The organism is Leptospira vanthielii serovar Holland str. Waz Holland = ATCC 700522 (genome assembly GCF_000332455.1).
Classification (GTDB): domain Bacteria; phylum Spirochaetota; class Leptospiria; order Leptospirales; family Leptospiraceae; genus Leptospira_A; species Leptospira_A vanthielii.
This window is the reverse complement of sequence record NZ_AOGY02000006.1, coordinates 1-56705: the sequence shown is the minus strand read 5'-3', so window position 1 is coordinate 56705 and position 56705 is coordinate 1. Positions and strand designations below refer to the sequence as shown.

The window sequence follows — 56705 nt, the reverse complement described above, 5'->3', positions numbered from 1 at the left end:
AATTGGAATTGTATATCTTCTGATACAATGGTTTTTAGATCACTCCAGTGCAGAAGATTCGGAAAAACAAAAGCCAATCCCACAAGGACAAGTGGTAATCCAAGAAGAATGCCGAAACGATAGATTTTGGCAATAGGGAACTGTTTCCAAACCCAAGCCAGTAGAAAACAAAAGGAAATTCCTGCCGTGATTTTGTGACTGAAAAAAACCAATAAAAAACTCAAACCCAATCGTACGTATATTGTTAGGTTTCCAGTCTTCTCCTCTTGCTCCAAAACCCAAAGTTCTGTAAGAAATAAGATAAAAAATACGATCCCACCTAAGTTTTTGATAAAGTTAAAACTAAAATGAGGCAAAAAAGAAGACGAAACAAGAAGGAGTCCAAATAGGATCGAAGTGGAAACTGTTTTGGTAACCAAAAAAGCCAACCTGTAACCCGAAAGGAATAATATACCAACAAGTAACGAGATAAAAATTTTATTCGTGGTGACTATACTCGTTCCTAGTTTGGAAAAATAGACGAGGCCATACAAAACGGGAGAAGAATCCGGACTAAAAAATCGTCCTTTGGTGAGATAGGAATTTACTTGCGCGGCGTAATAATATCCATCGGCACCGTAGGCAAAGTTTGAACTAAATTGAACAACCGATTGTAAACAAACAATGAGGAGAAAAATTCCGAAAACGATTCCTTTTTTTTTACAATAGGTAATCATCGGAAGAACATAAGAGGGATTTGCCATCTTCATCTGATTCTAAGAAGACTTTCACATTCGAAAATCCATTTTTTTTTGTTTGTTGGAAATTCAATTTTCTTCGTTTGAGTGGTTCTTTCGCTTCGATACAAAATGTAAGATTTGAATCTGTGAGTTCCCAATGGAAAAGTAATGGAAAGGGAAATGTATTTTGGATTCGTAAGTCCTTTGTGGGATAAACAACGGATGCATCCGTACCTAGTGGTGTAAATCTAGTTTCTTCCGTATACAAATCACGAGAGTGGGGGAATCGTTCGAGGATAGAGAGACCAAGCTCCAAAGACAGGTAGTAGATGATTCCTGATAACTGACAAAGCCCACCTGCAATTTCGGAACTCACAACTCCATTTCGAATCACTCTTCCTTCTTTGTATCCTTTGCTGAGAGAGGGTTCACCAATTTCATACCAAAAAGAAAAAATTTTACCGGGAAGTAAAACACGACCATTTATTTTTTCGATGGCGATTCGAAGGTTATGGAGTTTACCTTCTCTTAGAGGAGAGTCGAAAATGGGAAGGTTGATTGTCGTTTTTTCCTGCCAATCCCCATCTTGTTTTTTTACTAAATTTAATCCAAATCGTAAGTATTGTCCTGTGAAGATAGCGCCAAACAATCGTTTGGCAACCTTGATTTTTAGCTTCAGAATTGAAATCAAAGTTAAGTGTTCTTCCTTTAGGTAGAAAAAGGCTCTCCTAAAATAATTTAGGAAAGCCGAATGCCAAGGTTTTTTTAACGATCTTTTTTAGGAAAGCGGTTGGTAACTCACAACCATGGCTTTGGATTTGATTTCTTTAGGCATGGAAGTTTTGGATAGGACTTTTGTAAGAGAAGATTTATCTTTCGATTTTCCCATTTGCACTACAAAGAAACCATTTTTAACTACGATGAAGGATTTTGCTGCCAACTTACCATGGTTATCTGCTTTCAGTTGGGATAAAAACGTCTCAGCAGATTGTCTGCTGGCAAAAGCTGCCAATTGAATGGTAAATTGTTTTCCTTCTAATTTTGTAGCACTCCCCATTTGTGAGGAAGTTTTTTGTGATTTCGAATGTTTGGAAGTAGATACCAGGTTTTTGGTTCGTTCTTCCCCTTTGGTAGTACTTACTTTCTTTTCCGTTCGTTTTGTCAAATCGACAACTTGTTGTTTTCTTTCTTCTTCCTCGTCTTTTGCAGTGGAAGTTTCGACAAAGTAGGGATGGTTCCCTACGTCCGCCATTGGAATTTCTGCGCCAAGGTTCGTTTGTTCTTTGGTTTTGGTTCCTTGGACAAGAGAGGAAGCGGCATTCGTTCCCACTGCAGCATCGGCTACATTGGCAGCAGTCGGAGAAGGAATGGAACCGTCGGTGAGCGCGAGGCCTTCGGGAGATGGTTCCGAGGATTTGGCTCGAGTGATGGTCTCTTCTTGTTTTCCTTTTCCTACAGAAACTCCGAGAAAAAAAATCGAAAAGAAAAGTGCAAAAAGAAAGAGGGACAAAACTCCAATCCTTTGTTTATCTAGGTTGATTACGTAAAATACTCTTTCTTTCATGATTGAATCCTTTTTTTAATTTCAGAATAGATGATAACGATTTGTTTTTTTAACTCTTCCCTTTGATTATCGTTCGTTACGACAAAATCGGAGAGAGACTTTTTTTTCTCTAAGTCCATTTGGGAGAGATTCCGTCTTTGAAAGTCTTCCTTATCCATCCCGCCACGTCCCATCACTCGCTCCCAAGCTACCTCGGGTTTGACCGCAACGGTAACTGTAAAGTCGCATAGAGTGTAGGCGTCGGTTTCAAAAAGAAGGGGAACTTCCCAAGCGATGATGCTGCCGTCTTTTCGTGAATGCAAAAATTCCAAAAAGGATTTACGGACTAGAGGATGAAGGAGTTCGTTTAGAGCATTTAGCTTTGATTTGTCGGAGAAGGCGATCTCTGCAATCTTGGCTCTGGACGGTGCCCCGTCTGTATCTAAGATGGATTCTCCAAATATGGAGATCAAGTCTTTGATCACAGGAGTATTTGGTTCTGTGAAACTGCGGGCAATGGTATCGGAGCTAATCGTTTCTGCCCCTAACTCACCAAACATAGCAAGTACAGTGGACTTTCCTGACCCAATGGATCCGGTAATTCCTATCAATGTTTTGTTGTTATATTTTGGGTCCACGGGGTTTATAACATAAAAAACCCATGAAAGTACAAGTATTTTTTTATCCTAAATTGGAAAAAAAATACTAAAGTATTTTTTTAATTAATTTTTGGGTGTTTGTAAGTTGAAAACCCAGTCTTGTACGAGTTTGGCGGACAATGGGGGATCTTCAATCATCGGAGCATGCCCCATATTTTCCAAAAGGACTGTCTCTGGTTTTCTTTTCATTTTTTCTTTTAAGACATCCATCACTGTGTAGTGAATGACTTTGTCTTCTTTTCCCCAAATCACAAGGGTGGGAGATTGGATTTTCTCTAATTTTCCTTCAAGATAATAACCTTCACTCCGGATTTGTTTTAGGATGGATGCGTTCCAATCTCTATTGGCAAAGGATTTTTTTGCAAAATAGTTTTTTAAAAAACCAGGAAGATAGGGTGGTTTCACAAAGGTAAAGGCAATCAGTCTGTCAAAATCTTCGGGGCTTGTGAGTAGGAGGGGGCTCGGTTTTCCTGACATTTCAATTGTTTGCATTTCACTTGGGGTGGGGCTTTTGATTCCCGCATTGTCAAAAAGAATGAGAGATTTTACTTTCGCTGGATATTTAGCTGCGAAAATTCCAGAGATCCCACCACCCATGGAATTCCCTGCTAAGTGAAATTGGGTTAACCCCAATTTTTCAGTGAACTGGTAAAGCCTGTCTGCCTGGGCTTCTTGGGTGTAAATGATTCCTTCTGGTTTGTCGGATTCTCCAAAACCGGGTAGGTCGGGAGCTATGACTCGGAACCCTTTGGGGAGGTGTCTTGAAAACCGGGTCCAGTGGTCTTTATCACCACCAAATCCATGTACCACGACTAGAGTTTCTCCATCACCGGTTTTTTCTGTATACTTCCAATTTAAGTTTTCTACTAAAATGGATTTGGTTTCTAAGTCGGACCTGTACCTTTCTAGACTAATCCCTGTTTTGTGGAGAGTGGATGCACAATGAACAAAAAGGAGTGTGGATAGGATGGTGGTTGCAAATGGTTTCCAATGGGTCTTCATATTGTCCTCACAAAATTTATAAAGGTTCGTTGACAGCGGGATGTGAAAAAATACTTTGGTTGTAACCGAAGGCCCTGTAGCTCAGTCGGTAGAGCAGAGGACTGAAAATCCTCGTGTCGGCAGTTCGATTCTGTCCGGGGCCACGGTTGCCTAATTTCCCGCCTTCCTTTCTTCTCCCATAGTCCAAAGACCTAAAAATTCGTTCTCTTCTACCTTCTTACAAAGTTCCGGCTTATAAAGTTTTTTTACCGGCGGTTTGGGATAGATATGGATCTCGTCATTGTCTGGGATAAAGGTGAGCATTCGTAAGATTGTATCTTGGCCTTCAATTTCATACATAGTGTAAGACATTCCTTTGGCAGGGATAATTTGAGATGTTTCCAGATACTTGCGTGTGTTTTCTGACATAGTATAAACGTTGGTTCTCGTTCTTTTGCTTGCAACCAAAAACTTAAAAATTAGTTTTTCCTTTTTTTTAAGAATAACTTAGAGAACTGCAATAGTTTTTCTCTGATTTTCGGTGAAAACCCAACCGATACATTCAGTCGAAAATGACTGTCCCAATGTTTGGATAGTCCAAAAAGAGAACCCGGAGCAATGGCCATTCCTATTTTTTTGGATTCATTGAGTAACTTATCACCATCTAACGGTGATTTAATCCATAAAACAAAACCCCCATCTGGTTTTTGAATGTTTAGGATTCCCTCACTATTAAAAGACAGAAGTTTTGTGTATTCCTCTGTGAGCTTTTTGTATTCCATGCGAAGAAATTTTAAATGTCTTTCGTAAGTCTGCAATTTCAAAAATTGAACTACTGCAATTTGACTGGGATGGTTTTCTGAAATTTTATAGGCCCTCGTTCGTTTACTTAAGTCCCGGATTCCATTTTTGGATGTTACCCAACCGATGCGAAGTCCAGGGGCAATGGTTTTAGAAAACGAAGAACAAAGAAAAGATTTAGGACCTTTTTGATCGTATGGAAAATCACTGACCAAGGGCTTAGGTCTCGTTCCAGTAAAATACAAATCCCCATAAATATCATCTTCTACTAAATGAATTCCATATTTATATGAAATTTTTGCCAAACTTTGTTTGGAAGATTCACTCATCAAAATTCCGTTCGGATTATTGAAGTTAGCTGAGAATAAAAAAACCTTTGGTTTGTGGCGTTTGATTAGTTTTTCATATTCATCGGATGAAATTCCTTCCTCTTTTCTGTAAGGAATTTCTACAACTTTCAGTTTGAGAGTTTCCAAAATTTGAAATAAACCAACGTAAATAGGTGAGGGAACAATCACTGTGTCTCCTGGTTCTGTTGTAGTAATTAAGGAGAATGTGATGGCTTCTGTGCACCCATTTGTGATTTGCACTTGTTCCGAGTTTACTCTGTATCCTTGGATCGACAAACGTTTGCTAATCCATTCCCGGAGCTCAAGGTTTCCTTGTAAGTCTCCATAAGAGAATATTTCTTTGTGTTGAAGGGCTTTTTTGAAAGAGGAAACAAGACCTCCTAAGGGAAGGTAAATATCGGAAGGAATGGCTGCACCAAAAGAGATGAGTTTGGGATCCATCACGGTTCGCATGATTTGTTGGATTCTGTCATCGGCCTCTACTGTGGGATAAAATTCATTTTGAGGGCCTGAAATGACCGAGCTTATGTTTGGGTGAACAAAGTATCCTGATTGGGGTACTACAAAAATATACCCTTCTTCTTCTAAGATCCGGTAGGCTTCCTTAGCTGTGGTAAGACTACAAGACTTTAGAGTTTGAATTTCTCGAAGAGAGGGAATTCGTTCTTTTTCTGAATAATATCCCAATTGGATTTCATTTTTTAAATCTTCTGCTAATCGTTTGTACTTTGTCATAAGATAACTGTATATGAATAGAATGAATCAACTGTATATGGACAGTTTGACTCTTTTCTGTTATTCTATAACGATGGAAAAGGAAATGCCAACTATTTTTTCGGCGAAACGAACTTCTTTTGTTCGGACTTCTGTCATTCGTGAAATTTTGAAGTTAACGGTCGAAAATTCTGATATGCTTTCCTTTGCAGGTGGACTTCCAAATCCAGATCTACTTCCAAAAGATATTTTAAGTTCCGTTATGGAATCTGTGGTTCGAGATCATTCTAATACGGCCCTGCAGTATGGGGATTCTTCAGGATACGAGGCACTCCGAATGCAAATTGCAGAAAAACTAACGGACGTTTCTTGGGTATCCCTTAATTCTATTTCCATCACCCACGGATCCCAACAGGGATTAGACATTTTAGGAAAGATGTTTATGGATTCGGATACCAATGTTTTATTAGAAGATCCCGTTTATTTGGGAGCTTTGCAGGCGTTTTCTCCTTACCAACCGAAGTTTTTTAGTGTACCCATGGAGACGGATGGGCCCAATCTTTATTTGTTGGAAGAAATTTTAACTCAAAACAAAATCCATATTTTTTATGCAAACCCGTCTTACCAAAATCCATCAACTTATACTTGGTCTTTGGAAAAAAGAAAACAGATCGCCTCCCTACTAGATGAAAAAGAAGTTATCCTTTTTGAAGATGAAGCCTACAGGTATTTGGACTTTGAAGGAAAGTTATATCCATCGGTCAGTTCTTTTCGGGAAAGGAGGGACCTAACCTTTGTTTTGGGAAGTTTTTCGAAAATTTTATCTCCAGGTTTTCGGTTGGGTTGGACCGTAGTTCCAAAGGTCTATCGTAATTTGTTTACTGCCGTCAAACAAGGGAATGATCTGAATTCAAATCAGTTTTCCCAAGTGGTTGTCTCCAAACTTTTGGATTTTATGGATTGGAACGGACACCTGCGTTCCATCCAAACCTTCTATGCGGAGAAAAAAGAAATTTTGGTTTCCTTACTCAAGGAATATATCCCTGAAGCAAAATTTTCCCGTCCCGAAGGAGGGATGTTTCTCTGGGTGGAATATCCCAAGGTCTCCCAAAAAGAATTGATGGAAGGTTGTTTAGCAAGCGGGGTTGCCATGGTTCCTGGAAGTGAATTTTCTCCTGCGAATCGGTCTTCATCCAACTTTCGTATGAACTTTAGTTTTCTTGGAAACGACGAAATGGAAGAGGGAGTGAAACGAATCGCAAAAGTCTATCGAGACATAAATACGTGACATACGTTTAGTATTTTTTATTTGACAATACTACTCGTATGTTTACTTATTGGGTATGAAGCCTGCAGTCACTAAGGCTTTGTGCGTTAAGTTTTCTATTTTGAGTCTGGAAGAGAAATTGGAAATTCTAAAAGAAGATCCCTCCTTTCGTCTCCTGGTTGACCAGATGTATCAAAACTATAAGGAAAACCGGTCCACCGTCATTCTTTGATTTGCCTAGACGAAGGATTCCAACTTCCATGGAAACAAAGTAGGTAATCATGAATTTAGATCTTAATCCCCAAGAAACAAAACACCTTTTGAACGCACTTGCGGTGTTTGAATGGGTGAGCAATTCTCCACACGAAGAAACAGATCCTTCTGTGGACGAATTCATCCAGTCCCTCTTAAAAAAACTTTCTGCCGGCGCTGAAAAAGGACCGATCACTTCCGAAAATGGACTTTTTACCATTTCGGAAGAATACTTCCAAGAAGTATTCGAGTCTTATATCGAACCTTATAACGACGATATCTTCTGGACAGATCTCTCTACAGAACTTGCCCAAAGAGATTTAGAACAAAAAATGTCTGCAAAAGATTTAGAAGCACTGGCTCCAGAAGATTATGAAACCAAAGTCGCAAAGGAAGCAGAAAAGTATGATGCTGAGTTTGAAAAGAATGGTGTGGACAATCTTTTTCTAAAAAAATAAAGATTGGTTCAAAACTTTTAAGAAGTTTTTTCCCATTCGATAAGAACCATGGTTTGGTCATCCTCCTGATCTTCTTTTTTTTGGAAGAGAAACAGTTGGATGACAAGCTCGGCAAGCACTCTCTCCGATTCCTTACCTTGGTAATCGGTAAGAATCTTTTGGATTCTTTCCATTCCAAACTCTTCTCTCGACTCATTTTTTTGTTCCAACATTCCATCGGTAAACAAAAGGATTCTATCTCCCATTGCCATTTGGAATTGTTTTTGTGTATAGGGTTGGTCTTTTTTGAGACCAATGATATTTCCCGTACGATCTAAAATAGTTTGTTTGTCGCCTGATTGAAAAATTTGGTTTGGGTGACCCGCTGACGAGTAGTAAATGGTCTTTGTTTTGGTATCTATATCCAATAAAAATCCTGAAAAAACAATTTTTAATCCAGAGAACTTATTTTGAATCTTTTGATTGAGATGGTTCATCAAATCATCCGTTTTGGTAATGAAACGTTTGATGGCTTCATATTCTGATTTGATTGCCATGGTGTAGAGTGCCGCTTGGATTCCATGCCCCGTTGCATCTGCGACAAAAAAACGAACCGTTCCATTATCCAATTCAAAGATATCATAAAAATCTCCACCCACTTCGTCTTGGGGTTGGAAATACAAATGGATTTTTAAATGTTCAAATTTGATTCCATCTTCCGGGAGGATCTTTTGTTGGATTTTTTTGGCAAGAAGGAGGTCTTTTTTAATTCGATTTAAAGACGAGTTCAACTGAAAGGTTCTTTCAGAAACAATTTGTTCCAAATTTTCTGTGACTGCAAGTAAGGATTCGTTACTAATCTTTAAACTTTCCGCTAATTCTTCGGCTCTTAAAAAAGCATTGGCGATACGACTGGAAAGGATAAGCGATTGTATGAAGATAAAACAAAGTAGGGCGTAAGGAGTAAGACCAATTCCACGGTTGTTAACACTGTGTCGTAAAATATCAAACGCAACAGAAAATGCTAAAATCAAAAGCCCTAAAAAAAACAATTTCGAATTGGGTCGTTTGTTAAAGACTGCTTTTAGGTTGATATGAATGACATACCCAATAGTAAAAAATGATAAAGCTTGAAACCCATATAATAAAATAGTAAACACTGAAATTGGTAAAAAAAGTGTGAGTGCAAAGATCGAACTGGCAATCAGTACATAACGAACATACTTGCGATTGGATTCTTCTGGAAAAAGAGAATAGATAAATAATAAAAATGTGGGAACTGCAAAATAATAAGAAGCAAACTCAATCCGAAAAGCAGAAGGCCAATGGAAATTCGGAAATAGTTCTAAGATGTATCTTTCACCAGTGAAGGCCAAACGAATCCCAAGCAAAAAACAAAAGAGGGCAAAGTAGAAGATAGATGATTCTTTTCGTTTGTAAAAATACAATCCGCAATGATACAAACCAATTAGAACAAGGGCTCCTAGTAAAAAAAGTTCTCGCGCAATGGAGAGCATCTTTTCCCTGTCCAAAGCATTTTTATTTCCTAAACTCGGAATGGCCCAAAATCCACCAAAATTGTTATCATAGTTTGCGATATGAAATACAAGTTCGATCACTTCTTTATCAGGAATGAGAGTATAGTATTTGGATTTGATTCTTGGCGTATCATCAAATTGATTGATTCCGGGTTTTCCTTGCCCACCAATCAAAATTCCGTTGGCAAAAAATCGATAGGAAGAAGCAATATCAGGAATATAAATTCTTAATTCTTGGCCTATGGTTTGTTTGCTGATCTGAATGAACGCTCGTAAGGTGACATGTCCTGTTCTTGGTAATTCTTCTCCTCCAAATTCTTCATCTTGCCAGGAACTCGGAATGGCCAAGTATCCCGTAAGAGGTTTTTCACCATGAAAGGGTGGGTAGTGGAAATCCCCAAAATACAATTCCCATTCCCCATGTAGGTCCACTATGGTATTTTCATTGAAGGTAAGGTCACGGATGTCCAAAACCCCTTGGCGGAACCGATGGGGTTCCTCCTGTTCGGGGTTCAGACAAGCAAACGTGAAAAGAAGGAGAGAAAAAACTCCCGTTAGTAGGATTTGTTTTCGCATAAACGGATTTTAGTTTTTTCTTTGTACAGGAAAGGACTAATTTCGTCCAGAATAACCTATCACATCCATAAAAGCAGAAACAGAAAATACTGCCTTTCCTGGACCCGGTTCCCCATACCCTGGAGGAGTGGGCAATCCGTACTGTTCAAAGGTTTCTTTCCAAGCACGTAGAAGTTCACAAAAATACACAAGAGGGGGACCTGCTTGTTGGCCAAGGGTGGTGTAAGGTTCGGGGCACCATGCGGTAAATCTAGGTACAATCCCTTTGGACATAAAGAAATCTAAACCTTGTTTTGTGGAAGTTATGGCTTCGGCTACAGTCTTAAAACCCCAAGGTTCCGAAAGTTCCACTCCACCCACAAAGTTAGGAATCACATTTTCTGGACCAAACACTTCGGCAGAATCCACCACACGGCGAATCCAATTTTCATAACCAATCCAACTGGACTTACCAGGACAAATTTTTTCAAAGAGTGCTTTGTCCCAAACTTCATAGTTGGGGTGATAGATTTGGATTCCTGCATCTTTGAACTTTTGGCAATCTTCCTTTTCAAAGGCTTGCGCCACAAGTTTTCCCATCCAACGTTTGGGAAAACGTGCTTCAATGGCCTCTGGGTATTGGAGGTAAAAGTCCACTTCTGATTTTTTCTTTAAATTGGTAAGAACCGATCCACCGGTCAATGTGTACACTTTAGCAATTTGGTCTTCGGCATCTACCCAAGACAGAACTTCTAAAATATCTTCTACGTCCTTCACTCCTGTATAAGGCCTTCCGGCACCTTTTTGTTGGCGGTAGTTATGGTTGATATCACAATAAGCACATTCTTCGTCTTTGCCAAAGTATTGGCAGTTGCGAAAGACCGTCAGATACAAAAGGTATCCCCATTCAATGACAGGTGCTACTTCCCCCGGTAATTTTCCTGACTTTGTTTTGTGTCTGTACCAAGAAGGAATCGGTGGATACTCGGCACTACCAATTTCAGTTTCTTCTAAAAACAAAGTAGGGATTCCATCCTTTGATTTCATTTTATATGGTGAGGTTGGGTTGTTCCTTGTGGAGATCACTGTCTTTAAAAGGCCAAAGTGACCTCCTGAGATTTTGATTTCTTCGGGAGCTTTGGTATCGGCCCCATCTGTTAGGTCAGCAAGAGGGATATGGTCGAAGGAAAAGATAAAATAATCTTTGGATTTATAAGGATCTTTGACTAAAAAGGACTCAGGTAAAAAATGAATGCCCTGTCTTAAGATGTCTTGTTTGACGATGGCTTCCATGGGTAAGTCTTTATACATTCTCTCCATTTCTTCCAAAAGTTGGATGGAGGAGGCAGGTCTTTGGTTCAGCGTAGAGGTTTCAGCCATAATGGGAGTTTTTTTCTTCCTCTATCTTAGACAAAGCGATTTTCCCGAAAAAACCCTACTTTTCCTTTGAAAAACGCTGGTTTCGAGGAAAAATACTGAATATTCGTTTACAAATCCAGTCACTAAATTATTTTTTTTCCGAACTAATGAATTTTTTTTCATTCTAGAAAAAAATACAAAAAAGCTGGGAATTTCTTATACCCCAGTTTGTTGATTAGAGAGTAACGAAAGTTGAATTTCACTAAGGGACAGGACGATATGAAAGCATCGAAACTAACCATAATGGGCCTAGCGCTTCTTTTTACTGGTCTTACAGTTTGTAAGAAACCAGACGCAGAAGTGTCCGAAGCACCAAAAAAAGCAGCAGATTTATCTGCGGTAGTCGTATTTGCGGTAGGAGATTCAAAAATCCAACACGCAGACCAAACAGAAGAAAAAGCACAACTTGGTGCCCTTCTGAAATCCGGGGATAATGTAGTCACAGGCGACAATGGAAAAGTAGACATCCAATTTGCGGATGGATCGAGCATTCGTATCTCTCCTAAGTCCGCTATTGACTTTGCAAAACTCTCTCAAGACAATTCAGGAACAACAGACACTCAAATTGCTCTAGTTTCTGGAAAGGTATTTGCGAAAGTCAACAAAGCTAAGAAAGAAGACAACTTCACTGTCGTAACACCGACTGCGATTGCGGGTGTGCGAGGAACGTCTTTTATCGTAGAAGCTGCAGAAGGAAAACCTGCGAAAGTAAAAGTAGTTGAAGGTGCGGTTGCATTTGCTCCACGTGTTCCTGCTTTAGAAAAACTTTCTTCAGAAGAAATTTCTGGAAATGCTGACTTGAAAAAACTCCAAGAGTCTCTTGCGAAAGCAGAAGTAATCTTAGAGAAAGACCAAGCATCCACTCAATCAGCAAAATCTGCTGACCTTGCGAAGTCTGCTGACATTCAAACTTTAGATTTGAACAAAGCCTTCAAAACTTCTGAAAAGGAAAAACTCGTTGTGGAAAGTGCAAAACTTACCAAAAACGAAGAACAAGAAATCAAAACAATCGTGACAGTTGACAAACAAACTGCACAAGAGATCACAAGACTTAGCGAATCAGCTCAAACTGAAAAGTTAGATGAGTTGAAAAAACAAGAAATCGATGCTAAGAGACATGTGATTGAACAAGATGTTGCAAAACGCCAAGAAGAAGAGAAGAAAAAATTCGAAGACTCTTTGGCTAACCAACCAAAAGAATTTAAGTCTAAAAAAGACATCGTAAACTACTACGAAAGAATTGAAAAAATCGTATTAGTCGATGGTAAAACAGTGATTGGGGCGATCATCAACCAAGAAAACGGTCAATTGATTGTTCACACTGAGAATGGTATTAAGAGAATTGATATGGATAATGTAGAAGAAGTCATTTACGACCTTCAACAAAAATCTAAATTCTAAATAAACCAACCCTTAAGTAGAAAAGAAGCCTGGAAGAGAAATCTTTCGGGCTTTTTTTATGTACAGTTGTTACCCTCGAAGTTCTGCGGAAATCATCAATTAGGTATCGTAAGTTTGTTGGACTGTTCGTTAGGGATTTTATAGGTTAAAATTGTGTTTAACTTTCTTTGGATTTATATTCGTTCCAAAGGATTTTTATGGCACTGATGAGTGGACTTGCTTCAATTAAAAGTAAATTAGATTCATATTTTACGAGTAAGGTGCTATTTCCAAAGCGATCCATATCTCCCCACTCGACTTGTAAATCGGGAGAGTGAGACAATGCCTTTTGGATGAGGACCTTAACTTCGAAATCGTTTAGGTTTTCTCCAATTTCACTCAAATCCTTTAGAATTGAGAAAAAGAATGTTTTGGCAAGTTCCTCTTGGAATGCCTCCAATTGTTCTTGGTCCATACTTTATCTTTCGGACTAATCACTTGCTTCGTCTGAAAAATATTCATCGGCATGGTAAGAGGAGCGAACCAAGGGGCCCGAGGCTACGGTTTTAAATCCAATTTTATACGCATATTCCTTCCAAAATTGGAAAGTTTCTGGTTTGATAAATTCCTGAACCGGGTAATGGGTGGGACCTGGTTGCAAGTATTGGCCAATGGTAAGCATCCGAACCCCGCTTGCGAATAGATCTTCTAAACATTGTTTTACATCCTCTTCCTTCTCACCAAGGCCGAGGATGAGACCACTTTTTGTTAAAAATCCATGTTCCGCAATATGAGAAAGAACTTCTAACGAACGTTTGTAGTTCTTTTGTGGAGTGATTGTGGGAAACAAACGTTCCACGGTTTCAATGTTGTGGTTGATGATATTGGGTTTTGAAGCGTAGAGGATCTGTAAAGATTCTTCTTTGGCTTTAAAATCAGGGATAAGTACTTCTATCGAACATTCTGGACGATAGGATTTGATTTTGGTAATGGTTTCGGCGAAGTGGCCAGCTCCCCCGTCTTTTAAGTCGTCCCGGTTGACTGCGGTAAGTACTACATGGCGTAGTTCTAGTGTAGCGACTGATCTTGCGACTCTCTCCGGTTCTTCTAAATCCAGAGCATTTGGTTTTCCAAAGGCCACATCACAATATTGGCATCGCCTTGTACAGATGTCTCCGGAAAGCATATAGGTTGCTGTGCGCCTGTTCCAACAATGGTTAAGGTTCGGGCAGCTCGCAGATTCACAAACCGTATGAAGTTGTTTGGATTCTACCTCTTTTCTGACTTGGGTTAGGGCGTCTCCTTCCGTCGGAAAACTCACTCGCACCTTCATCCACTGAGGAAGGTCCACACGAGGGCTGATATTTTTTGAGCGAGGTTTCTTTTTTAACGGATTCATACCTTCTTTAGACTTTTTGAAATGAGGCCACTTTGTAAAATGGAAAATCATGAGGATCAACGCATTTCTAGCCAAATTAGGTCTCGGTTCCCGTCGGAAAGTGGAAGAATTGGTCCTCGCAGGCCGAATCAAAGTCAACGGAAGTACCATTACAGATCTTTCCTTTCAAGTCGAAGATACAGATTCCATCAGCTTTGATGGAAAATCGGTTCAAATGGAAGAGGAGTCTTTGAAACGGCCGAAAATTATCGCCTTCAACAAACCTCCGGGTTACTTAACTTCTCACGAAGACAAGTTTCATGAGAACACTATCTTCTCACTTCTGCCGGAAGCCTTTCAAAAATACAATTATGCTGGCCGATTGGACTTAGATTCCAGGGGACTATTACTTTTATCCATTGATGGAGATTTTATCCAAAAGGTCACTCACCCACGAAACAAAATTGATAAAGAGTATATCATCAGTTTGAAACAACCTGTGGCATGGAAACCCATAGCCGATGAATTTATGTTAGGTGTAAGGGAAGGTGGAGAAACTCTCCGTGCTCTTTCTGTAAAACCAGCCAATGTAGTTCCCGAAAAAACCCCTCCGGGTTTTACGAGTTACCTCAGCATTATTTTGAAAGAAGGGAAAAAACGCCAAATCCGCAGAATGTGTAAAGCAAAGGAAATGGTGGTTTTAGATCTTTACCGGATTCGGATTGGAAAATTGGATCTACGGGACTTTGTTCTCGAGGAAGGGAAATACAAAGTTGTGACCGAAGAGCAGGTTCTTGGAAAACCGGCTTCTTAATTTGGTTGAAGAATCCAATCCTGTCTTAAAATGGTGAGGTTAGGGGATTTGTGTTTTTGAAATCAAAACCGTTTTTATTATATCCAGTGGTTCTTTTTTTATTTGTCTTTTTGGTAGATAAAATTTTTCTTTTACCCATTTTTCATGAAGAATTTCTCCAGGCAGGGAATTCTGTTTTTTATTTCCAAAGAAAGGTGTTGGCCAAACGACTGTTAACCGATAAAGAAATTGGTGAAAAAAAACTGACACTTGTTTTTGGAGACTCTCGTTCCTATCCGTTTTCTGAATTAGGAATTCCTGAACCATACCGTAAAGATTGGACTCTCTATAATTTCAGTAGCCCGCAAGGAATTCCTATGAATTCCTATATCCAATTAAAAAAGCTATTGGAGTCAGGTGTCAAACCTGAGTTTGTCATTTTATCGCTCAGTCCAGAGGCCTTTGATGATAATAAAGGATTTATCTTGTCTCCGTTTTTACGAATGGCTTGTGACAAGGACTGTCTCGATATTGTTTGGAAGGACATTCCTCTAAAAGAAAAATGGAAATACTTTTTGGATCAACTTTTTGTCATCCGCAGTGTAGAGTTAAATCTCTCCCTCTTTAGTTCAAGGGTCAAACAGGGAAAACTGAGAGAATATAAATCTAAATACAACCAAGAGTTCCAACTCATCAACTATACAAAGGGTGAATATTTGATTTATGGGGTGCAGTCCAATCCCATTGAAAAAATCAAAAAAGATACCCTTCGTATCGGAAGTTTGTATATGAGCACTTATTCGCTAGGTGAATCGCAAAAACCTTATGTAGAAGCATTTTTGGATCTCACTAAGAAGAACCGAATCAAAACTTTGGTTCTATGGCCAAAGGTGTATGGTGATTATTATAAATATTATGAGAAGTTCCATATAAAGGAAGTTTGGTGGGATCCGATGGAATCCCTCGCTACTTCGTATGGCGCTTACCCATTGAATTGGAACAAAGTTGGAACTTGTGATTTGTTTAACGATGCCTCTCACCAATCTGCATTTTGTTTTATCGATCAGATGAAAGAAATTTGGGTAACTTACGCTGCAAAATAGGTTTAAAAGTTTACCGAGTAAAATCAAAGCACCCCTATCGGTAAAACGTAACAAACGTTCCCTTCGGTTTGCCATCTGGAGTTTGATTAGTAGCACGGTTTCGATATGGTCGATCCTTGCGATTACCAATTTATCGGGTCATTCGCTTCTCATAGGTTCGTTTGGGGCAACGGCAGTACTTTTATTTGCTGTTCCCGATGCACCGCTTTCCCAACCAAGAAATTTAATTGGGGGACATTTGATTTCTGCTACTATTGCTGTGATTCTTGTCGCCACCCTTGGAACCAATTTTTTCACCATTGGACTTTCTGTGGGGCTTTCGATTTTTGTAATGTACTGGACTCACACCTTACATCCGCCAGGTGGCGCTACCGCAATGATTGGAGTGCTCGGAGGAGTGGGAGTGGATTTTATTCTATTTCCGGTGCTAATCGGAGTTTTGATATTGCTCGTAAATGCTTTGTTAATCAATAATCTGGTTCACCACCGAAAGTATCCGGTGGTGTGGTTTTAATACTTTACCAGGTTAGTTTTTTGGAATCTTCTATAAATTTTGTTAGTCCACTGTCAGTAAGTGGGTGTTTGAAAAGCATTTCAAATACAGAATAAGGAAGAGTGACACAATCGGCACCACGGAGAGCCACTTCTTTAAAGTGGATAGGGTGACGAACCGATGCCGCAAGGATTTGTGTTTCGATTCCGTAGTTGTCATAAATGTCTCGGATCTCAGAGATCAGTTCCAATCCATCATAACCAATATCATCCAAACGACCCACAAAAGGAGAGATGTAACTGGCACCAGCTTTGGCAGCAAGGAGGGCTTGGTTTGCGGTGAAACAAAGAGTTACGTTCGTTTGGATTCCTTGTTCCGAGAATGCTTTTACCGCTTTGATTCCTTCTGGAATTAAAGGAACTTTTACGACTACGTTCTCTGCAATTTTAGAAAGCTCTATCCCCTCTTTGATCATTGTAGGTGCGTCTGTGGCTAGAACTTCTGCACTTACGGGACCTTTTACAAAACTACAGATTTCTTTGATGACTTCCGTGAACTTACGGCCGGATTTTGCGATGATGGATGGGTTTGTGGTGATCCCATCTAGGAGACCAAGTTCATGGACTTTTTTAATTTCGTCTATGTTGGCTGTGTCTAAAAATAAATTCATTTTGCCTCGTATGCTTGGGCATTGGTTTGCCAAGCCTCACGAGACAGGGTAACTACGGGATTAAATCCCGCAAGGTTTTTGTTTCTTGAACACTGAAGAAATCGACATAATCCTTTGCGATGACTTCTTTGAGATTGGCAGAAAAGTAATCAATCCGACGAGTGTAGGGAGCTTTTTTGTAACCTTCTCTCCAAACGACGGCAAATCCACCTCGGGGAGGGTTCTCTCTTCTTTCCACTAGTTCCCAAATGGCAGCCCCGGAGACCTTATCATCCCCGATGGATTCCTTTCTGGGTTTCCCATATTTTTTTTCCATCTTCTCTTTGATTTTTTCTGTAGGAACCAAATTGAATGTGACACCCACAGAAAAGAGAATTCCATTTTCACGGAATTCTGTCTGCCCATCGATACTAGGATCGGCTTCTGGGGCACCCTCTCGTTTCGGGCGCACTTCTTTCAATAGTTCCGGTGTTTTATAAAAGCGATAGAGGTAGAAAATTCCATTTCGTTTGATAAGAAGACTTTCTTCTTTCTTTTCATTTAAGAGTTCAATTTTTTCCTTTGATTCCGGATTGGTCGCCATAGACAAAAATTTTTCACGGATGGATTCAAAGGTCATCCCCCAAGAAGCTTCTGCAAATCCATCCAAACTATTGGGAATTTCGGTTTGAGCAGAAAGGAAACCTGGTAGGCAAAAAAGAAGGAAAAGTAGGTATTTCTTCATATCATTTTTATCGGTCGAACGTGGAAAAAAGAGAACCGGTTTCTTGCTTAAATTCATCTGGGAAAGGGTCGTCTCCGAGTCCGAACTCGTCTGTTTCGTTTGTAAAAGGTCCATCTTCCTCCGCTTCCCAATCATTTGGTGTGGGATCGGCTGATGAAGTGGGGGAACCCCAATCGTCCTCTGATTCATAGGAATAGGAAGACGGACTCTCCTCAAAACTTACCCCGAAGATTGGCTCTCGGTTCCAGAGAAAAACAAGAAAGGGAATTTGTAAGATGAGAAGGAGGAGGTAAAACAAAAAGAAAAGATCTCGGTCAAGCCCGTAGTGAACTGCCCCTGCCGATAAGTTCCCAAGCGCCAAACCGGAAAGAACAGGTTTGGCAAGCGCAAGATATCGTTCTCCTTTGTAGGCTTCCTTTAAGAAGGGAAAGGAAAAGAAAACAGCCAAAAAGAAAATTGGTATATGAAAGATATGTTCGAAGGCTCCAGGTCCTTTCTCTCCGAGTAAGGATCCAAGAAGAGACCAAAGCCAAACAAAGAGGGCACTAAAGAAAAAAGCGAGCACCCCATACACTAAATTTCCTCCTGATTCTAGAACATCCAGACAAATGCGAAATACATCTCCACGAATGTCAGTTAGTTCTTCTCTTCTGTAATTGGTTTTGGCAGAAAAGAAAAGAATCTTTACGTAATAAACAATTACAGAAGTCACCAAACAAAAGAAGGCGAGAAATAGGAGGAAAAGAAAAAATTCCATTAGTGACGGAAATGCCTCATTCCAGTAAAGACCATGATAAGACCATGTTCGTCAGCAGCTTGGATCACTTCTTCATCTCGGATAGATCCGCCTGGTTGGATGATTGCCTTGGCACCAACTTTTGCAATGGCGTCGATCCCATCACGGAAAGGAAAAAAAGCATCACTGCCCACATAAGATCCCACAACAGAAAGACCAACTTTTTGTGCTTTTGTGGCACCAAGTTCGACTGAGTCTACACGAGACATTTGTCCGGCTCCAATCCCCAGAGTAGAGTTTTGGTCAGTATAGACTATGGCATTGGATTTAATAAACTTCACACAGTTCCAAGCAAACATCAATCCTTCTAAATCATCTGCTGTTGGTTTTTTTTTGGAAACAATTTTTAATTTGTCTTTCGTGATCAAATCATAGTCTCGATTTTGAATGAGTAGGCCATGGTGTAGGGAACGAAGATCCAACTCATCTAGTGCTTCATCAAACTTGGCAATGGGAATCAAACGAACGTTTGGTTTTTTTGCAAAAATCTCCAATGCCTCGTCTGAAAAACTTTCGGCAATCACACCTTCGACAAAGTTTTTTGTCATCTCTTCGGCAGATTCTTTTTCCACTCGGCCATGGATTCCAATGATTCCCCCAAAAGCAGATATAGGATCTGTTTTTCTTGCGAGCTCAAAGGATTCTAAAACTGTTTCGCCAAAAGCAATTCCGCAAGGATTTAAATGTTTTACGATGGAGACGGCATTTTTCGGAAGTAGGCTTGCTACATGGAAGGCCGCATCAAAATCCAACATATTATTAAAAGAAAGTTCTTTTCCTTGTAAGGCTTCAAACTGTGATTTGATAAATAGTGGTTCATAAAAAGCGGCGTCTTGGTGTGGGTTTTCACCGTAACGAAGTTTTTGTTTTTTGTTAAAAGCTAAAGTGATTTTATCAGGATATTTGATATCCAATTTTTTATTAAAAAATGTGGAGATCGCTGAATCGTAAGATGCGGTTTCCGAAAATACTTTGGCTGCATATTGGAAAGCTGTTTCACGAGATACTTTTCCTTTGTTTTTGGTAAACTCTGCTTGGAAGGATTCGTAATCTTTTGGATCAGTAAGAACCACAACGTTTTTATGATTTTTTGCCGCCGAACGTAGCATAGATGGTCCACCGATATCAATGTTTTCGATGGCATCTTCCAAGGTTACATCTGGTTTCATCACTGTTTTGACAAACGGATACAAATTCACAATGACAAGAGTGATGGGAACAATTCCATTACTTTCCATTTGTTTGACATGGTCGGGGTTTGTGGTGTCACCAAGAAGTCCGCCATGGATTTTCGGGTGGAGGGTTTTCACTCGGCCGTGGAGGATTTCTGGAAAACCAGTAAACTCATCTACTTTTTTAACAGGGATTCCAACTTTGGAGAGGGCATCATAGGTTCCACCGGTGGAAAGAATTTCCACACCGTTTTTAGCTAAGAAGGAACAGATTTCCGTAATTCCGGCTTTGTCGGATACGGATACGAGTGCTCTTTTGATTTCTATCATTTTAGGATTTCTACCTTTCGTTCTTTGATTTTTAATTTATCTTCACAAAACAGTTGTATAGCGAGTGGAAGGATTTTATGTTCTTCCGCAAGGATTGCAAGGGATAGTTCTTTTTCAGTCCACTCGGGGGCAATGGCAATCGCTTTTTGCAATATGATGGGACCGGTGTCCACACCTTCCTCCACAAAATGAACCGTACAACCTGCCACCTTTACTCCGTAGTCCAAGGCTTGTTTTTGGGAATCGAGACCGGGAAATGCCGGAAGTAGGCTTGGGTGGACATTGATGATTTGGTTTCGAAACCGGCGTACAAATTCAGGCTTTAGAATCCGCATGTACCCGCAAGCCACTATGAGGTCGGGATCTAAACTTTCCACTTGTTTGAGTAAATCCTTGTGGTAGTCCGTCTTTTGTACATAGGTGGCATAAGGGATGACTTTAGTGGGAATTCCAAAGGATTTGGCGATTCCGAGAGCCTTGGCGTCCGGGTTGTCTGTCACAAGGGCAACCAAGTCGAGCTTTAGCTTTTTTTTTCGAATGTACTCGACAGAAGCGGTAAAATTGGATCCTCTTCCTGAGGCCAAAAAAACGGCACGTTTTATTTTTCCCATGTGATATTCTAAGAATATTCACTTGGGTCATTAAGCAAGTATCCTTTTTGGTCGATGGGAATACTCAGGAGAAAAAAATGTCGCTTGCGAGAAAAACCGGTGCCTCTGCTTACAATGAATACAAAGCCAATGAGATATCTACCGTTAGCCAAATCAAATTGATTGTGATGCTCTTCGATGGAGCCATCCGATTCCTTGGTGTGGCAAAAGACAATATGACTCCCAGAAAGTATGATGTTGTGAACAACAATATCATCAAAACCCAAGACATTATCACAGAACTTCTACTTTCTCTCAATATGGAAGAGGGGAAAGAAGTTGCCAATAACCTTCTGTCCTTATATGTTTATTTGAAGAAACGATTGTTAGAAGCCAATATGCTAAAGGACAAAGTGATCATCGAAGAGTGTATCAAAATCCTGATTGAGTTAAAAATCTCTTGGGAAGAGTTAGAAAAAAAAGACACTCCGAATCCAAATACACCTCCCGGCACAAGACCCACAGGAATTTCGATTACTGGATAATTGAATACTCACAAATCTATGATTTCATCCAAACAAACGACCAAACAACTTTTACAGAAAAAAATCCAATACTTAGATTCTCTGATCGCCAATTTGAAAAGAGAAGAAGAATTACTTTCGTACAGAGACGCGGACACGGCTGTGAAGTTAGAATTTAAAAATGAAACGTTTGTGCGGAAGTTGGAAGAGGTTGACCGGGAACTTTGGGAAAGACAGGAAATGGAAGTTTACTCAGAAGATGAGATTGCCATTTCCGAAACTGTTTTTGAACGGTTAGATGCGGCCAGAAATCTACAAGAGAAAGTGCAAGAATTGCTTGTTTTCGAAATGAATGAGAGTAAAAAAGAATATTGGGAATTCAGTATCAAACGTAGATTAAAATCGCATTTGATGCAGTCCTCTGGCCTCTCATGGACAAAAAATTACTGTTAAATGATTCCCTTCATTTTTTAGGTCTCTCTCTCGGTTTTACAGAATCCGAACTCAAAGAATCCTATCATAAATTAGCAAAAAAATACCATCCTGATTCCGGCGAATTTACCAGTGATGTGATGTTTTTGGAACTTAACAAACATTACGAATCCTTAAAAGATTACCTTCTCATCCATCCCGAAGAGGAAGTTTCGGTAGAGGGAAGTGGAGACTGGAATGGAGATGGGGATTTAAACAATCCTTTGGTAAAACCCTCCAAAGATCCAATATTTCATGATTACAAACAAGCTAAGGAAAAAGAAACCAAAGCCATTTTGCGTTATTATGAAAAACGGGATCTCCATCCGATTGAACTTTCGGAAAACCTAAACAAGGAACTTGTCCAACTGAGAAAGGACTTAGAACCCGTACTTTCTGTCTATGTGGAGATTTTAAAAAAACATTCTACAAGTCTTTGGGCAAAAGATGCCAAGGATTCTTTGGAACGTCTTAAAGTTTGGTGGAGTTAAAAAAAGCCGAAAGAAAATTCCCGGCTTTTTTTATTTTCTTAAATTCAATTCTTTTTGCCATAGAACTATTGGAAGTTCAAACCTTCTGGCAAAAAGAATGATCTATGAGTAGGTTTTGGTTAAGGCGTTGGTGCCGCAGCCGCTTCTCCACCCAATAGACCGAGCGAAATATCTGGAATCCAACTAATAAGAACAAGGCCAATCAGAAAGAGCCCAACAATCGGTGCTACCGATTGGATGACCTTACCTAACGGTTGTTTGAAGATACCAGAAGCTACAAATAGGTTCACTCCCACTGGCGGAGTCAAATATCCAATTTCCAAATTCACAATCATAATGATTCCAAAATGTACTGGGTTGATTCCATAGTTCACAGCCATTGGCGCGAGTAGTGGTGCCAAAACGAGGATCGCACTCATGATATCCATAAACATTCCCACGATGAGTAACAATATGTTTACACCAATAAGGAAGGTCACAGGGCTTGAAATGAGGCCAGACATGGTCGCAACGAGGTTCTGTGGAATTTCGTTTTCGATCATGAACTTGTTTAAACTTACTGCAAGGATAAGGATGAGAAATAGAATCCCAAGCATCTCCGCGCTCTCTGCCATGATTTTGGGGATCTTAGGAAAACTGAGTTCTTTGTGAATGAACACTTCGACAAGGATGGCATAGAATACCGCAATGGCTGCCGATTCTGTAGCGGTAAAAAATCCCGAGTAAATTCCACCCAGGATGACCACTGGCATAAGAAGGGCAAGAACACCTTCTTTCCATGCAATACGGATTTCTTCCCAGTCCCATTTTCCTCGACCCACTTTCCCTGCGCGTAACACAGAGTAGATCATAAGAAGTGACATGAGTAAAATTCCGGGACCAATCCCTGCGATGAAAAGATCGGTAACAGAAACTCCCACCATAATTGCATACACAATCATCGGAATACTCGGTGGGATGATGATCCCAAGAGTTCCACCCGACGCAAGAAGTCCCATAGAGAACTGAGTCGGGTATCCGGCCTTAGTTAAGGAAGGATACATGAGGCCACCGATGGCGATGAGAGTCACAGGAGAGGAACCAGAGATGGCAGCAAAAATCCCGCAGGAAAATACCCCTGCAATCGCAAGGCCCGCAGGAATGGGAGCTGTCATCGCTTGGGCAATCCGAATGAGTCGCCTTGCAATACTTCCATGGGTCATTAAGTTCCCCGCGATGATGAATAGAGGAATCGCAAGTAGGATTTCCTTATCTCCAGCAAAGAACAAATCCCCGATGATACTGTTGAGTTCATGGAAGGACTCAAGAGGTGGATCTGGTAAAAAGTAATAACAATACACAGTGATCGCACCCATAAGCACAATCAATGGTTGTCTGAGTAAAATTAAAGCGAGTAAGAGTAGGAGTATTCCCCAAGAACCCATTAGCGATTCCCCCGTGAGTTTGGTTCAAAAAGTTCCGCTTCCGCAAGTTCCAATGCTTCTGTAGCTTCATTGATATCGGAAGGAATGAGTGCCGGAAAAATTCCATAACACAAATGTCTAAAACCCATAGAGAGAAAGATGTAAGGAAAAATCATTTGGACTTTCCATAAGTGAAGTTCCGTTACGGGATTTACTTCATCTAAACTGATACTTTCTAGAACATAAATGACAGATAGGTAAGCTAGGAATAAAAAGAATAAAGAAATTACCCACTGTTCTACAATTTTGATGTAAGGTAACAATGCTTTTGGTAATACTTTGTCTGCAATTTCTGGACGGAGATGAGAGCCTTTAGCACTCGCAAGGGCTGAACCAAAAAGTCCTCCCCATAACATAAAATAGAGGGAAAGTTTTTGTGCCCAAATAATTCCACCAAGGCCGAGCCACTCTAAAAATCCGGCGGTTCCTCCGTGGATGGATTCAGCAATGTACACGCTCCAATCTCCCACAAAACCAGCAAAACCGGTGTTTGGATAAGCTTCTGTAACTTCCAATACCCAACCGAAAACTTTATCGATTACTTCCCGTTTGGAAACGTCAGCAATCATGAGAAGAGTGAGCAGAAGGAAACAAATTCCTCCCGCCCATTTCTCGCCGAAACTCAAAGTATTTAGAATTCGTTCGACGAATTTCATGTATCTATATCCTTCCTTAACTTATCCGCCGCAAGCTGCTTTGGCTTTTTGGATTTTATCGAAAATTTGTTTCGATTGACCACCAATTTTACCAATGACTTGTCCTGAAACAGCATTTGCTGCTGCCTTAAAACCCGCCAAATCAGCGCTAGTTGGTTCATACACAACTACATCGGCCTTTTTTAAAGTCGCAATCATGTTTTTTTCAATAGAACGAACTGCTTGTCTTGCACCTGGAGCCAGTTTGTTTCCCTCACCCATTAGAGTTTTCTTTTGTTCGTCGTTGAGAGTGTCCCAAAACTTTTTCGAATAAAGAATCGCTGCTGGTTGGTAGATATGGCGAGTTAAAGTGAAGTATTTGATCGCTGTTTGCCATTCTGCTGCCAAAGTGAAGAGAGGAGTGTTGTCAAAACCTTCGACCACACCAGTCTGTAAGGAAGGTAGAACTTCTGGGATCGCAATTGGAATTCCACTCACACCCAATTGTTTCCAATACGCAATGTGTACTGGAGATTCTTGGATTCGGATTTTAACACCTTTTAGGTCGTCAGGAGTTTTTACGGGAGCCGATTTTGTTCCGATGGAACGGTATCCGTTTTCTGCCCAAGTAACAAAGATTAGGCCTTTTGCTTCGAAAAGTTTACGAAAGTCTTCTTGTAAATGGTCATCCAGAACACAATCTGCTTGTGCATAAGAACTAAATAGATAAGGAATCTCTAAAACGTTTAGTTCTTTGACAGTATTGGCAAGGGCACCCGCTGTGAGACCAGCACCTTGCAGTTTTCCACGGATGACTTGTTGGAGGATTTCGTTTTCTCCACCCATTTGTCCACCGGGATAAATTTTGAACTTAATTTGGCCTTGTGATTCCGATTCAATTTTCTTTTTGATTTTGGCAAGTTCGTTTGCCCACGGAGATCCTTCCGGTGCCACTGTTGCCAACTTAACGGTTGTTTGAGCAAATAAACCCCCACTGATCGTGAGGGTAATACTTACACAAACTAAATACTTTAATTGTCTTAAAAACATCTAGTTCTCCTAGTAAAATGACTATAGTTCGTCGAGTAATTTTTTTGCTTTGCGTTGTTCTACGATTTGATCTGCTTCGATTTCTGGAAGAGATGCCGCTTTGCCTTTTAAAACAAATTCCAATTGTTTTTTGAATTTGTCTTCATTTCCTTTGAGGCGACTTTCTGCATACAACACACGTACTGCAAAGTAGTTAGGGTGTTTTGCAATGGCTTCTTCGAACAATTTGTCCGCTAATTTTTTGTCTCCAGTGGGAGAAAGAGCGTTACTTGCTGCGTCATATCTAAGTGTTGCCGAGTAAAAATACTCTTTACCCATTGATTTTTCGATTTCTTTAGCACGATTGATCATGGCAGAAAATTTAGAACGGTTAGAAAGGAGAGTGGTAAATCCTACCATACGAGACCATTTCGCAAGAGCTGCATATCTCCAATAGAGAGCGTCGATGTCTTGTGGTCCAAGAACATCCAGAGCCTTTTCGATCTCTAATTTATCTTTGACTACTTTGTCTCTGAACTTTGCATTCATTGCAAGAGCAGCTTCACACCAGGTCACTGCAGCATCGTAAAATTGGATGGACTCTTCTTTTACTTTTTCGTCAACATCAGCGTCACCTGTAAGTTTTAACCAAAGGTGTCCGTCACTTAGAAGATAATTTCCGCGACAGAGTAAAACTTTCACATCTGCATATTGAGGATTCTCTAATGCAAATTTTTCTAAACCAACAAGTGCAAGTCTAAGGTCTTGTTCGTTTTGTCTGTTCTTCCATAGTTTTTCTAATTCAGCCGGAAGTTTTGCTGGGGTTGTGGCTCGCTCTACATCAGATGCAGAGATTTTCACTTGTCTTGATTTTCCACAGGCAACCACGGAAATGAGCACGAGTGCTGCCATTACTATTTTTGACCAATGTTTCGTTTGGTACATTTTGTATCATCCTCCGAAAGATATTTGGGACCTGAATCCCTTTCTATTTGTATCCTCAAGTTCCGACTTTGGGGCAAAAATTTAGATGAATTCTAAAAAATGCACAAAGAATTCCCATGATTCCGGAAAAAAATACACGCATTTGACTTAAATGCAAGAAAGTTTTATTTTAAGGGACAATAAGAGCGTTGGAAGGCATAGACACCTTGAACGAACTGCTGCTATTTTGTAGGTTGATGGCAAGTCCAAGGGTGCGCATGGCAATGTAGGTCCCAGGTGTGAGTGTGGCAAAAATTCGGCAACTCACTCCATTGGTGTTGGCCTTAGTGGATGGATCGATTTCAAATGTGTATTCGACGGGTTGGACGACAGCCGAGGAGGCGAGGACACAATCAGTTCCTAAATTGAGATCTGTTGGGTTTTGCACCTCTTTTTCTGAGATTCCTGAGTAGAGACGGTAACCTTGAAAAATAAACTCAGGGTTTTGGGCCCTTACCTTGATGGTAAAATTGGAATTCCCATTATTGATGATGGATATAAGTGTCGGAGGTGCCTGGACGGAAGCGGTTGTCGAATAGTTGGTACAACCAAACACAAAAAATGGAAACAAAACCGCACTGGGATAACGGATCAAAAAAGAAACAATGTTCATTTTTGCCCTCGAGCTTCTCGGTGTTTCCTCCGCCACCAATAGAAGAGAACCACGGTTATTGCTAGGCCAACAAGTCCTAGAATGATGGTTTGGCCATTTCGGACCCAACCCATAAGTTCATCAAAATTATGGGCCCCGTAATAACCCAAATACACCCAAATGGGAACAGAGATAAGAGCTGCAAATCCATCAGTGAATAGAAAACGAAGGAAAGTAATTTGTTTGGAAGTGCCTGCGGTAAAGAAGATGGGCATCCTAAGTCCTGGCATAAAACGACCAAAGAAAACCACCCAACGTCCGTATTTTTTAAATTGTTCGCGGACTTTATCAAATCGTTCTGGATGGAGGACTGTCCTTAGAACAGGGAGGGTGAGCGCTTTTTCCCCATAATAACTTCCTAGCCAAAATACAAAACAATCTCCGAGGAGGACACCTGCCATTCCCACAAGGAACATGATGTGGACATTGGCATAACCTAGGCCTGAGATGACGCCGCCGGCAGTAAGGGATATGTCTTCGGGAACCGGAAGACCAAATCCACAAAGGATCAGAATTCCAAAAACGGCAAAATAACCGTATTGCATAAAAATGGAAACTAGAGTTTGTAGAAAGTCCATGAGGGATTTATACTGATTTTATGGTTTCGTTCAAAAAGGAAAGAGATTTATGAAGAAAGGGAGAAATGAACTCCTCGAGGAAGAAGAAAAAATCCTTGCCCCCTATGCAGTTGGTAGTAGAAATCCAGGCGAAAGGGAATATCCTGAACCAGAACATCCGTATCGCCTTCCCTTCCAAAGAGATAGAGATCGAATCATTCATTCCCATGCCTTCAAACGTTTGGAATACAAAACCCAAGTTTTTGTGTATTCGGAAGGGGATCATTTCCGCAATCGACTCACCCATACCTTAGAAGTCGCAGGAATTTCGAAAACCATCTCCAAGGTTCTTGGTCTCAATGAAGACTTAAGTGAAACCATAGCCCTTGCGCATGATTTGGGTCATTCTCCTTTTGGTCACGCAGGCCAAGAAGCACTTTCTGAGCTGATGCGAGGGAAAGGTGGATTTGAGCACAACAAACAATCGTTACGTGTGGTTCAGAAGTTGGAACGTAGATACCCTGATTTTCCTGGACTTAATCTTTGTGGGGAAACATTACTCGGGATTATGAAACATGGTGGGGACTATGAAACCTCTGACCTATCGGATGTTCGGCGGGATGCCGGTCCTTCTTTGGAAGCAATGGTAGTGGATAGTTCCGATGAAATTACTTACAGTGCCCATGATTTGGAAGACGGATTAGAAAGTGGACTTCTCTCACTCTCCGATGTTAAGGAGCTAAAAGTTTGGAAACGAATAGAAGACTCGCTTCCAAAAACCAATCCATCGGATAAAGATTCCATTTCTCGTTCTGCAGGGAGAGTGCTACTAAACCTTATGGTTTCCGATTTGATTGATAACATTGAAAGTCGTTTGCAAGAACATTCGATTCAGTCGAGAGAGGATGTATCATTTGCGTTTCAGAACCAAAAGAAACTTGTACAGTTTTCCGAAGGGTTCCAGATAGAATTCAAAGAACTCAAATCCTATTTGTTTGGAAAACTCTATCGTCATCCAGAAGTTTCTAGGATGAGTGAGAGGGGAAAAGAAACCATTTTTTTACTCTTCAAACATTTTGAGTCTCACCCTGAATCAATTCCTGAGTCGTATAGAAATCGAGAGGAAGAAGAGGGACGAATGCGGATCATTTGTGATTATATAGCGGGAATGACTGACCGGTTTGCCATTGAAAAGTTAAAACGAGAAGGGATCCTTTGGTTTCCTTATTAATGTAAAAAAAACTGAATTTAATTTTAAAAACTTTGGAGAAACTTGAATGTACCAATTGTATTCCAATTCCCGTTCGCCTTATAGCAAACGTGTGCATATTTATCTTCAATATAGAAAGATTCCTTATGAAACAGTTACCGTTGCTTTAGAAAAATTAGAAAATAGAAAAAAACCTTTTATTCAAATCAATCCTTATGGGAAAGTTCCGGTCTTAAATGACGATGGATTTTATTTAGCAGAATCTTCGGCTATCCTTCGTTACCTGGAAGAAAAACATTCCTTCGATCCTCCTTTTTTTTCTAAGAATATACAATCCAGAGGACTTCTCAATCAGGCCATCAACCGTTGCGAGTCAGAGTTTTGTTTTCCTGGGAGTGTCCTATATTTTGCAAAAAAATTTGTCCCAGAAGAAAAATGGGATAAAAACCGAATGAAAGACTCTTCAAAACGAATCGGAAGGCATTTAGATGTTTTAGAAGGAATTTTAGAATCGAATGATTACCTACATGAAAATCAATTTGGATTTCTGGAAATTCTCTATGCTCCGTTTCTCAAACAGATAGAACTGATGGATATAAAAGTTCCTCCTCATGTAGAAGGTTGGATTAAGCGAGTGTTAGCGGAGCCGAGTGTTTTTTCTGCTTTAGAAAACTAAAGAATTCTTTTGACATGTAAGGTTTTTTCTGATTGGCCGAGCAGATTCATTTCTGTAAAAATTGGTTCTGTAAGGAATGGGAAAGGTCTTTCCAGTTTTTGGTCCAGTCTGCCGATCCCATGGGTCCTACAAGGTTTGTCACTACTAGATAAGCTGTGACCGAGAGAGAGAACTTTGCCGCCACTTTCGCAATTCCAAATAGTTCTAAATTTTCCACATCCAAATTTACCCAAGAGTCCTCTGGTGGTATTTTTAGCTCAGTAAGTGTGATTGTTGTCGGGGCATTACAACGAACAGGGTGAAAGTTTTTGTCTGGGATGAATTGGTAGGAGTCGGGGGACTCGGGGATTTGTTTGGATAATTTTAATGCGTGAGCCAGTTCTTTTGTAAAAACGAGGTTTGGTGACACAACAGACTTTATGGGAATTCCACTCCATTCGTAGGCCCCACAAGATCCAAAAAAAATAATATGGTTAATCTCTTTGTTTCGAAAAAGATATTCGGATAGGTTGACTGCAGCCTCTAAGTTTCCAATTCCCATCACTTGGAGATGAGGAAAAACACCCGAAGCACGAAGAATTCCCACTTCTCCTTCGAATGCTCCTGTAACTAGTGTTTGGTTGGGGTTAAAGGGTAACAAGTCCTTCCGTTTCAGGATATCCATACATCAAATTTAAATTCTGTAGGGCTTGTCCTGCGGCTCCTTTGACAAGGTTGTCTAGTGCTGATACAATGACGAGAGTGTTTCCTTTGATGCGAAATCCTAAATCCAAAAAGTTTGTGTTCTGTACCTTTCGGATCTCCACTTCTTCTGGAGTTTGATACAATCGGACAAATGGTTCTTTTGCCGCTGCAACTTGAAAATTTTCTTCTACTTGTTTCGGATCCATTCCTTTCGGAAACGAAATGTAAATGGTGGCAAGGATTCCTCTATAAATCGGAAGTAGATGGGGAGTGAATAGAATTTCTTTTTCTTCTGTCCCTATAAAACCGTATTCTTCCATTTCTGGTTCATGTTGGTGGGTGAGGATTTTGTATGCTCTGAAATTTTCGTATACATTTGTATAAGCAAATTTGATTTCTTCTGTTCTTCCACCGGCTCCACTGACTCCTGATTTGGCATCGACTATGACTGGACCTTGGATATCTTTTCTTAAATTTCCAAGAAGGGCAATGGGTAAAATGGCAGAGGTCGCATAACAACCAGGATTCGAAACAAAGTTTGCATTTTTTAATTTTTCTCGAAAGAGTTCTGGTAGACCAAATACCACTTGGTCCATCAGTCCAAATTCTGTATGGGGAAATTGGTAAGCCTTTTCGAATTTGGTTTGGTTGTGCAGTCTAAACGTCCCAGAAAGATCTATGACCTTTCTACCTTCTTTCAAGAACTGAGGAGCCTTATCCAGTGAAACTTCATTCGGAGTGGCAAGGACAACTCCCGCATCCTTAGGAACAGGGGCATCGTGTTTTTGAAACTTTAAGTCTGGTAAATGACTTAGGTCGGGGAAAACTTCGCGGATATGTTTCCCATCGACCTGATTGGAGGTGACATGAACTAACTCAAAACCCGGATGGTGGGCGATGAGTTTAGTAAGTTCTTTTCCGGTAAGACCACCAGCACCAATGATTGCAATCTTTGTTTGTTTCATAGAGGGAACCAAGGTCAAGATTTGCGGATTGGTATGGGCTGTCAAACGGCTCTAATCTAGAATTGAGTTGATTTTTAAAAATCTTCCATTCTATTGATAAAGCTTTTACACAACGGTTCTAACCAAATTTGTTCGGTACCTTAACTTAAGAAATCTATCGTATCATAGCTTTGTTTTTGGTTTACCAGTTGCTTAAGAAAGAAAAAGGATTAAAACTCATTTAAGAGGTTTGTTATGAAAAAGATCTCCCTGCGAGAATTGGGAATTACGGTTTGTATATCAATCCTTCTAGCCTGTTTTGGTTGCCAGAAGGTAGATTATGAGGTGATTGCAAAGGGCATTACAAAAGAAGCCAAAACTAATCTCACTGAAAAATTGACTACTTCCATTGCGGCGGGAGGAACTGTACAAGCCATTCCGTTTTGCAAACAAAATGCAGTGGCATTTACCAACACATTGGGAACGAAAAATGGAGTTCTTCTTCGTCGAATTTCAGATAAACCTAGGAATCCGTTGAATATTGTTTCGGATGAGGAAAGAAGAATTTTTTTGGAAATCAGTGCAAACCAATCGAAGGAAGGTGAGTATCCAACAAAGACTGTGACCACAAAGGATTTTGTAACAGTGTATATCCCCATTCCTACAGCGGGACTTTGTCTTCAGTGCCATGGGGAACCAAATTTAGATATCAAAAAAGATACCTTAAAGATTTTGCAGAAAGAATATCCGGGAGATTTGGCACGAGGGTATCGGGTCGGGGATTTAAGAGGACTTTTTTCTGTGCGGTTTCCCAAATAAATTGAGTGAATCTTAAAAGTTAGAATGAATCCGATTACATTTATTGCAGGCAAACGGGAGTTATGTGAACTTGTATTGGAATTTGGTTTGCATGGATTTTTAGTTTGGGACTTATCAATTGGAATCGTATACCCAAGTCCCGTTGCCTCTAAGTCGATGGGGATGACGGAAGAACAATCCTTTCCTGCGGAATGTATACTCACAAATTCAGGGATTCGATTGGATACAGCACTCGGAACAAAAGAATCTATCATTGGCCGCATTTGTTTTGATCCCAATAACAGTGCGGGTTTTCCATTCCGCATGTATCCAAAGGAATTTGCTGAATCAGGCAAAAACTATATCCTACTTGTTTTGGACACAACCATCGAAAGTCCGAATAATACGGACCCTCATATTTTACAATCGACTGAATTGTCGCGGGATTTGTTTTCTACTTCCTTTCGAAGTTCAAGCATTGGAATGGAAATTGAAAACCCTCATGGAGAAGTGATCGAAGTTAATCCCATCTTTTGCCAGTGGCTTGGGTATTCTGCGAGTGAGTTGAAAACAAAATCTATTTCTGATATCACACATCCAGAAGATTTAGAATTAGAACTCTCTTTTTTAGAGAAACTGAATAGAGGATCGATTCAAAGTTTTCAAATCAAAAAACGTTACATTACCAAAGACAAAAATTTGATTTGGGCTGTGTTAAACAAATCTATCATTCGGGACCATTCAGGAAATCCCATTTACTATCTTTCTCAAATCTTAGATATTTCCGAGTCATTACAAGCGGAGATGGAATTACAAAATGTCTCTCGGTTACTCGACCAAGTGGCAGGTCTTGCTAAAATTGGTGGTTGGGATTTGGATTTAAGAACAAATAAAGCTAGTTGGACAAACGTAACCAAAACGATCCATGAAGTTGAGGATGATTACATTCCCAGTGTGGAAGGGGGAATTCAATTTTTCCAAGCGGAAGAAAGTAAACGTAAGATATCGAATGCCGTATCTTTACTTTTAGCCGAGGGAAAAGAATACGATTTAGAGTTGGAAATGGTTACTGCCAAAGGAAACCAAACTTGGGTTCGAACCATTGGTCGCGCCGAGTATGAGAATGGAAAGATTGTAAAAATTTTCGGAATCATCCAAGATATCAATGAACGTAAAAAATGGGAAATGACACTCGCCGCACAAACATCCATTTTATGGTCTTTTGTGGAACATGCACCTGCCGCAGTTGCTATGTTAGACCAAGAGATGAGGTATGTAGCTCTTAGTCAACGTTGGATAGAAGATTATAAAATTCCACTGACCAAAGAAGAAATCATTGGAAAAGGCCATTATGAAATTTTCCCCAATATCAGCCAGGAATGGAAAGAAATTCACTCACGGGGGTTACGTGGCGAGGTTTTAAAGCGAGATGAAGATGTATGGAGGCCGCCAGGTTGGGAGAAAGACCAAGTGATACAATGGGAAATTCGGCCATGGAGTCAACTAGGTGGAGGTATTGGTGGGATTTTGATGTTTACTCGTGATATTACCGAAGCCTATGAAACTAAGTTAGAATTAAAGGCTGCTAAAGAATTTGCTGAAAAAGCTTACAGTGCTAAGTCCGAATTTTTAGCGAATATGAGTCACGAAATTCGAACTCCTCTGAATGGTATTATTGGATATTCTGATTTACTCGCAGAAACATTAGAGGACTCATCTTACAATGAATATGCGCAAATTGTCAAACAATCGGCCCATGCTTTGCTTAATATAGTCAATGATATCTTGGATTTTTCAAAGGCAGAAGCCGGGAAGTTGCAACTTGCAGAAGAAGCTTACAATCTAAAAAAATTGGTTCTGGAAGCAATCAAAATCATGAATATCCAAGCCATCATCAAGGGACTCGATATTCAGTTTCATATAGATGAAAACATTCCACCGCTTCTCATGTTTGATTCGAATCGTTTAAGGCAAGTGATTCTGAACTTACTTGGAAATGCGATTAAATTCACTGAAACGGGTTTTGTTGAATGTAATGTTAAAAGATTAAACGTATCAGAAACAAATCCGGTAAATCTAAGAATTTCCATAAAGGACACTGGGATTGGAATCGCTAAAGATAGCCAAGAAAAAATATTCGATTCTTTTACTCAAGAAGACTTTTCCACCACACGTAGGTTTGGTGGTACAGGTCTAGGTTTGGCAATCTGTAAACAGTTACTTGCATTAATGAAATCTGATTTACAATTAAAAAGTGAATTGAATGAGGGGAGTGAATTCTATTTTGATATCCGACTGAGAGTTCCTGATTTTGACCCACAACTAAAACCAGTGGAATCGGGAACAAAGGATACAAAGAAAGGAGGGAATCTCCGATCTTCAATCAATGAAACTACCAAAATTTTGGTAGTCGAAGACAATCCTGTGAATCTTGGTCTGATGAAAAATTTCATCAAACGGATTCTTCCCGAAGTTAAAATATTAGAAGCTCAAAATGGCGAAGAAGCAATTCAAGTCTTCTTAGAAGAATCACCAGCTCTTATCCTAATGGACATACAAATGCCTGTGATGAACGGATATGATGCGACAAAAGAAATCAGAAAACTTCCCAACGGTAAAAACTTACCGATCATTGCTGTGACCGCTGGAATCATTGCTGGAGAAAAAGAAAAATGCCTTGGAATGGGAATGAATGATTACATTAGCAAACCTGTCCAAAAAGAAAATCTAAAGCAGACACTTTTGAAATGGTTAGATACCTAATGGTTTTAAATTCTCCCAAAATAGGCCTCACCCGCTAATACGGAAAGCTAATCTCTGTCGTTAGGGGAGGTTCAATCTCCTATTTGGCGATTTTTTTTGTCCAATCGACATAGACCGACTAAGAATTGACACAAGTTACACCAGATATACGGAAATTGCCTACTTGACTTGGATTTCTATAGATAGAAATTCTCGATCTCGAATCAAAATCTGTTGTTTTTCTCTTCTTAGATTAAAAACTGACCAGTTAGTCAACTTTTTTGTCTTTAGATTTATTTTTTGGGAAGTAGCGAATGCAGAACATTGCAAAATTTATTACCGATAAAACACTTATCATTCAGTTCATTTTAGTCCTATTCGTTTTGATTGGACTTTCTCGTTTACTTTCCATGCACAGGGAAGCATTCCCGAATGTGGCACTCGATAAAATAGTCATCGAAGCGCCACTTCCAGGGGCCACACCCGAAGAGATCGAACGATTGGTTGCTATCCCCATTGAAAAAAAATTGCGGGCGGTAGCAAAGATCGATAAAATTCGAAGTTATAACTTAGAAAACGTCAGTGTGATCATGGTCTTCATTGTTGAAGGAACCAAAAATACCAAGAAAGTTTTGGATGATATTAAAGATGCCGTTGATTCCGTTCGGCTTCCAGACAACGCACAGAAACCAAAAGTAAGAGAGATTACCACCGAAAAACAAGAGGTGATCAGTCTTGCTCTTTCCTTAAAGGAAGATTCAAAAGATGTTATTGGCGACTATCGAAAGTTACGTGACACTGCCAAAGCATTTGAAGATAGGTTCTTCCAAATCAAAGAAATCGCAGAGATCGAAAAAATTGGCTATAGAAACCGCGAGTTTCTTGTGGAAGTGAATCCTAAGAACCTAAATGCAAAGGAAGTAGGACTCAATACGGTTCTGAACGCCCTCGGTTCCAGAAATATCAACATTCCTTCGGGAAGATTAAAAGTCAACGGAACCGAATATCTATTGCGTACGAGGGGTGACTTTGAAGAAGCCAAGGATATGCTTTCTGTTCCCATTTTAGGAAATGAAATCGGTTTTGCTACCGTTTTGAAAGATGTTGCCAAGGTAGTCGATGGTTTTGAAGAAGAAAAAACCTACGAAAAGTTAAATGGAAAAAATAGTATTATCCTTCGGGTTTGGAAAACAGACCAGGCCGATATCATTACCACAGCTGATACCGTAAAAACGTTAGTGTCTTCTATGGAAGGAAACTTCCCAGAAGTGGAAACGAAAATCTATGACGATAAAAGTCGCGACGTTCGTCGCCAACTCGGTGACTTAATTTTAAATTTTGAAACGGGGCTTGTTCTCGTACTACTTTCTCTAATCTTTATTTTGGGTATGAGACTTAGTATTATGATTAGCGTTGCCATCATATTCATCTTTCTTATATCCTTTATCTTTTTGAAACAGTTTGGATTTACCATCAATACTATTACGATTTTTGGGATGGTGATGGTTCTTGGTATGATGGTGGATAATTCCATCGTTGTGGCAGAGAACACCTACCGATTGATGCAGGAAGGGATGGAGAGGCGAGATGCCATTTTACAAACCTTCAAAGATGTATTAGTCCCACTACTTGTATCGTTTCTCGTGATATCGGCAGCTTTTTTCCCGCTTTTGTTTATGAGTGGGGTGATTGGGAAATTCATTTTGGGAATTCCTGCCGTTGTTCTTGTAACGCTTGCTAGTTCCCTTTTGTTTGCCCTTGTTTTTTTACCAAACTGGTTAAATAAATTTTTGCCAAAAACATACCAAGGAAAGATCAAAAAAGACGAATCCATCGAAGAGAAAGAAGGAGCGTTTGGATACATCATCTCTGGTTACAAACGAACCATGACGTTCGCTTTGAAACATAGGATCTTTGTTCTTTCAATTTTTACATTTATCTTTTTCTTTACCTTATTTCTTGCGGGAAGGTTTTTACCTTTTGTAATGTTTCCTTCGGGAAGTGAAGAAGATATTGAAATCAAAGTTTGGATGCCGATTGGGACCACTCTTCAGAAAAACCTTGAAATCATTGAAAAAATGGAACCTGTTGTCACCAAAATGGCAGGAAAGGACTTTGTCCATTTGCGTAGTAGGATTGGGATTCATGAAAACCCGATTACAGATCCAAAACCCGGCCAAGAGGTACATCGTTCTCACCTAACAATGAAACTTGTGACTGCTGCAGATAGAAAAGAATGGGAAGATGCAAGAGATCTGGTGAAAAAAATTCGGGAATACATTGAAGAAAATAAAGTTTCAGGAATTTTTCCAAAAGAAATGATTTATGATGTGAATGCCAAGATCAAAGGACCACCAGTGGGAAAACCGGTGAGTTTGGAAATCCGTGGTGCTGACTTTGGTGTCATTCAAGAGATTGCTGACCTTTACATCAAAGAATTGAAAAAAATGGATGGTGTTTCAGACATTCGCATTGATTTGGAACTTGGTAAGGAAGAATACCGATTCTTTGTTAAAGATGAAATTGCGGGTAGGACCGATGTAAGTGCCCGGGATATTGCCCGTTCAGTTCGCACTGCCTTTAATGGAGAGGTGGCGTCGACCATTAGTAAAGGGGAAGATAAAATCAATATCCTGGTTCGTTTTCCTGAAGCAGAAAGACATTCTGTATCTAGTTTGAATTTGGTAAAAGTAGAAAATAAAAACAGAAGGCTCATACCTCTAAACCAAGTTGCTTATTTCGAAAAGGATCGGGACTATTCGATGATCAACCGCCAAGACTTACAACGTGTGGTGCGACTCGAAGCCTCCGTAGATACTGATAAAACAACCTCTCTTTTTGTAAACCGAGAGCTGAAGAATCTTGTGAATGTTGATAAATATGCAGCAAACGCATATTCGGTGATCTTTGGTGGTGAACAGGAAGATGCCGGAAAGTCGTTTCGGGATTTAGGAATCTCAATGTTACTTGCAGTTGCGGTAATTTTTGGAATTTTTATCGTGTTTTTCAATTCTGTGGGAACGACAACTGTGATCATTGGATCGATTCCTTTTGGTATTGTGGGTGTACTGTTTGCACTGATGACACATGGAATGCCACTCAGTTTTATGAGTACACTTGCGATAGTAGCACTCAGTGGTTCCATCGTTGCCAATACTCTCATCCTCATCACTTTCATTGAGGAATTGCGGATGCAAGGGATGTCGATTGAAGATGCCATCATCAACGGTGGTGCCATTCGTTTGCGACCGATCTTTTTAACTACGATTAGTACTGTGATTGGACTTGTGCCAAGTGCTTATGGGATTCCTACTTTGGATCCATTTGTACAACCACTCTCGCTTGCCTTTGGTTGGGGGTTATTTTTTGCCACCGGTGTGACCTTGGTTTTTGTTCCCGTGTTGTACAGAATCAAAGAGGATTTTAAACATATCTTTTCGAAAATTTCTTTTTCTAAAATTTTGAGAAAGAGTTAGAATCGTAAGGAAGTCACCAGTTTCATCATAAAAGAAACCCGTTCATGGCGTTCGGAAAAGAAAAAAACATTCGAAAGTTGTTTTGTCATTTTTTTTCGGACGTATGTGTAATGGGATCTTTTCTTTTAATTCAGAGTATTCTTTGTTTTAGGTCTCTCCCGAAAGAGATTCATTCGCCTTGGCATAGTGTTCGGGTTTGAGTTGGGATTTGATGATGAGTAGGGTTGTGGCAATCACACCCGCATCATCTGTAAAACCGAGTGCCAAAATCACATCAGGGATCGCATCGACTGGAGATATGAAATAGAGTAATGCCAAAACGATGGATGTTTTGGCTGATAGAGATGTATTTTCGTCGAGTAGACAATAATACATTGCAATTACATCTTTTAAGAAGGGAATTTTCTTTCCCGTTTCTTTGATTTTTTTCCAAAAATTGGTTTTGATAAACTTGAGTTTTTGACTTTCATCCATACGAAATTCATTATAATCCGGCTAAAGGACATAAGCAAGGAATATATTAGAAACTGTTATGCGTTGTTATAAAGTAAAATCGAAACTGTCAGGATTTGGATCTATATATTTTTTCATTCCGTACCTACTTTTTTATTTACCTAACAATATAGAAGGTGGTCGCCAAATCAAATACAATGCTGGTTCTCATCCAAATGGAAACTCGCAGAGAAATACCAGAAACCAACGAGAAAAATAATTTTCGCGAGACGGTCTTTGTGAGAATGTGGTGAGGTAGAAATTATAGTTTGTTAGAAAGAGGTAGAGAAATGTCGGGAAATCGTCCTTTTAAAGTTTTAGGTATCCAACAAGTCGCCATCGGTGGTGAGTCGAAAGAAAAGTTATCCAAGTTTTGGGTAGATATAATGGGCCTCACAAAAGTTTCTGATTATAAAAGTGAAAAAGAAAACGTGAATGAGGACATTTTGTCCATGGGTAATGGGCCTTTTAAAGTAGAGATTGATCTTATGCAACCCATCGATCCAAACAAAAGTCCGAAAGTTCACGATCCCAAACTCAACCACATAGGTCTTTGGATTGATAAATTGGAAGACTGTGTTGAGTACCTGACAAAACAAGGAGTTAGGTTTACACCAGGTGGAATTCGGAAAGGTGCTGCAGGGTATAACGTTTGTTTCATCCATCCGAAAGGAAACGAAGAGTTTCCTCTTTGTAGCGAGGGAGTTCTTGTGGAACTAGTGCAAGCTCCGGACGATGTAATTAAAGCTTTAAGTTAAGTTAAATTGCCAAATTGACTGTAGTTTTAGTCAATTTGGCATCAGTTATAACTGAAATAATGGAGATAACAAAACTAACTCGGAAAAGGTTATTGTTTTGTTTTCTTTCCGTGAGTCAAACGCCAATATAGATATGCCACTAGAGCTAAACTTGTGGTGATAATAAATTGTGTGAGGTGGACTACAGTCGCATACACTAGACCTTCACCCGGATCTCTTCCCAAGATAATGAATCCAGATATGATGGCCGCATGGAAAACACCAATGCCGGAAGGTGCCGAAGGAATTGCCACACCCATTCCACCGAGAAACATAAATAACAGAGCTTCTGGAAATTTAAGAGGCATGTCAATGAGTAGGCCCGCCAGATAATAGGAAACTGCATAACCCAAAACCCAAGTGGGAATGGAATAAAGGACGGGTTTTAGTAATTTGTCACCTTTTAAAAAGGAAGAAAATTCTATTAAATGGTGGTCTAACTTCTCTTCGTATAATCCGTGTTTACCTATGATGCTAAATAGTGTTTTTGCCATTTTGCGTAAGGGATCTAAAAAATAACGAACTAAGATAAGTCCAACGATCATACCAACAATGACAAGTGTGGAGATAAGAAGGAGGTTTAAGTTTTTGGATTGTCCAAGTCCCATATAAAAAAGAGCAGCAGCGCCAATCACAACAACAGAACCAAGATCCATTACCTTTTCTAAAAAGATACGACTGAATAAATGAGTGAGAGGAAGTTCGGTATCTCTTTTGTTCATGATAAGGCGCACTAAGTCCCCACCTCTTGCGGGAAGAACCATATTGAGTCCCACACCGATGATGGCCGTGGTAAAGGCTTGGGCAAAACTAATCTTTTTCTCTAGTAGATAATACCAGCGAATCGAGAAGGGTATAAACGCCCATAGATTCGAGAGGAATAACAATGGGAAAATCCACCAATTAATTTTTCCTTCTAAACGTTCAAATTCGGTCAGGTCAAAGTTTTTTGAAAGGAAATATACCGCAATGCCTGAAACTAAGATTCCAAATATTAATTTTCTCATTCTGTCCTTTTTAGCCCGGTGGCCATTTTAGGTGACGACCACCTAGCAAGTGAAAGTGGATATGATTTACAGTTTGTCCGCCAAAATTTCCGCAATTATTGACTAACCGATAACCTTTTTCTGAAATTCCATTTTGTTCTGCAATTTTGGGAATGGTTTGAAATATCTCCGTGAGGATTTTGGGATCCAAATCTCCAATTTGATTCATACTGGAAATATGGACTTTCGGAATGATGAGGACATGAAAGGGGGCCTGAGGAGTAATATCATGAAACACTAATATGTTTTCTGATTCATATTCCTTTTTGCTTTGAATTTCCCCACTCGCAATTTTACAGAAAAGGCAATTTTCCATACTATACTTTCTCCTTCGAAAACACAAGAGATGCAGCACCTAAAGCTCCCGAGAGACTTCCCCCGGCACCAATTTTTAATCTGTCATTTAATACAGGAAAGATGGACGATCTGATTTCGGATTCTAATTTTTTCCCAAATAGGTCATAAGATTTTGTGATTCCCCCAACAAAGACAACTGCCTCTGGGTTCAGTAAGTGGACGGCATTTCTGACTGCGTGTGCCAGAGCCAAGGTTCCAAAATTTAATATTTCTTTGGCAAGTGGATCATTGTTTCTAACCAATTGAAAAAATTCTTCGGCATTTTCCAGCGTTTTGTTTGACTTCTCTTTATAACGACCGAGTAACCCTCGTGTGGAAAAGTAACTCTCCACACAACCATGAACTCCACATCCGCAAAGGGCTCCTCCAATCACAGAAGTGGTATGGCCAATTTCAATTCCATTCCCCAAATACCCAGAATACAAAATACCTTTGTTCACAAAACCACCACCGACACCAGTTCCCAAAGTGAGTATCAGTTGTGATTCTGTATTTTTATAAATACCAAAGTAAGCTTCACCTAATGCAGCACAGTTGGCATCATTTTCATACCAAACGGGAAGAGAGAATTCTTGGGTGAGTGATTCTTTGATGCGCAGGTTTTTTAGTCCTATCATATTTGCACTGGAGATCAACACTCCACGTTCATTGTCCAAGGGGCCGGGCGAACCCACACCAATTCCTATCCCATCTTTTGCGAGAGGACGAATGGTATCTTTTAAGATTTTTAGGAAACTATCGTTGTCCAAGTGATCCGGTGTGGGGGAAACTTGGGACTTAAGTTCGTTTCCACTTTCATCGAAGAGGCTAACCCGAATGCTTCCCCCGCCAACATCTACTCCGATGGCACTTCGCAAACTCATTCTCCCTTAATTACCTGGGCGAACTTTCCGTTTTTCATTTCGTAAACGGTTTGTGCATCAAAGGCAAGTTTCATATCATGTGTGACAAGGATAATAGAGTGGTTTCTTTTGTTATACTCCGCAAGGAGGAGTTGGACAAGAAAACTATTTTCAGGATCCAAATCTCCCGATGGCTCATCTGCAAATAAGATTGCTGGATCGTTGATAAGAGAACGAGCAATTGCTGCTTTTTGGATTTGTCCCCCGGACAAAGTTCGAGGAATTGCGTTTTGGATGTCGCCTAACTTTAAATGTTCGATCAAATAATCGCATTTACGAATGTAGTCCGCATTGGAAAACTTTCGTGTAAAAAGAGCCGGCAAAAGAATGTTTTCTTTGATGGTTAGATTTCCGACAAGTTCGGAAAACTGGAATACGAGTCCTAAGTCCCTTGCACGAATTTCTGCCAGTTCTTGTTTGGAAATTTGCGAGAGTTTGATTTGGTCATAGAGAATATCACCTTCTGTCGGAGAGAGCATACCTGTGAGCATGGAAAGTAAAGTGGTTTTGCCCGATCCCGATGGGCCAATGATGGCAACATAATCCCCTTGGTTCACATCGAAGCTAACAGAACTCACGGCTTCGTCTTTGCCAAATCGTTTGGTTAGGTTGTGAACACGAAGTAACATTACTTTTGTCTCCTGATCGATTTGTAAGGATCGATATAGGTACTGATTCCAATTGTGGGAACAGATACCAAAAGACCGAGGGCAATAAAGAGAACCAAACAAGTAAAAATGGATTTTAATTCATTGCCGATACCAAAATCTGTAGGTGGATTTAGATATCCAATGTTGATCATGATTGCCAGTAGGAAACTGGGAAGAAATAGGAAAAATAAGGACAAGGAATGTAGCCAAATACAACCGAGTCTGTTCCCCCCGATGGCCATCATCACACCGATGTCTCCGAGTCCGTGGAGGCAATGGAAGAAAAAGAGAGTCATGAGTGCAAAACTCGTGGAATAAAAAAGAATCTGCGGAGATTGGTCAAAGGAAACGATACTAGTAAGGGACACTCCTGAGTACAAATGGAAGTGGATCCTTATGGTGAGTAAGAAGAATGTAAAAACCAGGGTTCCGACGAGGCCATAGGCCACCGAATAGAGTCGATCCCGGAAGAGAAGGCGAAGGGCAAACGAAATGTAGGTGAGTTGTATCACTTCCAGGACAGAATTGACGTAAGACTCTTTTTTACCAACTAAAATAGGAAAATAGGAAGTAATCGAATTTGGCATTTTTTATCTTTGTGGGAGCAGCAGTCATTATGCTCGGGTTTCTCTTGACCTTCATTGTCGGGCAGAGACGGGATAGTTATGCTAAGGCACTGAGCCTCGCCACTCTCGGGAACTTTTTAGATGCCAGGGCCCTTGTCCGTGAAAAACTAGAAGAAGACCACCAAAACCCTTATGGCCACTACGTCATGGCAAAGATCTATGCCATGGAAAATGACCCTCTAAACGAAGCCAAACACCTTGAAATCATAAAAAAGAACAACCGGTATACAAAAGAAATCGATTCTGTAACGGTTTCTAATCGCATTGCGGATATCTATTATAACAAAGATTTTTTTGAAGAAGCTTTTTTTCATTATTTAGACACTCTCCAAGCCGACAGGTCCAATCCCATTGCCTGCCTTCGGTTGGGATTTATGGCACTCGGACAAAAAGAATTCAAAATTGCCGACCATTTTTTTTCTCGGATCCCGGAGGAAAAAATCAACATCTCCTCTTACTTCATCGCTCGGGGTGTGATCTCTGGAGTGACAGGAGGCGGAAAGGAAAAAGATTACTTCGAAAAGGCCTATAAATTAGAAAAGTCACCCGTCTCTGGTTTTTTATATGCACTTTCTTTGTCTCGCGAAAACAAACACAAGGACGCAGTCAAAACTGCTGTTGCCATCAGCGAACAGATCGAAGACGAATTTGTTCGGTTCACTTTGTTCCAATTTTTAATGACAGAAGCCATCCTGATGCAAAATTTTCCAGAAGCATTAAAGTATGGAAGACTTTGTATGGAGATGGCAAGGCTCAATGCCTGGCATAGTGAAATCATCGAAAGCAGTATTCACTTTGCTATGATTACCATTTATATGGGTCGTTTGGATGATGCTTCCGAATATTTAATTGAGGCTGAAGTAGAACGGTTAGAGGATCCCGATGTGGTGGCCCTTGCCAATTTAAAATATAGACTGGAACGTGGAACTGGAACTGTTGAATCTTTGATACATGAATATGACCTTTCCCGCGAACTCAATTTGCTTTCTGTCAATTTATTTCCAAATTCTAGATACTTTGAACTGAGTGGAATGCGATCGTCCAAACCCTTTAACATCAAAGGTATGGTGGATGACAGCGGAAAAAAACTAACTTCCAAATTGGATATGTTGGGGTTGGATAAATTTGAAAAGTTTATCAGTCTTCCTGGAACTAATTTTAAAAATCAGGCCACTCGTATGGTGATGAGTATGGGGTATCGAGTCACCAAGGAGATTTCCAACCCAGAAGGGGATGGTGTGAATTTACTCGCTTCTTCGAAAGAAGACGTCAATAAAAGGGCACTATTCCGTGTTCGCAAATGGAAGGACGCTAAGGTATCCGATGTATTCCTTCGAGAGATGACAAACCAAATGGAAGAGTTAGGTGCCACAAGAGGTTATGTAATTGGTAATTTTGACGTAACGGAAGGTGGGAAAAAAATTATCGCTGCGAGTAACGGAGCACTCGAGATGTATAGCGGGGATTTGTTTGAGGACCTTCTCAACAAAACGATGTGATGCACCTGCAACCCAAACTTTTATCTTTTTTTATTATTTTTTTCTCTTTTAGTTGCCAACTCATCGAAAAGGAAGTTCCTCCCGCCGATACGGTTTCTCTTTCCAAAACAAATGCCAAAGAAATAGGTTGCCCCATCCCTTTATCCTTGGGAACTGTTTACGGAACTACCCTTTCCAAATTTGACCAGACTTATCTTTTGAGTGTAATCAAAGTGTTACTCGGAGATCTTTGTGCCAGTTCTTTTGTTCACCTTCCCAGTCTGATTCATCCAGAAAAAGGTTTGTATGTGGATGCCAAAGGGTATTGGACTTATGTAGAAGTGGAGAAAGATTTGAAAAATTCAAATGGATACTTTCAAATTTATTATTTTGATTCGAAGAAGTTGGACCAAAAGAAGGGCAGTTTAGGGAATCTCACCGTACGAGATGTTTTTCTTACAGCCAAACAGGTTTGGGTCGATTTTTATGTGGGTTCTAGCGAGGAAGTAGAAGTTAAGTTTCGGTTTGCAGAAAATCCAAAGTTAGAACGGTATTTGATCAATCCTAGTTTTGTCAAATGGGAGGGGAAGTGGTATCTCCTCCGTATGTTTTGAGTTACCGAGTTCCGGTAATGACTTGTTTTACAATTTCTGACGCCGTATAACCAGGATTTAGTTTTTTTGCATCTAGCACTTGTTTCGTGGCAGTTTTTTCGTCAAAACCTAGTTGTATAAGGGCAAGGGTTGCCAGGTCTGTCTCTCTATCTTCTGAAACTGTTTTTGTGGATTCATCATTGAGAAACATTTCTAATTTTTTTAAGTTTTGTTTGATTTCAAAAAGTATTTTTTCTGAAGTTTTGCCTTTGACTTTAGGAATTTTTTCCAAAGTTTTACGATCATCTTCTTTTGCAATTTTATACAAATCATCTGCATGGAAAAAGGATAGGATTTTAAGGGCAGTGAGTTCGCCAATCCCATGTAAAGACTTAATGAGTTGGAAAAGTTCTCTATCTTTTCTTGTAGAAAATCCAAAGAGGCGTTCTCCTCTATCTGTGATAGAATGAAAGATATGTAAAAAAATCTCTTCTTTCATTTTCTCCTTACATTCTAAATGTAAGGGAAAGGGAATGTGGACTTCATAACCAACACCAGCCACATCTATGATCAGATGATCCATTTCTAGTTGAATTAATTTTCCGCGTAAACTTGCAATCATCTCTTTAGTCCCACTTCCAGAGTTTATGATCCCATCCGTTTGGCGACAACTCTTTTGTTTTTTGAAACCGAAAAGGAGGTTGTGTTTTTGTATCTATTTCATAAATTCAAATAAGTGAAACAAATTCGAAAATCGAAACATTCTGCTTTGACACAATATCTTACTTTGGCAGATCTTTTTAAAAACTTACCTCATACTGTACTTCGCGAAATGAAAGAAAATACCGTTCGGGAATTTTTGCCTGGAGGAGAGGTATTATTTGAGGAAAACTCAGAGGGCAGTGATTTATACATTCTCGCAGCAGGCAAACTCCGTTATGAAAAACGCTCAACTGATGGAACTATTCGCGATGTTGGTGAATTCAAAAGACTTGATATCATTGGCGAACTCAGTTTGTTCACGGGAGAAAAACGTTCTGCCACAGTGAAGGCCATTCGAGATTCCGAGCTCATCCGTGTCCCAAGGGAAGTGGCTCTCTCCATTCTCCTTAAATACCCAGATAGTCTTTTACAAATTACAAAAATCATCGCAGAACGTTTGGCGCATGCCAAAACGGATAACAAAGGTTTCGTACCTGTATCCAAAACCTTCTCCATCTTAAGTTCTTTATCCAAAGAAAGTTTAGAGGAAATCATTCATAAAATAGGTCTTATATTCCTTCGGTATGGATCTTTTTGTGTTGTTGATGAAAAGATGTTTCTTGAGAGAACCGTTGAGTTGATGTCGTTAGATGAGAAAGATAGGGAACCTTGGATCATTCGTTTTTTCTCTCAGATGGAGGCTGAGTTTGATTTTGTTTTTTATGTATTAGAAGATGGCAAAGAAGTTACAACATGGACACAAAGGGCTTTGCGTCAGTCCGATTCTATTTTGTTTATCAAAGATGCGAATGTTGGACCAAATTCTATCCATTTGGAATCGCTTTTGGATAAAAAACAATTTAAGGACAGAACACAGATTTTGATTCTAGTTCAACCTAATGCAGTAGAGGTGGTTCCAGGAACCATTCGCCATTTCCAGAAAAGAAAGTTTAACCGTCATTTCCATGTCCATTTGGACAGGTTGGATACTTGGGAAAGACTTGGTCGGGGGTTACTCGGTAAGTCCATTGGGCTTGCACTCGGTGGTGGTGGTGCGAAGGGTTTTGCCCATCTGGGAGTTCTTTCTGCCTTAGAGGAAAACCAAATTCCAATTGATATGGTCTCTGGAACGAGTGCTGGTTCTATCTTTGCAGCTCTGATTGCTATGGGGGAATCAAGTAGCGGAAGCAAAGAAAAAGCAAAAGCATTTTGGGTCTCCAAAGACCTGTTAAACGAATATACTGTTCCTGTTTTATCTCTCACGACAGGTAAAAAATATACAGAGGCAATCCGTCAATTTTTTGGTTCGATTCAAATCGAAGATTTATGGATTCCTTTTTATGCAATTTCTACAGACCTATCTCACTCTGAAATTCATGTTCATGATAGAGGAGATTTGTGGAAAGCGATCCGGGCTAGTACCTCCATTCCAGGTATTGTTCCTCCTTTGATCGACGACGGAGTTGTTTATGTAGATGGCGGAGTTTTAGACAATGTTCCTGGAATCACCTTAAAGGAACGAGGGGTTGGAAAAGTAATTTCTGTAGATGTATTTGGTGACATTTATCCTGATCAGGATAAGGAACTAAGTGCATATTTTGATAAAACAAATCCAGGAGTGATGACACACCCTTTGACACAGATTACTAACTTAATCAATTTTAATGAAATTCTCAGGCCAAAGTTTCCACCTATCGGGGACATCATCATTCGCTCGATCCTTTCCTCCAGTAGAGACCGCATTCGACAAACGGAAAAGATCTCTGATTTGTTTTTGCAAATTCCCACCAATAACTTCGGACTTTTGGATTGGTTTGCGTATGAACGGCTGATTGAATTGGGTTATGTTTCTTCCATAGATAAAATCATTCGCAACCGAGAGAAATTTATAAATCCTACTTTACAATAGAAACAATAAGCTATTATACAAAGAATGTTTTCCTTTTATCAGTTTCGTATGACTTTGGTTGTTTTTTGCCTTTTTTTTCTTACAGAAAATTCCCTTTCTGCACAAAACTTAGATTTGTTAGTTGCTTCTGTTTATAACAAACAGGAAACACTTCTGATTCGAAATGAAATTCGAAAACGTTTAGGGGATCGGGCCAACGACAATTCAGTGAAAGAAATTGTTCAGTCACTTCGAGTTTGGGCTGCTTTTGAGTCCATGCCTGCTTCTGAGTTTGCAGAGGAAGTCGAAAGGTTTGTTATCCTCTCTGATTATGGATTTAGATGGGAAGAAACGGAAGAATTAATTCCTTATTTTATCACCACAAAACCTAACAAAAAGGATATTCCCTATTTAGGTAAATTTTTTAAGGAAATGACTCTCTCCAAATTACCCGACGAAACAGTTTCTGATATTTTACGGATTGCAAAAATCAAACAATGGAGTGGTGCTTCTGTTTTGGTTGCGGGACGGTTGGTTGTTTTATCAAGAAAAAAAGAAGAGGATCCGAATGTCACAATCAAACGTTTGGAATCTATTTTACCAAGGCAAATCCAAAACCTAACGGAAGAAAAAAGAACTAAGTTTTTTACCGACTGGTTCGCCAGTGAAAAATCAAAAATTGATGAAAAACATTGGGAAACAGTGAAAGCCGATACCATTCCTTTGTTATCACTTACTACATCCAAAGAGAACTTTCAAAAATCCGAAAGACGCACCGAGATTATTTGGAATGACCAAGGAGAGTGGATTACTAAAGAAAGACCAAAATTGGATCCCAACTTAATCTTTTTAGAAGAACAAAGTGTTTCTGGTCCCACAAATAATGGAGAAAACGGTAAACGGAAGTTAGTTGATCCTGTGGGCCGTCCGTGGATAGGAACTCCCTATCTTTATGGTGGTTATTCTCGGCGCGGAGTGGATTGTTCAGGTCTTACCAAATCAATTCTAACGGATCCAAAAATTGGAATGAGTGAACGGATGATTCCAAGGTCAGCCAGAGACCAATCTCAAATTGGTAAATCTGTTACACGCGATAAACAACAAATTGGAAATTTAGTGTTTTTTTCTGCATCACCAAACACAAGTAAAATTACCCATGTGGGAGTGGTTTTAGAGAATGGGAATTTTATCCATGCATCAACTAGCCGTGGAGTTGTGATCCAATCCTTAAATGAAAAATGGTGGAAGGAAAGGTATGTGACAGGTCGGGATATTTTTTCGGGAGGGAAATAATATGGCTAAAAAAAGAGCTCTGGTTTTATCTGGAGGTGGGGCAAGAGGTGCTTACCAAGCAGGAGTTTTGCGGTATTTAGAAGAAATCCATTGGAAACCGGATATCATTTGTGGAACGTCGGTCGGTGCGATCAATGCTTGTGCCATTGGTTCAGGAATGAATTCCAGTTTGTTATCTGAATTATGGCTTCGACTCAATCAAAAAAATATCATGCGTTATTCGGTGTGGAACATGTTAAAGGGACTTTTCCGAAGGAAATACTATCCACTTGTTGAAACCTATCCATTAAAAAAATTCATCCATGAAAACTTAGATTTTACAACCCTCAATGAATCGAAAACAAAAGTCATTATTTCTGCAGTAAACATTCTAACATCGGAGCTAAAGTTTTTCGAAAATCCTAATTTGAGGATCGAACATCTTTTGGCATCTTCTGCTATCCCCATGATCTTTCCTTGGCAAATCATTGATGGAGAACCTTATTGGGATGGTGGAGTTATGGCAAACACTCCCATCCTTCCGGCACTGACTCATGAAGCCTCAGAAATTGTAGTCGTACTGCTTTCTCCTGTTGGGGGAGTGCAGATGATGGATGTACCTGAAACAAAAGACGAAGCCCTCGAACGATTGTTTGAATTATACCTTCTTGGTTCCTACAGGAGTGTAGAACAAGGATTAGAATATAGAAAGGCCGTGATGAAGGGTCTCACTCCCATTGAGAATTTTTTACTCGGACTTCGAACACAATTTAAAAATGCAAAAATATCAGTGATTGCTCCCAAACGGATGTTAGGTCTTGTGAGTATACTTAATTTCAAAAAGGAACAAGCGGAAATTCTTTTACGGCACGGTTATGAAGATGCTAAGGAATTTTTTTTAGCTAACCCTAGTTCAAAATAGTTCTTTGGGGAAGGTTAAAAAGAAAATAGAACCTTTCCCAAGTTCGCTTGAAACTTCAATCGATCCTTTCATGGATTCAATTTGGTGTTTCGCAAGGAATAATCCCATACCTTTCCCTTCGATATCTTGGCGTAATCGGAAGTTCATTTTGAATAATTTGTGACCATGCCGGACAATATCAATACCTGGGCCATTGTCCTGAATGGCTATTTTTAAGAACTCTTTTGTTTCCTCATATGTTATGGTAATTTTGCAAATTTTATCTGCACTTGTATATTTGATCGCATTGGTGAGAATATTATTTATGATACTATCAAAGTAAGCTTGGAATCCTAATAGGTTCATTCCTTCTGGTAGATTGTTTGTGAATTCTATCTCTCGATTGGCGCCGTTTTTTAAGAGTAAAATTTGTGCATCGATACTTTCTTTAACGGGAATTTTTGATTTAGGAAGTTCTTTTGAATCTTTTTCAATATTTAATAATTCGTTGAGGTTGCGAATGATTTGATCCAGTTGGAAGGAAGAGGATTCAATAAGCCCGAGTATTTCCGAATTGGATGGGTTTTCCTTTAACATTGCTGTTAGGCTGATTAGATTGGCGATGGGGGCTCGTAGGTTGTGAGAAGTTATATAAGTATATTCTTTTAGTCTTTCGTTTTGTTTATTTGTTACTTGGAAAAGAGATTCTAGTTCGCGATTTTTTGCGAGAAGTAAGGTTTCTTTGTCAAGTAGTGAATCTTGCACAAGTTTTTCATCATGGATGTTTTGGATGGCTCCATAGAAACCAATACAGTTGGTTTCTGAAAACTTAGGAGTGGCAATGATACGAATCCAAAACTCATGTCCTGATCCTGCACAGACAAGACATTCCAAATCAAACGTCTCTTTTGTTTCGATAGAATGCATTTCTTTTTGTTTGAGGATGGGACCGAATTTTTCCGTACCAAAAAAACGTAAATCCACGTGGTCGATATCTTTGGAAGTTTGTACTAAAATTTCTGTAGCCACTTGTGAAAGTGTGATTTTGTTATGACTAAGGTCGTAATCAAAACTCCCTACTTTAGCTAGGCGGTTTGTGCGAAGTAGGAGTTCTTCCATTCTTTTTCTATCTGAGATGTCTCTTGTTTGGATCACAATTCCATCGTTAGTGGGTATGACTTGGTGGAAATAGTAACCTGGTGCTACAAAATTACCAGGGACTTGAAATTCCTGCTCGATGGGAATTTTTGATTCTACGACTTTTTTATAATCTTCGAAGAAACCATTTTCCCGATTGATAGGGAAAAGTTGGCAAATTCCCTTTCCCAATAATTCTTCCTTTTTCATTCCGAGTTGTTCTTCTGCTTTTTTGTTCACATCTGAAATGATAAAGTCTATGATATCTCCTTCTTCGTTTTTTAAAGTTTCTAAAAAGTAAATTGCTTCCAAGGCGGAATTCATCGCTGCTTGGTATCTTTGGCTACTCAACAGGTATTTTAATTCGGTTTCTTTTTCGGTTGTTATATCCTTCGCAGCTCCGATGATAGAAATGAGATTTCCTGCTTCATCCCTAATGGGGCGAGTGTAGTCTCTTAACCATTTGATTTTTCCAGATTTTGTACGAATGCGGTATTCAACCACTCCCGTTTCACCCTTCAAAATCTTTGCCATCCGTTCTTCCAGATTCGGAATGTCTTCTTTTAGAATGACGTTGAACCAACCACCTAACTTTCCAATTTCCTCAATAGAATATCCAGAAGTTGTATTCAGCTCTTTGGAACTCCACTCAGCAATGATTTCACCATCTACTATCTTTGCTGTATAAATATAATCGGAAGTCATTTCGGTGATTAACTGTAACCGATCTTCTAAAATTTGAGTTTCCGTAATATCCCTGGAAACACCTACAATTTCTTTGATGTTTCCATTTGTGTCATGAATTGGATTTTTAACGGTTTCTAAGATTCTTATGACACCATCAGGACCAAGATTTGGTTCTTTTCTTACATAGCTGGTTTCCCCAGTTTCAAAAACTTTTTTATCCTCTGAATGGTATGCCTTTGTGTATTCTTCCTCATTGTAGGTAACATCTTTGATTCCGATTAAATCTTGTTTGGTGACTCCATAAAAATCGGCACAAGCTTTGTTTACATAAGTGACTTGAAAATTTTTATCCTTACAAAAAACTAAATCGGTAATGGAATCTAAAATTTGCGAAAAATAGATATCTTTGTCTTTTGCATATTGTTCCAGTTCTTTGGTTTTGGTTTGGTCTGAAAAATTAGCGAGTAGGTGGGTGGTAATCCCCCTTTTATCTTTGGAGCAGTAGGCAGTCACTGCGATATCGAAAGTAGATCCATCTTTTCTTTTGGCACACAAATCACCTGTCCATTGGGATTTGGAAAGAATTTCCGATAAAATGAGTTTTGTTTTTTCTTTATCTTCTGTGAATTCGGAAGCATTTTTGCCAAGTATTTCTTCGGGATAATGATAACCCCATAGAGAAACAAAGGCGGGATTTACATACTGAAGGTTCCCCTCTAAATCGGAGATGGCAATGGCATTTTGCGACTGATCTAAAATTGTATTGATCAGTCTTTGGTCTGTAAGTTCCAATCCCATCTCCATAAAGATGAGAGATGGATTTTTCTGGACAAGTAAAATATAAAAAATTAATTTCTGGAACTGACCATGAGATAAATAGAGTGTGCACTATATTCAAAGGATTGAGCCAATGAGTTTGGGTCAATCCTTGAGTTCCCGTATCCCACTTCTCTAATATAGGTAACAGAGATAGAAGATTTGGATGTGACCCAAGAAAAACCTAAACTTAATCCTTTATTTCTCGAATATTCATTTCTTGGATTGGTTCCAGACCTTGCCACTTTGTAAATCAAACTTGTATCACCCGAATTTGCCTGCACCTGGTTTCCGTAAGTGTTTTGTAAGTATAAATCCACTGCAGATTCGGTCCATGAAATTGGTTTTGTATTCGGTTCATTTGTGTATATACCTGCTAACACGGAGAATGTGTCAGCAAGATAGTATTCCATTCCTGCTGCAAAATTGGTTGTTGAGGCCCTTGTTAGTTCACGAACTTCGGTGTCATTGATAGTATATGTAACTCTTCGTCCAAAAGAACTGATTTCATCTTGGTTCCTTTTCGATTTGTATCCAGTTGTATGAATCATATCAAAAGATGCTAAAAATCTCGAAGTGGGAAAAAAGGCAATTCCAAACCGTAACTCAGATGTTTGAGGAATGGAGGTAGTGAGTTTAGGCCTTTGTGTTAGGACTCCCGCTTCAATGGCAGAAGCACCATCACCTGTTCCTTCAATAAAATCAATGGCAGAAGTCCCCGGTCTTCTTGATGAGTCCGCATACACTTCATTATAAAGCCTATTTCCCCCCATAACAAAAATTCGTCTATAACTCATTCCGAGAGAGACCTTTTGGATAGGTTGGTATTGGATTCCGATCACTGGCATAAGCCCAGAGGTTTTGCGATTGTCTACATAAGAACGCATAACATAGCTTAGGTCAGAAAATTGTTGGAACTGAGTCCTTGATACTTCCTTTGTATCATTCATGTAATAAAGAGTGGCTCCGATCGAGAGTTTATCAGAGAGTAGGTAGGCTGCGCTCGGCCCCACAAGGAGTTGGTTGTATCTTTCTTTTGTATAGTTTCTTGTGGAGTTGATCGTCGGAGAAATTAGAGGGTAATTAACTTGGTCAACTCGGTTGTAAGAATAATTATAAGTATTTACAATCGAAAATGCAAATTTCCAACGATCAAAGTTTTTTAACAAACCAATAAAGTTGGGATCAAATCCTTGGTGTGTTTGGCTATAAATTTGACCTGGCGTATCAATATTGATGTAACTTCTTTTTACATCTTTGAAATTGCTTGCAGAGATGGAAATTCTATCGTTATAAGTAAACCCAAGTCCCGCAGGATTGTAATAAGCGCCTGATGGGTCATCGGCAATCGCAGTAAAGGCACCACCGAGACCTGCTGCCCTTTCTCCATAAAATCCTTGGATATTATGGAATGGCTCCGAAGCAAAAGAGATACTTGGGAATAGGAATAGGATAAAAAGGAGAAATGAATTTCTAATTTGTTTTTTTTCTAACATGTTTGGTTTCAATTTGAATTTTTAAATTTGTACGATTGTGTTTGCGACTAGGGTGTATTGTTCGTTTCCATTGGCATCGATAGAATACCGCCAAACTTCTGCAGTGGGAATTTGGTCCGCTGTTCCATAAAAGTCTACATAATAATCAGAACCAGGTGTAGTGTCATTTTCATAAAACTCACCCCAACCTATGTATTCATCTGGGTAGACATTGGGATCTACACCGGCAGGCATAATGACAAAAGCATCGTATTCGGTAAAACCCACATCAAACCCAATTCCACTAGCCCCAGGGATAACACTCGAAAAATCGACAAATGCATCCCATTCAAATTGGTAAGCGTTGGTTCCACTTTCATAAAACTGACCGTAGAGATCGGAATCATAATATCCTAATTCTTCATACTCATTATTTGCCGGAGTAACAATGTCATAATAATCCACTGCAAAGTAACCAGTTTCTCCATTTTCATCATAGGTTTCTTCTAAGTAGTATTCTTCTCCATTCGCATTGTCTATGTATTCGGTAGTCACATAACCACCAAAATCACTGGTTTTTCCTTTGACTGAAGTTGTGATTTTATCTCCAGAACTTGTATCATACACATTGCTATAACTGAGTGTCACACATTTATTTGTATTGGCATCGGTATCATTTTCACATTCTTCAAAAGTAAACCGAGTTGTGGATTTATCAACATTACCCGAACCGGAAGTGACTTGTTTGATGTTTAAGATGGCTTTGTCTTTTTTTCCCTCTTGAGTGATGTATGTGATGGATGCGTCTACACTCAAAGAAATTCCAAAAATCTTCAAGGAACGTGTGATGGAACTAAATATTTTCGTTTTGTCTGATTTGAATTTGATACTCTTTTGGAATTTATTATTTGAGGGACAAGGTTGTGGAGTTCCAATGGAATCGGCAAAAGAATAATCTATCTGGATATCATATTCATTATTGGATAGTTTTCGATATACCATTGCGGGAGTGGGGACAGCTTGTCCGATAACAGGAAGTATCCCTTCATTTTGCAAACTGACTAGTTCCCCTCTTGCTTCCTCTGCACTTAGACCCAATCGTTCCATTCCCTCCAGAAACTCATCTTCCATAGATTGGGTCACTCGAACTGTGGACTTTCCTCCAGGGATACAAACACCTGGATTTGTTTTTGCCGTATTGTATGCACCACTGATCAGCACCAAGTCACGTTTGGAATCTCTTAATATTTCGGAAACAATGGATGTCCCTTCGGTAAGGAAAGTTTGCCCTGTAAATCCATAGTCAAATGTGTCCTGTGCAATTCCCTTGGAGACAGAAATGGTTTTCAGGGATTTTGGAACTTTTCCAAGAGAAGCACCGAGTCCAGAGGACGGCTTTCGAATGGAACGAGGTACTGCTACGCTGAGATTCGAAGGGAGTTCTGAATTGATGTTGGAGTTTAATAAACTTCTTATAAGAAAGCGGGTGATTAATGCCTCTAACGAATTACTTTCATCTTTTTGTTTTTTGCATCCAACTAATGTATGAAAAGGCACATCGGTAACACTTTAGATCACTCACATGGGTTACACTTTTACTAGTCAATTCTATACAATAGCCTCTGGTATTTCAACACTTTACTCGTATACAAATCCAAAATTCCAAGAATTGCATCCGCAAAGTAAAGACGACAATGCCGATCAGATATCTCTTCAAAGCCAACTACCTCTCCAATGAAAGGATTCCCAAAGAACACTCGATGGGGCCCGTACTGCGCAAAACCACTTTCATGGACTTTATCGGTAACAATATGTGTGGGATAAGCTACCTCTAGAATCTTTTTTGGGAATGTCCTTTTCGAAGATTTATAAACTTTTGCAGGTGTCAGAAAACCCAAAGCTTCATGTGGTCTTACCTTATTAAATTCTTCACGGAATGAATCAAAGGCGGTCTGTTGTGCATCCAAACTAGATCTTGGAGGTAATGCAGTTTCTTCTTTGAGTGTTCTGTGCATTCTCTCATGACGCCGTTCTGAGATGGTTTCCCTGGTTCAATGCGTTCCGGTCGGATCCCTATTTCAACCACCATATAGAAAGACTAGTTAAGCACGCCACGTATGCCAATGGCCTTACTTGCAAAAGGTGATCCATTATCTGATTTGATTGCCTGTGGTAGTCCATATTCTTTAAAAACCCTTTCAAATACCGCTTTTGTTTGCTCTGCATTCGTTTTATTCACGCCATTTCACATGCTAGAAGGTAGCGACTATATGCATCTGTAATTGTTAGTGGATCGCAGCGATTGCCATTTCCTACTGTAAAATGGCCTTTAAAATCAACACACCATACATCATTGGGAGCGACTACATTGGAAAAAGGAAATAGAGACTGTGGAACTCTTGGTCTTTTTTCTTAGGTTTGACTAGGCCTTTTTTGCGAAGAATGTTTCCAATTGTAGTTTCACTTGGAATCTGTTTCATGCGATGAAACTTTGCTTTGAGTATGGGACGGAGTTTTTTGGGACCCCAAGATGGATGGTCTTCACGTAAAGATACAATTAGGTGAACGATTTTCTCAGGAGTTTCATTGGACTGAGTGATTCTTTTTCTAGATTTATCTTTGAGTCCGTCGATACCTTCCGACTCATAATTCTTTAGATATTTATAGCCAGTCTTTCTCGATATATTAAAGTCTCGGCAAAGATCGGCAAAACACCACTGACCACTTTTAACAGCTGCTATGAACTTGATTCTTTCTTCTATCACTTTGGTTTCCTTCCAAGGCATCGGATTGTCCTCCGATACACAATGTAGGTGTTACCCATGTGAGTTGTCTCTTTTGTTACCTATCTGACCTCCTCATACCTATCCACCTACTTGGTTTATA

General features: G+C 39.7%; 55 protein-coding genes, 1 tRNA gene and 1 pseudogene (1 of these 57 running past the window's edge). 22 read left to right on the top strand and 35 right to left on the bottom strand.

What is annotated here, in order from left to right; translation table 11 throughout:
• The 5 genes from LEP1GSC199_RS00420 to LEP1GSC199_RS00400 form a co-directional block, all read right to left on the bottom strand.
• Positions 1–743: the 5' end (the start) of a hypothetical protein gene (locus LEP1GSC199_RS00420; protein WP_039925645.1), read on the bottom strand. 751 nt of this gene lie to the left of the window's left edge; the window shows 743 of its 1494 coding nt (coding positions 1–743); it begins with the start codon at positions 741–743; the stop codon falls past the left edge of the window.
• A complete protein-coding gene (locus LEP1GSC199_RS00415) occupies positions 700–1410 on the bottom strand; it encodes a VanW family protein (RefSeq protein WP_002975963.1) in 711 nt (236 codons plus the stop codon). Before LEP1GSC199_RS00415 ends, LEP1GSC199_RS00420 begins: the two co-directional genes overlap by 44 nt.
• A gap of 87 nt (positions 1411–1497) precedes the next feature.
• Positions 1498–2283: an SPOR domain-containing protein gene (locus LEP1GSC199_RS00410; protein WP_002975952.1), complete on the bottom strand. Its 786-nt coding sequence runs from the start codon at positions 2281–2283 to the stop codon at positions 1498–1500.
• Positions 2280–2900: a dephospho-CoA kinase gene (gene coaE, locus LEP1GSC199_RS00405; protein ID WP_039925643.1), complete on the bottom strand. Its 621-nt coding sequence runs from the start codon at positions 2898–2900 to the stop codon at positions 2280–2282. The genes LEP1GSC199_RS00410 and coaE overlap by 4 nt, the downstream gene beginning before the upstream one ends.
• Positions 2901–2984: 84 nt before the next feature.
• Positions 2985–3923, bottom strand: coding sequence for an alpha/beta fold hydrolase (locus tag LEP1GSC199_RS00400; RefSeq protein ID WP_002975917.1), 939 nt, complete (start codon positions 3921–3923; stop codon positions 2985–2987).
• Between the two features lie 70 nt (positions 3924–3993).
• Here LEP1GSC199_RS00400 and LEP1GSC199_RS00395 point away from each other — a divergent pair.
• Positions 3994–4066: transfer RNA gene (locus LEP1GSC199_RS00395), tRNA-Phe, on the top strand.
• A gap of 7 nt (positions 4067–4073) precedes the next feature.
• On the opposite strand, the gene LEP1GSC199_RS00390 is transcribed toward LEP1GSC199_RS00395, so the two are convergent.
• Both LEP1GSC199_RS00390 and LEP1GSC199_RS00385 read right to left on the bottom strand, forming a co-directional pair.
• The gene (locus LEP1GSC199_RS00390; RefSeq protein WP_039925641.1) at positions 4074–4331 is read right to left on the bottom strand and encodes a hypothetical protein; all 258 of its coding nucleotides are present in this window, start codon (positions 4329–4331) and stop codon (positions 4074–4076) included.
• 50 nt (positions 4332–4381) lie between these two features.
• On the bottom strand, positions 4382–5788 hold the full coding sequence (locus LEP1GSC199_RS00385; protein WP_002975957.1) for an aminotransferase-like domain-containing protein: 1407 nt from the start codon (positions 5786–5788) through the stop codon (positions 4382–4384).
• Between the two features lie 73 nt (positions 5789–5861).
• On the opposite strand from LEP1GSC199_RS00385, the gene LEP1GSC199_RS00380 reads away from it, so the two are divergent.
• Both LEP1GSC199_RS00380 and LEP1GSC199_RS00375 read left to right on the top strand, forming a co-directional pair.
• Complete coding sequence (locus tag LEP1GSC199_RS00380; RefSeq protein ID WP_039925665.1) at positions 5862–7055, top strand: aminotransferase-like domain-containing protein; 1194 nt, start codon at positions 5862–5864, stop codon at positions 7053–7055.
• Positions 7056–7315: 260 nt separating this feature from the next.
• Positions 7316–7744, top strand: coding sequence for a hypothetical protein (locus LEP1GSC199_RS00375; protein WP_002975942.1), 429 nt, complete (start codon positions 7316–7318; stop codon positions 7742–7744).
• Between the two features lie 17 nt (positions 7745–7761).
• On the opposite strand, the gene LEP1GSC199_RS00370 is transcribed toward LEP1GSC199_RS00375, so the two are convergent.
• Both LEP1GSC199_RS00370 and LEP1GSC199_RS00365 read right to left on the bottom strand, forming a co-directional pair.
• Complete coding sequence (locus LEP1GSC199_RS00370; protein ID WP_002975935.1) at positions 7762–9837, bottom strand: PP2C family protein-serine/threonine phosphatase; 2076 nt, start codon at positions 9835–9837, stop codon at positions 7762–7764.
• Positions 9838–9873: 36 nt separating this feature from the next.
• The gene (locus LEP1GSC199_RS00365; protein WP_002975933.1) at positions 9874–11196 is read right to left on the bottom strand and encodes a radical SAM protein; all 1323 of its coding nucleotides are present in this window, start codon (positions 11194–11196) and stop codon (positions 9874–9876) included.
• 258 nt (positions 11197–11454) lie between these two features.
• Between LEP1GSC199_RS00365 and LEP1GSC199_RS00360 the strand changes: the two genes are divergently transcribed.
• A complete protein-coding gene (locus LEP1GSC199_RS00360; RefSeq protein ID WP_039925638.1) occupies positions 11455–12636 on the top strand; it encodes a lipoprotein LipL45 in 1182 nt (393 codons plus the stop codon).
• A gap of 157 nt (positions 12637–12793) precedes the next feature.
• Here LEP1GSC199_RS00360 and LEP1GSC199_RS00355 read toward each other — a convergent pair whose 3' ends face one another.
• Complete coding sequence (locus LEP1GSC199_RS00355; RefSeq protein WP_002975890.1) at positions 12794–13090, bottom strand: hypothetical protein; 297 nt, start codon at positions 13088–13090, stop codon at positions 12794–12796.
• A 15-nt stretch (positions 13091–13105) separates the two neighbouring features.
• Entirely contained in the window at positions 13106–14014 is a 909-nt protein-coding gene (gene lipA, locus LEP1GSC199_RS00350; protein ID WP_039925664.1) for a lipoyl synthase, read from the bottom strand.
• Positions 14015–14063: 49 nt separating this feature from the next.
• On the opposite strand from lipA, the gene LEP1GSC199_RS00345 reads away from it, so the two are divergent.
• The 3 genes from LEP1GSC199_RS00345 to LEP1GSC199_RS00335 are packed head-to-tail and all read left to right on the top strand — an operon-like array spanning position 14064 to position 16403.
• A complete protein-coding gene (locus LEP1GSC199_RS00345; protein ID WP_002975907.1) occupies positions 14064–14807 on the top strand; it encodes a pseudouridine synthase in 744 nt (247 codons plus the stop codon).
• Positions 14808–14863: 56 nt separating this feature from the next.
• The gene (locus LEP1GSC199_RS00340) at positions 14864–15889 is read left to right on the top strand and encodes a DUF1574 domain-containing protein (RefSeq protein ID WP_039925663.1); all 1026 of its coding nucleotides are present in this window, start codon (positions 14864–14866) and stop codon (positions 15887–15889) included.
• A gap of 22 nt (positions 15890–15911) precedes the next feature.
• A complete protein-coding gene (locus LEP1GSC199_RS00335) occupies positions 15912–16403 on the top strand; it encodes an HPP family protein (protein WP_425324554.1) in 492 nt (163 codons plus the stop codon).
• Positions 16404–16407: 4 nt separating this feature from the next.
• Here LEP1GSC199_RS00335 and fsa read toward each other — a convergent pair whose 3' ends face one another.
• From fsa to purN, 5 genes are read right to left on the bottom strand one after another with little or no spacing between them, the layout of a single operon-like run.
• Positions 16408–17052 (bottom strand): fructose-6-phosphate aldolase, encoded by a 645-nt coding sequence (gene fsa, locus LEP1GSC199_RS00330; protein WP_002975946.1) that lies wholly within the window; start codon positions 17050–17052, stop codon positions 16408–16410.
• Between the two features lie 52 nt (positions 17053–17104).
• Positions 17105–17776: a hypothetical protein gene (locus LEP1GSC199_RS00325; RefSeq protein ID WP_168222698.1), complete on the bottom strand. Its 672-nt coding sequence runs from the start codon at positions 17774–17776 to the stop codon at positions 17105–17107.
• 7 nt (positions 17777–17783) lie between these two features.
• The gene (locus LEP1GSC199_RS00320; protein ID WP_002975896.1) at positions 17784–18533 is read right to left on the bottom strand and encodes a hypothetical protein; all 750 of its coding nucleotides are present in this window, start codon (positions 18531–18533) and stop codon (positions 17784–17786) included.
• Entirely contained in the window at positions 18533–20074 is a 1542-nt protein-coding gene (gene purH, locus LEP1GSC199_RS00315) for a bifunctional phosphoribosylaminoimidazolecarboxamide formyltransferase/IMP cyclohydrolase (protein ID WP_002975910.1), read from the bottom strand. Before purH ends, LEP1GSC199_RS00320 begins: the two co-directional genes overlap by 1 nt.
• The gene (gene purN / locus LEP1GSC199_RS00310) at positions 20071–20685 is read right to left on the bottom strand and encodes a phosphoribosylglycinamide formyltransferase (RefSeq protein WP_002975881.1); all 615 of its coding nucleotides are present in this window, start codon (positions 20683–20685) and stop codon (positions 20071–20073) included. Before purN ends, purH begins: the two co-directional genes overlap by 4 nt.
• A gap of 77 nt (positions 20686–20762) precedes the next feature.
• Between purN and fliS the strand changes: the two genes are divergently transcribed.
• Genes fliS through LEP1GSC199_RS00295 form a run of 3 tightly spaced genes read left to right on the top strand, consistent with a single transcriptional unit; the run spans position 20763 to position 22150 of the window.
• Positions 20763–21209, top strand: coding sequence for a flagellar export chaperone FliS (gene fliS / locus LEP1GSC199_RS00305; protein WP_002975925.1), 447 nt, complete (start codon positions 20763–20765; stop codon positions 21207–21209).
• Positions 21210–21227: 18 nt separating this feature from the next.
• On the top strand, positions 21228–21641 hold the full coding sequence (locus tag LEP1GSC199_RS00300) for a thioredoxin domain-containing protein (protein WP_002975941.1): 414 nt from the start codon (positions 21228–21230) through the stop codon (positions 21639–21641).
• Complete coding sequence (locus LEP1GSC199_RS00295) at positions 21620–22150, top strand: DnaJ domain-containing protein (protein WP_002975956.1); 531 nt, start codon at positions 21620–21622, stop codon at positions 22148–22150. The genes LEP1GSC199_RS00300 and LEP1GSC199_RS00295 overlap by 22 nt, the downstream gene beginning before the upstream one ends.
• 119 nt (positions 22151–22269) lie before the next feature.
• Here LEP1GSC199_RS00295 and LEP1GSC199_RS00290 read toward each other — a convergent pair whose 3' ends face one another.
• From LEP1GSC199_RS00290 to LEP1GSC199_RS00265, 6 genes are all read right to left on the bottom strand, one after another.
• Complete coding sequence (locus LEP1GSC199_RS00290; protein WP_002975919.1) at positions 22270–23574, bottom strand: TRAP transporter large permease; 1305 nt, start codon at positions 23572–23574, stop codon at positions 22270–22272.
• Positions 23574–24269 carry a TRAP transporter small permease gene (locus tag LEP1GSC199_RS00285; protein ID WP_002975961.1) on the bottom strand — a complete coding sequence of 232 codons (696 nt, stop codon included), beginning with the start codon at positions 24267–24269 and terminating at the stop codon, positions 23574–23576. The genes LEP1GSC199_RS00290 and LEP1GSC199_RS00285 overlap by 1 nt, the downstream gene beginning before the upstream one ends.
• 21 nt (positions 24270–24290) lie before the next feature.
• A complete protein-coding gene (gene dctP, locus LEP1GSC199_RS00280) occupies positions 24291–25298 on the bottom strand; it encodes a TRAP transporter substrate-binding protein DctP (protein WP_002975955.1) in 1008 nt (335 codons plus the stop codon).
• A 21-nt stretch (positions 25299–25319) separates the two neighbouring features.
• Positions 25320–26222, bottom strand: coding sequence for a TRAP transporter TatT component family protein (locus LEP1GSC199_RS00275; protein ID WP_039925635.1), 903 nt, complete (start codon positions 26220–26222; stop codon positions 25320–25322).
• A gap of 169 nt (positions 26223–26391) precedes the next feature.
• On the bottom strand, positions 26392–26874 hold the full coding sequence (locus tag LEP1GSC199_RS00270; RefSeq protein WP_039925633.1) for an LIC11661 family lipoprotein: 483 nt from the start codon (positions 26872–26874) through the stop codon (positions 26392–26394).
• Positions 26871–27491: a DedA family protein gene (locus LEP1GSC199_RS00265; protein ID WP_002975940.1), complete on the bottom strand. Its 621-nt coding sequence runs from the start codon at positions 27489–27491 to the stop codon at positions 26871–26873. Before LEP1GSC199_RS00265 ends, LEP1GSC199_RS00270 begins: the two co-directional genes overlap by 4 nt.
• 49 nt (positions 27492–27540) lie before the next feature.
• Here LEP1GSC199_RS00265 and LEP1GSC199_RS00260 point away from each other — a divergent pair, with 49 nt between their 5' ends.
• Both LEP1GSC199_RS00260 and LEP1GSC199_RS00255 read left to right on the top strand, forming a co-directional pair.
• On the top strand, positions 27541–28701 hold the full coding sequence (locus tag LEP1GSC199_RS00260; protein ID WP_002975953.1) for a deoxyguanosinetriphosphate triphosphohydrolase: 1161 nt from the start codon (positions 27541–27543) through the stop codon (positions 28699–28701).
• Between the two features lie 46 nt (positions 28702–28747).
• Entirely contained in the window at positions 28748–29356 is a 609-nt protein-coding gene (locus LEP1GSC199_RS00255; protein WP_002975954.1) for a glutathione S-transferase family protein, read from the top strand.
• Positions 29357–29402: 46 nt separating this feature from the next.
• Here the strand turns inward: LEP1GSC199_RS00255 and LEP1GSC199_RS00250 are convergent, their stop codons facing one another.
• Together LEP1GSC199_RS00250 and argC are read right to left on the bottom strand one after the other, a co-directional pair.
• Entirely contained in the window at positions 29403–29996 is a 594-nt protein-coding gene (locus tag LEP1GSC199_RS00250; protein WP_002975898.1) for a hypothetical protein, read from the bottom strand.
• The gene (argC, locus tag LEP1GSC199_RS00245) at positions 29983–31005 is read right to left on the bottom strand and encodes an N-acetyl-gamma-glutamyl-phosphate reductase (RefSeq protein ID WP_002975904.1); all 1023 of its coding nucleotides are present in this window, start codon (positions 31003–31005) and stop codon (positions 29983–29985) included. The genes LEP1GSC199_RS00250 and argC overlap by 14 nt, the downstream gene beginning before the upstream one ends.
• Before the next feature lie 234 nt (positions 31006–31239).
• Between argC and LEP1GSC199_RS00240 the strand changes: the two genes are divergently transcribed.
• The 3 genes from LEP1GSC199_RS00240 (at position 31240) to LEP1GSC199_RS00230 (ending at position 38000) form a co-directional block, all read left to right on the top strand.
• Positions 31240–31803, top strand: a complete 564-nt coding sequence (locus tag LEP1GSC199_RS00240; protein WP_002975880.1) for a Tll0287-like domain-containing protein — start codon at positions 31240–31242, stop codon at positions 31801–31803.
• A gap of 24 nt (positions 31804–31827) precedes the next feature.
• Complete coding sequence (locus LEP1GSC199_RS00235; protein ID WP_002975883.1) at positions 31828–34545, top strand: PAS domain S-box protein; 2718 nt, start codon at positions 31828–31830, stop codon at positions 34543–34545.
• Between the two features lie 293 nt (positions 34546–34838).
• Entirely contained in the window at positions 34839–38000 is a 3162-nt protein-coding gene (locus LEP1GSC199_RS00230) for an efflux RND transporter permease subunit (protein WP_002975908.1), read from the top strand.
• A gap of 147 nt (positions 38001–38147) precedes the next feature.
• On the opposite strand, the gene LEP1GSC199_RS00225 is transcribed toward LEP1GSC199_RS00230, so the two are convergent.
• Positions 38148–38474: a YkvA family protein gene (locus LEP1GSC199_RS00225; RefSeq protein WP_002975960.1), complete on the bottom strand. Its 327-nt coding sequence runs from the start codon at positions 38472–38474 to the stop codon at positions 38148–38150.
• Positions 38475–38532: 58 nt separating this feature from the next.
• On the opposite strand from LEP1GSC199_RS00225, the gene LEP1GSC199_RS00220 reads away from it, so the two are divergent.
• Together LEP1GSC199_RS00220 and LEP1GSC199_RS00215 are read left to right on the top strand one after the other, a co-directional pair.
• Positions 38533–38712, top strand: a complete 180-nt coding sequence (locus LEP1GSC199_RS00220) for a hypothetical protein (protein WP_002975905.1) — start codon at positions 38533–38535, stop codon at positions 38710–38712.
• Between the two features lie 70 nt (positions 38713–38782).
• Positions 38783–39250 carry a VOC family protein gene (locus LEP1GSC199_RS00215; protein WP_002975906.1) on the top strand — a complete coding sequence of 156 codons (468 nt, stop codon included), beginning with the start codon at positions 38783–38785 and terminating at the stop codon, positions 39248–39250.
• A gap of 89 nt (positions 39251–39339) precedes the next feature.
• On the opposite strand, the gene LEP1GSC199_RS00210 is transcribed toward LEP1GSC199_RS00215, so the two are convergent.
• Genes LEP1GSC199_RS00210 through LEP1GSC199_RS00190 form a run of 5 tightly spaced genes read right to left on the bottom strand, consistent with a single transcriptional unit; the run spans position 39340 to position 42831 of the window.
• Positions 39340–40296, bottom strand: coding sequence for a lysylphosphatidylglycerol synthase transmembrane domain-containing protein (locus tag LEP1GSC199_RS00210; protein WP_002975964.1), 957 nt, complete (start codon positions 40294–40296; stop codon positions 39340–39342).
• Positions 40297–40306: 10 nt separating this feature from the next.
• Positions 40307–40651 (bottom strand): histidine triad nucleotide-binding protein, encoded by a 345-nt coding sequence (locus tag LEP1GSC199_RS00205; protein ID WP_002975899.1) that lies wholly within the window; start codon positions 40649–40651, stop codon positions 40307–40309.
• 1 nt (position 40652) lies between these two features.
• Entirely contained in the window at positions 40653–41549 is an 897-nt protein-coding gene (locus LEP1GSC199_RS00200; protein WP_002975879.1) for an ROK family protein, read from the bottom strand.
• A gap of 2 nt (positions 41550–41551) precedes the next feature.
• Positions 41552–42223, bottom strand: a complete 672-nt coding sequence (locus LEP1GSC199_RS00195) for an ABC transporter ATP-binding protein (protein WP_002975886.1) — start codon at positions 42221–42223, stop codon at positions 41552–41554.
• Complete coding sequence (locus LEP1GSC199_RS00190) at positions 42223–42831, bottom strand: hypothetical protein (RefSeq protein WP_002975893.1); 609 nt, start codon at positions 42829–42831, stop codon at positions 42223–42225. The genes LEP1GSC199_RS00195 and LEP1GSC199_RS00190 overlap by 1 nt, the downstream gene beginning before the upstream one ends.
• Here LEP1GSC199_RS00190 and LEP1GSC199_RS00185 point away from each other — a divergent pair.
• A complete protein-coding gene (locus LEP1GSC199_RS00185; RefSeq protein ID WP_002975909.1) occupies positions 42825–44369 on the top strand; it encodes a tetratricopeptide repeat protein in 1545 nt (514 codons plus the stop codon). The two genes, LEP1GSC199_RS00190 and LEP1GSC199_RS00185, sit on opposite strands and share 7 nt — an antisense overlap.
• On the top strand, positions 44369–44962 hold the full coding sequence (locus LEP1GSC199_RS00180; RefSeq protein ID WP_002975920.1) for a hypothetical protein: 594 nt from the start codon (positions 44369–44371) through the stop codon (positions 44960–44962). Before LEP1GSC199_RS00185 ends, LEP1GSC199_RS00180 begins: the two co-directional genes overlap by 1 nt.
• Position 44963: 1 nt before the next feature.
• On the opposite strand, the gene ruvA is transcribed toward LEP1GSC199_RS00180, so the two are convergent.
• Positions 44964–45563: a Holliday junction branch migration protein RuvA gene (gene ruvA, locus LEP1GSC199_RS00175; protein ID WP_002975889.1), complete on the bottom strand. Its 600-nt coding sequence runs from the start codon at positions 45561–45563 to the stop codon at positions 44964–44966.
• A gap of 114 nt (positions 45564–45677) precedes the next feature.
• On the opposite strand from ruvA, the gene LEP1GSC199_RS00170 reads away from it, so the two are divergent.
• Genes LEP1GSC199_RS00170 through LEP1GSC199_RS00160 form a run of 3 tightly spaced genes read left to right on the top strand, consistent with a single transcriptional unit; the run spans position 45678 to position 49725 of the window.
• Positions 45678–47552: a patatin-like phospholipase family protein gene (locus tag LEP1GSC199_RS00170; protein ID WP_002975936.1), complete on the top strand. Its 1875-nt coding sequence runs from the start codon at positions 45678–45680 to the stop codon at positions 47550–47552.
• A 24-nt stretch (positions 47553–47576) separates the two neighbouring features.
• A complete protein-coding gene (locus LEP1GSC199_RS00165; protein ID WP_002975951.1) occupies positions 47577–48824 on the top strand; it encodes a C40 family peptidase in 1248 nt (415 codons plus the stop codon).
• Position 48825: 1 nt separating this feature from the next.
• Positions 48826–49725 (top strand): patatin-like phospholipase family protein, encoded by a 900-nt coding sequence (locus tag LEP1GSC199_RS00160; protein ID WP_002975884.1) that lies wholly within the window; start codon positions 48826–48828, stop codon positions 49723–49725.
• On the opposite strand, the gene LEP1GSC199_RS00155 is transcribed toward LEP1GSC199_RS00160, so the two are convergent.
• The 4 genes and pseudogenes from LEP1GSC199_RS00155 to LEP1GSC199_RS22230 all read right to left on the bottom strand — a co-directional run bounded on the left by LEP1GSC199_RS00155 (position 49717) and on the right by LEP1GSC199_RS22230 (position 56605).
• A complete protein-coding gene (locus LEP1GSC199_RS00155; protein WP_039925659.1) occupies positions 49717–52326 on the bottom strand; it encodes a PAS domain-containing sensor histidine kinase in 2610 nt (869 codons plus the stop codon). The genes LEP1GSC199_RS00160 and LEP1GSC199_RS00155 overlap by 9 nt on opposite strands.
• A gap of 50 nt (positions 52327–52376) precedes the next feature.
• Positions 52377–53840: an OmpP1/FadL family transporter gene (locus LEP1GSC199_RS00150; RefSeq protein ID WP_002975897.1), complete on the bottom strand. Its 1464-nt coding sequence runs from the start codon at positions 53838–53840 to the stop codon at positions 52377–52379.
• 21 nt (positions 53841–53861) lie between these two features.
• The gene (locus LEP1GSC199_RS00145) at positions 53862–55376 is read right to left on the bottom strand and encodes a hypothetical protein (RefSeq protein WP_002975885.1); all 1515 of its coding nucleotides are present in this window, start codon (positions 55374–55376) and stop codon (positions 53862–53864) included.
• 41 nt (positions 55377–55417) lie between these two features.
• Positions 55418–56605 (bottom strand): annotated as a pseudogene (locus tag LEP1GSC199_RS22230) (DDE-type integrase/transposase/recombinase).
• Between the last annotated feature and the right edge of the window lie 100 nt (positions 56606–56705).

Bases quoted from the DNA above. Each gene is read 5' to 3' on its own strand.
- LEP1GSC199_RS00355 (WP_002975890.1), bottom strand. From the start codon at position 13,090: ATGGACCAAGAACAATTGGAGGCATTCCAAGAGGAACTTGCCAAAACA.
- LEP1GSC199_RS00295 (WP_002975956.1), top strand. From the start codon at position 21,620: ATGGACAAAAAATTACTGTTAAATGATTCCCTTCATTTTTTAGGTCTC.
- LEP1GSC199_RS00270 (WP_039925633.1), bottom strand. From the start codon at position 26,874: ATGAACATTGTTTCTTTTTTGATCCGTTATCCCAGTGCGGTTTTGTTT.
- LEP1GSC199_RS00390 (WP_039925641.1), bottom strand. From the start codon at position 4,331: ATGTCAGAAAACACACGCAAGTATCTGGAAACATCTCAAATTATCCCT.
- LEP1GSC199_RS00150 (WP_002975897.1), bottom strand. From the start codon at position 53,840: ATGTTAGAAAAAAAACAAATTAGAAATTCATTTCTCCTTTTTATCCTA.
- LEP1GSC199_RS00220 (WP_002975905.1), top strand. From the start codon at position 38,533: ATGCGTTGTTATAAAGTAAAATCGAAACTGTCAGGATTTGGATCTATA.
- LEP1GSC199_RS00255 (WP_002975954.1), top strand. From the start codon at position 28,748: ATGTACCAATTGTATTCCAATTCCCGTTCGCCTTATAGCAAACGTGTG.
- fliS (WP_002975925.1), top strand. From the start codon at position 20,763: ATGTCGCTTGCGAGAAAAACCGGTGCCTCTGCTTACAATGAATACAAA.
- argC (WP_002975904.1), bottom strand. From the start codon at position 31,005: ATGAAACAAACAAAGATTGCAATCATTGGTGCTGGTGGTCTTACCGGA.
- LEP1GSC199_RS00400 (WP_002975917.1), bottom strand. From the start codon at position 3,923: ATGAAGACCCATTGGAAACCATTTGCAACCACCATCCTATCCACACTC.
- LEP1GSC199_RS00365 (WP_002975933.1), bottom strand. From the start codon at position 11,196: ATGGCTGAAACCTCTACGCTGAACCAAAGACCTGCCTCCTCCATCCAA.
- LEP1GSC199_RS00215 (WP_002975906.1), top strand. From the start codon at position 38,783: ATGTCGGGAAATCGTCCTTTTAAAGTTTTAGGTATCCAACAAGTCGCC.
- LEP1GSC199_RS00370 (WP_002975935.1), bottom strand. From the start codon at position 9,837: ATGCGAAAACAAATCCTACTAACGGGAGTTTTTTCTCTCCTTCTTTTC.
- LEP1GSC199_RS00410 (WP_002975952.1), bottom strand. From the start codon at position 2,283: ATGAAAGAAAGAGTATTTTACGTAATCAACCTAGATAAACAAAGGATT.
- fsa (WP_002975946.1), bottom strand. From the start codon at position 17,052: ATGAATTTATTTTTAGACACAGCCAACATAGACGAAATTAAAAAAGTC.
- LEP1GSC199_RS00155 (WP_039925659.1), bottom strand. From the start codon at position 52,326: ATGGGATTGGAACTTACAGACCAAAGACTGATCAATACAATTTTAGAT.
- LEP1GSC199_RS00230 (WP_002975908.1), top strand. From the start codon at position 34,839: ATGCAGAACATTGCAAAATTTATTACCGATAAAACACTTATCATTCAG.
- LEP1GSC199_RS00235 (WP_002975883.1), top strand. From the start codon at position 31,828: ATGAATCCGATTACATTTATTGCAGGCAAACGGGAGTTATGTGAACTT.
- LEP1GSC199_RS00180 (WP_002975920.1), top strand. From the start codon at position 44,369: ATGCACCTGCAACCCAAACTTTTATCTTTTTTTATTATTTTTTTCTCT.
- LEP1GSC199_RS00205 (WP_002975899.1), bottom strand. From the start codon at position 40,651: ATGGAAAATTGCCTTTTCTGTAAAATTGCGAGTGGGGAAATTCAAAGC.
- purN (WP_002975881.1), bottom strand. From the start codon at position 20,685: ATGGGAAAAATAAAACGTGCCGTTTTTTTGGCCTCAGGAAGAGGATCC.
- LEP1GSC199_RS00290 (WP_002975919.1), bottom strand. From the start codon at position 23,574: ATGGGTTCTTGGGGAATACTCCTACTCTTACTCGCTTTAATTTTACTC.
- LEP1GSC199_RS00265 (WP_002975940.1), bottom strand. From the start codon at position 27,491: ATGGACTTTCTACAAACTCTAGTTTCCATTTTTATGCAATACGGTTAT.
- LEP1GSC199_RS00360 (WP_039925638.1), top strand. From the start codon at position 11,455: ATGAAAGCATCGAAACTAACCATAATGGGCCTAGCGCTTCTTTTTACT.
- LEP1GSC199_RS00320 (WP_002975896.1), bottom strand. From the start codon at position 18,533: ATGGAATTTTTTCTTTTCCTCCTATTTCTCGCCTTCTTTTGTTTGGTG.
- LEP1GSC199_RS00275 (WP_039925635.1), bottom strand. From the start codon at position 26,222: ATGTACCAAACGAAACATTGGTCAAAAATAGTAATGGCAGCACTCGTG.
- LEP1GSC199_RS00345 (WP_002975907.1), top strand. From the start codon at position 14,064: ATGAGGATCAACGCATTTCTAGCCAAATTAGGTCTCGGTTCCCGTCGG.
- LEP1GSC199_RS00375 (WP_002975942.1), top strand. From the start codon at position 7,316: ATGAATTTAGATCTTAATCCCCAAGAAACAAAACACCTTTTGAACGCA.
- lipA (WP_039925664.1), bottom strand. From the start codon at position 14,014: ATGAATCCGTTAAAAAAGAAACCTCGCTCAAAAAATATCAGCCCTCGT.
- LEP1GSC199_RS00325 (WP_168222698.1), bottom strand. From the start codon at position 17,776: ATGAAGAAATACCTACTTTTCCTTCTTTTTTGCCTACCAGGTTTCCTT.
- LEP1GSC199_RS00195 (WP_002975886.1), bottom strand. From the start codon at position 42,223: ATGTTACTTCGTGTTCACAACCTAACCAAACGATTTGGCAAAGACGAA.
- purH (WP_002975910.1), bottom strand. From the start codon at position 20,074: ATGATAGAAATCAAAAGAGCACTCGTATCCGTATCCGACAAAGCCGGA.
- LEP1GSC199_RS00190 (WP_002975893.1), bottom strand. From the start codon at position 42,831: ATGCCAAATTCGATTACTTCCTATTTTCCTATTTTAGTTGGTAAAAAA.
- LEP1GSC199_RS00300 (WP_002975941.1), top strand. From the start codon at position 21,228: ATGATTTCATCCAAACAAACGACCAAACAACTTTTACAGAAAAAAATC.
- ruvA (WP_002975889.1), bottom strand. From the start codon at position 45,563: ATGATTGCAAGTTTACGCGGAAAATTAATTCAACTAGAAATGGATCAT.
- LEP1GSC199_RS00165 (WP_002975951.1), top strand. From the start codon at position 47,577: ATGTTTTCCTTTTATCAGTTTCGTATGACTTTGGTTGTTTTTTGCCTT.
- LEP1GSC199_RS00385 (WP_002975957.1), bottom strand. From the start codon at position 5,788: ATGACAAAGTACAAACGATTAGCAGAAGATTTAAAAAATGAAATCCAA.
- LEP1GSC199_RS00285 (WP_002975961.1), bottom strand. From the start codon at position 24,269: ATGAAATTCGTCGAACGAATTCTAAATACTTTGAGTTTCGGCGAGAAA.
- LEP1GSC199_RS00260 (WP_002975953.1), top strand. From the start codon at position 27,541: ATGAAGAAAGGGAGAAATGAACTCCTCGAGGAAGAAGAAAAAATCCTT.
- LEP1GSC199_RS00160 (WP_002975884.1), top strand. From the start codon at position 48,826: ATGGCTAAAAAAAGAGCTCTGGTTTTATCTGGAGGTGGGGCAAGAGGT.
- LEP1GSC199_RS00380 (WP_039925665.1), top strand. From the start codon at position 5,862: ATGGAAAAGGAAATGCCAACTATTTTTTCGGCGAAACGAACTTCTTTT.
- dctP (WP_002975955.1), bottom strand. From the start codon at position 25,298: ATGTTTTTAAGACAATTAAAGTATTTAGTTTGTGTAAGTATTACCCTC.
- LEP1GSC199_RS00210 (WP_002975964.1), bottom strand. From the start codon at position 40,296: ATGAGAAAATTAATATTTGGAATCTTAGTTTCAGGCATTGCGGTATAT.
- LEP1GSC199_RS00225 (WP_002975960.1), bottom strand. From the start codon at position 38,474: ATGGATGAAAGTCAAAAACTCAAGTTTATCAAAACCAATTTTTGGAAA.
- LEP1GSC199_RS00240 (WP_002975880.1), top strand. From the start codon at position 31,240: ATGAAAAAGATCTCCCTGCGAGAATTGGGAATTACGGTTTGTATATCA.